The organism is Kitasatospora sp. NPDC056651 (assembly GCF_042792155.1).
In the GTDB taxonomy this organism is placed as follows: domain Bacteria; phylum Actinomycetota; class Actinomycetes; order Streptomycetales; family Streptomycetaceae; genus Kitasatospora.
In genome coordinates this window covers 1-51,396 of record NZ_JBHTWX010000034.1, presented here as the reverse complement: position 1 = coordinate 51,396, position 51,396 = coordinate 1, and the positions used below count along the sequence as shown (strand labels likewise).

Here is a 51,396-nt window from a genome sequence, read left to right as displayed (position 1 = left end):
ACCGTTCTGGGCCCCCCCGGGGGCGGCGGGCTATTTGTGGGGGGGGGGTTTACCCGGGGGGCCCCCCCCCGCGGGGGGGGCGCGGCGGGGGGGGGGGGGGGGCCGGGGCGCGGGGGGGCGCCGGCCCCCCCGCGACAGCAGTGGCGGGAGCGCGGGTCGTACCGGTACCGGTACCGGGTCGTACCGGTACCGGCTCCTACTGCCCCGTGATCGCCTGGGCGCGCTGCCTCAGATCCTGGGGAACGTCGTCCCGCTGGGCGACATCGCGGACCAGGTCCCGCACCTCCGCCTCCTTGTCCGCGGAACCCTCGTCGTCGCTGTTCTCGTCTTCGCCCGCGCTGTTGATGGCGAGGAAGGTCATGGTGTGCTCCTTGCTCCGATGGGGCTCCGCTGGTCGGTACAGGATCCTGACGGTCGGGCAGGCACCGTGGGTGGATCCGCCGCCCAGGCCCTTCGAAAGAGTGAAAGCCGGGGCCCGGACGGCCTCGTCGAACGGCACACCGGCCGCCGTCGCACACCCGTCGGAGACAAATGTTTAGTTTTCAACTATAGTTGGCGGTGCCGACCAGGCAATCCGAACGCACGAGGAGGAACACCATGGAGCCGACCGTCACCGACAACGCCGAGAAGTCCCGCTTCGAGATCCACGACGACGGCGAACTCGCCGGCTTCGCCGAGTACCACCGGTCCGGCAACGAGATCGCCTTCATCCACACCGAGATCGACCCCCGCTTCGAGGGCCGCGGCCTCGCCGGACGGCTGGCCCGCGCCGCCCTGGACACGGCACGCGACCAGCAGCTCGCCGTCCTCCCCTACTGCCCCTTCATCCGCGGCTGGATCACCAAGCACCCCGAGTACACCGACCTCGTCCCCACCACCCACCGCGCCCGGTTCGGCCTCTGAAACCCCGACACCGAAGACGGCGGCCGGCCGGCGGGAACCACCGCCGGCCGCAGGGCCGCGCGTCGGCCGGGCCGGCGGCGGCGCCGCCGCACCACGCTCCGCGCGGGCCCTCGGCCGACGGTCGCGAGCAGGGGCGAGACGGCGGCGCCCTGTTCGACGGCCTTGAACAGTTCGGGCGGGACACTGCCGCCACCGCGGAGGAGCGGGACCAGACCGCCCACCGCGAGCGGGCCGTACGGCCCGGCAGCCTACGGCGCCGCGCCCGCCCGCACGGCGCACCGCGTTCCCGCACCCCACCAAACCGGAGAGATTCTCTCCGCCTATGCTATCGTTCTAGAAGCGGAGGAAAATTCTCCCATTAAGGGTTCCATCTCGCCGGAAGGAGCACGCCATGAACGGCGCGCTGAACGTTCGGACCGTGATCGACGGCACCGAGTACACGCAGGACGACATCCGCCGGTGGGAACTGGACCGTGCCCGCAACGCGCTCGCCCTGCTCAAGAACCGGATCGGCGACGAGCTGATGCGGGAACTGCTCACCGAGGACCTCCGGGTGGCGGACGAGGCCATGGCTCCGCTGCCGGACGCCTCGGGCGGCGCCTGGCGGTCCGCCGTGACCGAGATGGAGATCGGCGGGACCACCGCCGAGGAGTTCCTGACCTGGTGGCAGGGCCGGCTCGCGAGCGGCGACCGGACGGCGCTGCTCGCGGCCAACCCGGAGCACTACCTCGCCGCCTCCGCCGACGGGGTGGTCGAGATCATCGAGACCATCGGCTCCGGACCGCTGCGCTTCTTCCTCACCTTCCACGACGGCGTCGCGATCGCCGACGAGGGCCACGAGACCTACCCCGTCCGGATCGGCGGCACCGGACGGCTCACGGACGGCACCGAGATCTGCCGCGTCATGCACGAGTTCGGCGACGGCCCGCGCGGCCTGCGCGTCCGCCTGACGATCCGGTTCCCCGCGAGCGCCCCCGAGCACGTCTTCACCGGCCACCAGTGGCACTTCGCCTGCGAGTTCCTCAACTGGCTGGAGGCCGCACACGCGGCCCGGTGACGACGGCCGGACGACGGCGGGGAACCCTCGCGCCGCCGGGTTCCCCGCCCCGCGGTACTGCCGACACGCAGCACACACCATCGAGGGCTATCGAGGGTGCTGGAGACCGCCGCGCAGGGCGCCCGCGATCGGGGCGATGGCCTGCGGGAAGTCGAGGCAGTGGTGGGGGACGGGAAGGACGTGGTGAACGAGGGGGTGGCGGGTCATCGGCTGCCAGAGCGGTGCCGAGGCGGCGGGGACGATGGTGTCGTCGCGGGCCGTCCATACGGTGACGGGGTACTCCAGGGCCCTCGGGCTCGGCCCGTAGCCGTAGGCGTCGATCAGGGTGAGGTCGGAGCGGACGGCTCGTAGCGCCACGCGTCGCTCCGGCGCACGTTCGTCGCCGGGGAGCGGGATGGCCAGGGCGTCGGCCAGTTCGGCCAGGGAACCATCGGTCAGCGAACGGCAGTTCAGGTCGAAGGCGGCGTACTCGGGCGGGGAGAAGGCGGCGCACACGTGCAGGGCGAGGGCCGGGCGCCCGCGTCGTTCCAGGTGCCAGGCGACCTCGTACCCGATGACGGCCCCCATGCTGTGCCCGAGGATCACCAAGGGCTCCGTCACGTGGAAGGCCACGGCCTCGGCCAGGTGGGCGGCGAAGTCGGCGAGATCGGCGGCCGGCTCCCGCGCGTCGGTGCCGCCCCGGCCGGGGTACCGCGCGGTCAAAGCCCGGACCGCGGAGGTGAGATGACGTGGCCACAGCGCGAAGTCGGCGACGCCCCCGCCCACTCCGGGGAGCAGCAGTACGGCGACTTCGGCTTCGGACCATCCCGTCCCGGCCGACAGGTCCCACAACGGGCCGTCGCCGAGCGCTCCGCCTCTCACGGCATCACTCTATCGGAGGATCACCGGGCATCTCCGGATACCCGGGCGTCCGCGCGGGGAAGGATCGGGCCGCATCGGATCGGGGCGTTGAGGGGGAGCGGCGATGGAACGTGCGGCGGACATCCGTGGTAGTGGCGGCGTCCACGTGCACGATGTGGCGGTCGTCGGGCTCTCCTGCCGTCTCCCCGGCAACCTGAACGACCTCGATTCCCTGTGGTCGGCCCTGATCGAGGGCAGGGACCTGGTCACCCGGATGCCCGCCGAGCGCTTCGACGCGCAGGAGTTCACGGACGCGAACCCGCTTCGCCCGGGGCGGAGTTACACGGCGGCGGCCGGAGTGCTCGACGACATCGCGGGCTTCGACGCGGAGTACTTCTCCCTGTCCCCGCGCGAGGCGGCCCGCATGGATCCGCAGCAGCGGCTGCTGCTGGAACTGGCGGCGGAGAGCCTGGACGACGCCGGCCTGGCCCCCGAGAAGCTCGCCGGTTCCGACACCGGGGTCTTCGTCGGGGTGTCCAACCACGCCTACGGCAACCTCCAGCTGAGCCGGCTGGAGACGGTCGACCGGCACACGATGACCGGCCTGGCGAGCGGCAACACCGCGGGCCGGCTCTCGCACGCCTTCGACCTGCGCGGCCCGAGCCTGGCCGTGGACACCGCCTGCTCCTCCAGCCTGACGGCCCTTCACCAGGCCTGCGGATTCCTCGCCTCCGGCGGAGGACTGGCCCTCGCCGCCGGGGTCAACATCCTGATCGGTCCGCACGAGTTCGTCGGCTTCGCCAAAGCCTCGATGCTCTCGCCCACCGGCCGCTGCCGGGCCTTCTCCGCCGCCGCCGACGGGTTCGTACGGGCCGAGGGCGGGGTGGTGCTCGTCCTCAAACCCCTCGACCGGGCCCTCGCCGACGGCGACCGCGTCCACGGCGTGATCGTGGCCACCGGCATCAACAGCGACGGCCGCACCCCGGGCCTGGCCCAGCCCAGCGCGCGGGCCCAGGCCGCCCTCCTGCGCCGGGTGTACGGCACGCCCGGCCCGGACGCCCGCGAGCTGCTGTACCTGGAGGCGCACGGCACGGGCACCCCGGTCGGCGACCCGCTGGAGTGCGAAGCCGTGGCGACGGCCCTGACGAGCCGGTGCTCGCCCCGGCGGCCGCTGCCGATCGGGTCGGTCAAGACCAACCTCGGGCACCTGGAATCCGCCTCGGGCCTGGCGGGGCTGCTCAAGGCGCTCCTCGTCCTACGGCACCGCGTCCTCCCGCCGTCCCTGCACGGGCTGCCGGTCAACCCGGCCATCGACTTCTCCGGCCTGGGCCTGGCGCCCGTGACCGCGCCCGTACCGCTCTCCGCCGGTCCGGGCGGGCTGGTCGGCGTGAACTCCTTCGGGTTCGGCGGCTCCAACGCCCACGCCGTCCTCGCCCCGGCACCCACCCCGCCCCCGCGGAACAGTCCCCCGGCCGGCCCCCGCCCCGTCCTGGTCAGTGCCCGCTCCGCCGCCGCGCTCCCCCGGGCCGCCGCCGAACTCGCCGACCACCTCGACACGGTGGACGACCGCGCGTTCTACGACCTCGCCCACACCACGACGGTGCGGCGCGGTCGGCATCCCTTCCGCACGGCCGTCGTCGCCTCGGACGCCCGGACCGCCGCCGCCCGTCTGCGCGACGTGGCCGACGCCCCGCCCGTACCGGTGCCGGCGAGCGGCGCGGTCGCCTTCGTCTACTGCGGCAACGGCGCCCAGTGGGCCGGCATGGGGCGTCAGCTGCTGACCGCTCCAACGGCCGGCGGGGCGGCCGGCGGGGCGGCCGCCTTCCGGCACGCCGTCGGCGAGGTGGACGCGGCCCTGGCCCCGCTGCTCGGCTGGTCGGTCCTCGACGAACTGGCGCACGGCACCGATGCCGCCCGGCAGGCACGGACGGAAGTGGCCCAACCACTGCTCTTCGCCGTGCAGGTGGGGCTCACGGCGGCGCTGGCCGCGTACGGGGTGCGCCCGGCGGGCGTGGCCGGGCACAGCGTGGGCGAGGTCGCCGCCGCCCACGCCTGCGGCGCCCTGGACCTGGCCGCCGCCGCCCGGGTCGTCGCCCACCGCAGCCGGGCCCAGGCCCGTACGGCCGGGTCCGGGCGCATGGCGGCCGTGGGCCTGACCCCCGACCGGGCACGGGAGGAGCTGTCGGCCTTCGGCGACGCCCTGGAGGTGGCCGCCGTCAACAGCCCGCAGGACGTCACGGTCGCCGGTGACGAGGCCGCCCTCCGCCGACTGGCCCGCCGACTGGCCCGGCAGGGCGTCCACTTCCGTCTGCTGGAGCTCGACCACGCCTTCCACACCGCCCGCATGGACCCCATCGAGAAGGACCTGCTCACGGCCCTGGACGGACTGCGGCCGGGCCCCGCGCGGACCGCGTTCGCCTCCACCGTGACCGGTGCCCCGCAGCCGGGCCAGGGCCTGACGGCGCGGTACTGGTGGGACAACGTCCGCCGCCCGGTGCTGCTGCCGAACGCGGTGCGGGCACTGGCCGACCAGGGCTGCGACGCCTTCGTGGAGATCGGCCCGCACCCCGTCCTCGGCCACTACCTGCGCCGCGTCCTCGCCGACGACCGCACAGCCCCCACCGTGGTCCTGCCCACCCTCGCGCGGGGCCGCGCCGACGTCGAGGCCCTGGAACGGACCGTCGCCGCGCTGCTCGCCGCCGGCGCCCGGACCGACACCCGCGCCTTCTTCCCCGTACCGGGCCGGGTGCTGAGCCTGCCCGCCTACCCCTGGCAGCGGGAACGCCACTGGCACGGCTCCCCCGACTGGTTCGGGCACGGCTGCGGCGACGGCCGGCGCCACCACCCCCTGCTCGGCGAACGCACCTCCCACCCCGAGCCGCTGTGGCAACTGCGGATCGACCCGAGCCGGGACCGCTGGCTCGCCGACCACGTCGTCACCGGCGCCGTCGTCCTGCCCGCCGCCGCCTTCGCCGAAGCGGCCCTGGGCGCGGGCCGCCTCCACCACCAAGGCCCCGTGCAACTGGAGGACCTGGCCGTCGAACGCGCCCTCCCCCTGCCGTTCGACGACCCCGCCATGGACATCCGCCTCCAGACCTCGCTCGACGCGGCCGACGGCACCGTCCGCATCGCGAGCCGCGACGGCACCGGCCCCTGGCGCCACCACGCACGCGGGGTGATCCGCCGCCTCCTGCGGGAACGCCCTCCGGCCGAGGACCTCACCGCGCTGCGGGCCCGCCTCACCGGCGCGGTCCGCGCGAGCGAGGCCCGGGCCCGCGCCGCCGCCGCGGGCATCGCCTACGGCCCCGCCTTCGAAGTCCTCACCGCCCTGCGCGTCGGCGACGGCGAGATCCTCGCCCGCTACGCCCTGCCGGACCCGGACGGCCGAGCGGCGTACGTCCTGCACCCCGTGCTGCTCGACGGCGCGCTCCAGGCGGGCGCGCCCCTGCTCGCCCAGGGCGCCGACGGGCCCGACACCCTCTTCCTCCCCTCGGCCGTCGCCGCCCTGCGCGTGTGGGAGGAAGCACCCGCCGAGGGCTGGGTGCACGTACGCCACCGCGACGCGAGCTCACGCGAGGTGTGCTGGGACATCCGCCTGCTCGACGACCGGGGCCGGGTCACCGCCGAAGCCGACGGCTGCCGACTGCGCCGCTTCGAGGCCACCGGCACCGGCACCGGCACCGCACCCGCCCACCTCACGACGGTCCTGCGCGCGTCGCCCGGCCACCACCCCGGGCCCCTCGCGCCCCCACCCGGAATCCCCGCACCCCGCGACCTGGTCCGCGCGGCCCGGCACGCACTCGACGGACCGGCCTGGGACACCGAACGGTACGCCGACGCCACGATGCTGGCCGATCGGCTCGCAGCGCACTTCACCCTCCGCGCCGTCCGTACCGTGGCCCCCGACGCCGCCTCCTACACCCCCGAGAGCCTGATCGCCGCCGGTGTGCTCCCGGTCCACCGCCGCCTGGTGCACGCCTCGCTCCGCCAGGCCGAACGCGCGGGCGTCCTGGGACGCGGCGACGACGGCACCTGGACGGCGGCCGTGCGCCCCGATCCCGGCGCCGCCCTCGCGCGGCTGGTGCGAGCACACCCGGAGTGCGCCACCGAAGCCGTCCTGCACTCCCACTGCGGCGCCGTGCTGCCCGAGGTGCTGCTCGGCCGCAGGGACGCCGTGGCCCTGCTCTTCGACGAGAACACCCGCCACTGGATCGAGGACTACTACGCCGCCACCACCGTCACGCGGCGCTGCAACGCCCTGGCCGCCGGCGTCGTCCGCGAGCTCACCCGGCACTGGCCCGCCGGCCGCCCGCTGCGCGTCCTGGAAGTCGGCGCCGGCACCGGAGGCCTGACCACGGCGCTCCTCGACGTCCTGCCGCCGGGGCGCACCCAGTACACCTTCACCGACCTGTCCGACACGTTCTTCCCGCGCGCCCGTGCCCGCTTCGCCGGTCACGACACCATCGCCCACCGGACGTTCGACCTGGACCGCGACCCCGAATCCCAGGGATACCGGCCGGGTTCGTACGACCTCGTCGTGGCCGGCAACGTCCTGCACGCCACCGCACGGCTGCGCGAGAGCACGGGACGGGTCGCACGCCTGCTCGCCGAGGGCGGGCACCTGGTGACCGTCGAGACCCACGCCCTCGACCGTCTGCTGCCCTGCTTCGGTCCCCTGAAGAGCTTCTGGCACACCGACGACCCGGACCTGCGCCCCGACTCCCCGCTCCTGACCGCCACGCAGTGGCAGGACCTGCTCACCGGCCAGGGCTTCGACGCCGCGGCCGGACTCGGCGAGGACGGGTCGGACGCCGACCGCGGCGAGACCGACTACTCCGTCCTCGTCGCCCGACGCGCCGCCGCCCAGCCCTCCGACCACACACGTGCGGTCACCGGCACCCCCGCACAACCGGCACCCCCCGCCCCCACGACCTCGTGGATCATCGCGGCCGAGCGCCCCGGCACCCCGCTCGCCCAGTCGCTCCTCGCCGCGCTGCGCGCCACGGGCCCCGCCCCGGTGAGCGTCGTCCGGGCCACGACCGACCCCGAGGAATGGGCCGGGCACCTGCGCGCCGACCCGGCGCGCCCCGCCCTGGTCCTCCTGTACACGGACTCCAGCGGCTCCGGGGTGACGGCACCCGACAACAACCGGGAGACGCTGACGGCACCCGACGACGGCCGGGAGACGCTGGACGAGGCCGTGACCCGCACCGCCGTGCTGCGCGCCGTGGCCCAGGCCTGCGCCCAGCTCCCGCCCACCGTCGACCCCCTGCTGTGGCTGGTCACCCGCCCGTCCGGCGCGCTGCCCACGGCGGGCGCCCAACCCTTCCCCCCGGACTGCGTGCCCTGGGCGGTGTCGCGCAGCCTCGCCAACGAGAAGCCCCGGCCGGGCGTCCGACGGCTGGCGTTCGAACCGGGGCCGTCCGCGCCGCTCGACGCACGGCGGCTGGCCGTCGAGCTGACGACGCCGACGACGGAGGACGAGATCGTCCTCACCCCGGCCGGGCGGTTCGTCCCCCGGCTGCGCGAACTGCCCGCGCCGACCGCCCCCGCGGGCCGGCGCCCGTACCGCCTGCGCCTGCGACGGCCGGGCCTCGGACACTCCCTCAACTGGATCCCGGCATCCGACCCGCCGGCACCCGGTCCCGGCGAGCTCGTGGTCGAGGTGCGGGCGGCCGGGCTCAACTACCGTGACGTGCTGCTGGCCACCGGCTCGCTGCCGCCGGGCGCGGAGCCCTCCCCGCCCGGCGAGCACAGCCTCGGGCTGGAGGCCGCCGGCATCGTCACCGCCGTCGGGGAGGGAACCTCCCTCCGGGTGGGGGAACGCGTCTTCGCCTGCGTGCCCGGAGCACTGTCCTCACACCTCGTCGTGCCCGCGGCAGCCACCGGACGCATGCCGGACGGCATGACGTTCACCGAGGCCGCGACCCTGCCCGTCGCCTTCTTCACCGTCCAGCACTCCCTGGAGCACCTGGCCCGCCTCACCGCCGGGGAGACGCTCCTCCTGCACGGCGCCGCCGGCGGCGTGGGACTCGCCGCCCTCCAGTACGCCCACCACGTCGGAGCCCGGGTCATCGCGACGGCCGGCAGCCCCGCCAAGCGCAACCTGCTCGAACTGCTGGGCGCCGAACACGTCCTGGACTCCCGCACCCTCGCCTTCGCCGACCAGGTACGGGAACTCACCGGCGGCGAGGGCGTCGACGTCGTCCTCAACTCGCTCGCCGGTGAGGCCATCAGCCGAAACCTCGACGTGCTCCGCCCCGGTGGCCGCCTCGTCGAACTGGGCAAGCGCGACATCCACACCGGCGGTCGGCTGGCCCTGCGCGCCTTCCGCAACAACCTGTCGTTCCACGCCGTCGACGCCCTCCAACTGCTCGCCCGGCAACCGGAGCTGTCCGCCCGCCACTTCGAGACCCTCACCCGGCGCGTCCGGCAGGGCGTCTACCGCCCGCTGCCGTACCACCTCCACCCCGCCCACGACGTGACGGACGCGTTCGCCCGGCTGCGCCGCTCGCACCACGTCGGCAAGGTGGTCGTCGCCCTCGACTCCGCACCGCGTCTTTCCGAACCGCCTCGCCGCCTCGTCTGCGACCCCGCCGCCACCTACCTCGTCACCGGTGGTCTCACCGGCCTCGGCGCCGAGGTCGCCGGCTTCCTCGCCCAGCGCGGAGCCCGCCACCTGGCTCTGCTCTCCCGCCGCGGCTCCGCCACGCCGGGCGCCGACGGTCTCGTGGCCGCGCTGGCCCGCACGGGCGCCACCGCCACGGCGTACGCGGCGGACGTCGCCGACCCCGACGCACTCGACGACGTCCTCGCCCGCATCGCCGCCACCGGGCACCCCCTGCGCGGCATCGTCCACTCCGCCATGACCGTGGGCGATGCCCTGCTGACCGAGCTGGACGACGCGACCGTCGAATCGGTCCTCGCCCCGAAACTCCGCGGCACCCTGCTCCTGGACCGTCTCAGCCGCCGCCTCCCGCTGGAATTCTTCGTCGTCCACTCCTCCGTCTCCGCCACCGTCGGCCACCGTGCCCAGGCCGCCTACGCCGCCGGCAACCTCGCCATGGAGGGTGTCGTCCGCGCCCGCCGGGCCGCCGGTCTGCCAGGCCTGTCCATCGGCTGGGGACTCATCGGCGAGATCGGCAGCGCGGCGTACGAGGAGGTCAGCCAGGTACTGGAACGGATGGGCCTCGCCCCCATGCGCACCGACCGGATCCTCGCCGCCCTCGAAGACCTCATGACCCGCCCGGACCGCGAGCCCGGCGACACCGACACCCGGTCCCCGGTCGACGACCACGAGCGATCCGCCCTCCTGGTCGGTCACTTCGACTTCGCCCGCCTCGCCACGGTCCTGCCCACCGTCCGCGCACCACGCTTCACCGCCGTCCTGCCCGCCCAGGATCCCGGCAACGTCCACACCCTCGCCCGACGCCCCCACGGACCCGAGGACGCCCCCGCCCTCAACCGGGCAGAAGTCGCCGACCTGCTCGCGGCCCTCGTCGCCCACATCACCCACCGCCCGCCCGACCGCGTCGACCGGTCCCGGGGGCTCGACGCGCTCGGCCTGGACTCCCTCATGGCCACCGAACTGGTCGTCGCCCTCCAACGCGAACTGGGCATCGACCTCCCCACCATCGAGGTCGTCAACGCCGGCAGCATCAACGACCTCGCCCACCGCCTCCAGAGCCTCCTGGGCCCAGCCGCCGCCCACTCGGCCCCCGCGGCCGATGACACCTTCCGGTGACGGCAACCCGTTGTCCGCGTCCGGCTCGGGAAGCGCAGATCCGGCGGCCCCTCCCCCTCCTCGGCCGCGCCCGAGATCCACGGCTTCCCCGGCGGCGAGGTCTTCGCCGTCCTGTCCTGGGGTGACAGCACCTCGCCCTTCACCCGGCACACGATCGTGATGAAGCGCGTCATGTGACACCCATACGGGACCGGGTTCACCGCACCGCCCCTCCCGGTGCGGTGGACCGGGAACCGGACGGCACGGGTGGTCGGCGTCACGATGGGTCTCCGTTCCGGCAGCGGGTCGCGCGGGTCATCGACCGTCGAACGTCGGGCCTGGTACGAGCCATGGCCGCTCACCCGATCGGACCACTCCCGCCGCCAGTGCGGAACGGTGACGGTTCGGGCCCGGAAGAATCGAGCCCTCCCCACCAGGGGAACGCCGTGTGGCCCCGGGCGGCCGGGGCGCGCCGAAACCGGAGGGGTGGCATGACCGTTCAGGACCCCGCGGCTGACGGGACCGCCCGGCGCGGTGAGTTCGCCGAGCTGTACCGGCGGGTGGCCCTGGCCGGTCTGCTGCGTCGGCGCCCGCTGTACTACGCGTGCCGCGGTGCGGTGCTGGCCGCGGCGCTGGCGGGGCTGCTGGTCTGCTTCGTGATGCTCGGCGCGAGCTGGTGGCAGCTCGGCCTGGCGCCGCTGTTCGCCCTGGTGTTCGGCCAGTTGGCGCTGCTCGGCCACGACGTCGCGCACCGCGCGGTGTTCGCCGACCGCCGGACGACCGACCTGGTGGGCGTCGTGCTGGGCAACCTGGTGGTCGGCATGAGCTACGGCTGGTGGGTCGAGGACCACAACCGGCACCACGCCCACCCGAACCGGGTGGGCCGCGACCCGGCCGCCGACTCCCTGCTCTTCGTCCGCAGCCCCGAACAGGCCCGGCGGACCAGGGGGTTGCGGCGGCTCGTGGCGCGGTACCAGGCAGAGCTGTTCTTCCCGCTGCTGTCCCTCCAGGCGCTCGGCCTGCTGGTCGCCACCGGTGTGACCCTCGTCCGCGGCACCGTCCGCCGCCCGGCCCTGGAGCGCACCCTCGCCCTTCTGCACCACGTCCTCGCCGCGGCCGTCACGGTCGTCGTCCTCGCTCCGCTCCAGGCGCTCGCCTTCACCGTCCTGTTCGGGGCGCTGCTCGGCGTCTACCTGGGCTGCGTCTTCGCCCCCAACCACAAGGGCATGCCGCTGACCGGCCCGGACGCCGGGCGCACCGACTTCCTGCGGCGGCAGGTGCTGCCCTCCCGCAACCTGCGGGCGGGCCGGTTCGTCCACTTCCTCTTCGGCGGGCTCGGCTACCAGATCGAGCACCACCTGTTCCCCGCCATGCCGGTGGCGGCGCTGCGTCCGGCCTCACGCCTGGTGCGCGCCTACTGCGCGGAGGTCGGCGTGCCGTACGCGGAGGCGGGACTGACCGGCTGCTTCCGGGAGGTGCTGCGGGACCTGCGCGAGGTCGGCCGCTCCGTCCCGGCCCGCCCGGGGGCCGCGGCCGCGCCGGAGGCCGCGCGGTGAGCGGGCTGTCCAGGGCAGCGGCGCCCGCCGGGGCGGGTCCGGCCCCGGACGGCGGGCGGCTGCGGGTGGTGATCGTCACCGAGTCCTTCGCCCCGCAGCTCAACGGCGTGGCCCACAGCGTGCTCCGCACCACCGAACACCTCCTGTCCCGTGGGCACATCCCGCTCGTGGTGACCCCGGCGACGCCGCGAGGCGCGGGCGAACACCGCTCCGTTGGGTACGGGCACCGCTCCGCCGGGTGCGGCTGCGAGGTGGTCCGGGTCCCCTCCCTCCCGCTGCCCGGCTACCCGGAGGTGCGGATCGCCCTGCCCGGACGCCAGGTGGCCGACGCCATCGCGCGGCACCGCCCGCACGTGGTCCACCTGGCCGGCCCGTTCGTGCTCGGGGCCGCCGGAGCCGCGGCGGCCGGGCGCGCGGGCGTCCCCGCCGTCGCCGTCTACCAGACCGATCTCGCCGCCTACGCCCGCGTCTACCTGCCCTTCGCCGGCGCGGCCGGGGCCCGGCTGGCCTGGTGGCGGCTGCGGCGGATCCACGCGGCGGCCGTACGGACCCTCGTGCCGTCCCGGTCCTCGTTCGACGCCCTGACGGCCCACGGCATCCCCCGGGTCCACCTGTGGCCGCGCGGCGTCGACTGCGTACGGTTCCACCCCGGCCACCGGGACGAGGCCCTGCGCCGACGGCTCGGCCGGCCCGGCGAGGTCCTGGTCGGCTACGTCGGACGGCTGGCGCAGGAGAAGCAGATCGACCGGCTGGCCGAGGCGTCCCGGCTCCCGGGGGTACGGCTGGTGATCGTCGGCGACGGCCCCTGCCGCGCCCGGCTGGCCGCCGCGCTGCCCGACGCGCTCTTCCTGGGCCGCCGCACCGGGCACGAACTCGCCCGGCTGTACGCCTCGTTCGACGTGTTCGCCCACCCCGGGCCGTTCGAGACCTTCGGCCAGACCCTCCAGGAGGCCATGGCCAGCGGACTGCCCGTGGTCGCCCCGGCGGTCGGCGGACCGCTGGACCTCGTCCGCCCCGGACGCACCGGCTTCCTCGTCCCGCCCGGCGCGGGCTCCGGCTTCCGGGAGGCGGTGGAGCGGCTCGCCCGGGACGCGGAACTGCGCCGCACGCTCGGCCGGGCGGGCCGGAGCGCCGTGGTCGAGCGGAGCTGGGCGGCGGTCGGCGACCGGCTGGTCGACCACTACCGGCTCGCGGTCGCGGAGTCCGCCGAAGCCGGGCTCACCTGACACCACGGAACGGAACGGACCCGTCATGCACCAGCCGCTCGCCGCCGAGTACGCACCCAGCACCCGCCCGGACGCCGACACCGCGGTCCTCCTGCACGGGCTGGGCGGCTGGACCCACAACTGGGCCGCGCTGGTCGACCGCCTCCGGCCGTCGGTGCACTGCCTGGCGCTGGACCTCCCCGGCTTCGGCCGCTCCGCTCCCCCGCCCGACGGCCTGGTCAGCGTCCGGTGTCAGGCCGCGGCCGTCGCCCGCCACCTCGACCGCACCGGGCACCGCCGCGTCCACCTGGTCGGCAACTCCCTCGGCGGCCTGGCCGCCCTCCACCTCGCCGCCCACCGTCCGGAGCTGGTCTCCACACTGACCCTGGTCTCACCGGTCCTGCCCGCGCTCCCGCCGCCCCAGGCCCTGCGGGTCTCCCTGCTCGCCCTGCCGGGCGCACCCCGCCTGTACGCCCGGCTGCAGTCCGCCCGGAGCCCCGCGCGCCAGCTCGACGACCTCTACGACCTGATCTACGCCGACCCGTCCCGCGTCGGCGCCGCCCAACGCGCGACGGAACAGCGCGAACGCCTGCGCCGCGCCGAACTCCCCTACTCCACCGACATGGTGGCCGAAGGCGTGCGCGCCCTCGTCCGCGCCCACCTCCCGCGCCCGGCGGAGGCGCCGGCCTGGCGGCAGGCCCGGCTGGTCACCGCCCCGACCCTGCTCGTCTACGGCCGCGACGACCGCCTCGTCCCCTTCCGCACGGCCGCCCGGGCCTACGCCGCCTTCCGCGACGTCCGGCTCCTCACCCTGCCCGACGCCGGCCACGTCGCCATGCAGGAACGCCCCGACGCCGTGGCCACGGCCTTCCGCGCCATGCTCGCGGAGCCCGGCCGCTCCCGGACGGCACGCGGTGCCCGCGGCGGCACACCGCACCCGGCCGGTCCGAGCGGGTGACCCGCCGCGGCTCCGGCGCCGCCCGGGAGCAAGGAAGGGCCGCCACGCGTCGACGGCGCCCCGTTCGTCCGGTTGCGGGGCGCCCGGAGCCGGTGCTCTCCTGCTGGTGTCAGGCAGTGCGAGGATCGGAGCCGATGTGCCCTCCCCCGATGCCGTCGCGTCCCAGGAGGCCGCGGACCGGCTGGCCATCCGCCGGCTGGTCGACGCCTACGCGCACTGCGCGGACCGCCGGGACGCCGAGGGCCAGACAGCCCTGTTCACCGAGGACAGCCGCTTCCTGGTCCACATGGACGCCGCGGCCGACGAACCGGCCCAGGAGCTGCGCGGACGCGCCGCCCTCGCGCCGGTCTTCGCCGATCTCAACCGCTACCGGGCCACCACCCACTTCAACGGCCAGAGCACCGTGACCCTCGACGGCGACCGGGCCGAGGGCGAGACCTACTGCCTGGCACACCACGTCTCGTTCGGTACGGACGACGAGCGCACGATCATGATCGCGTCCATCCGCTACCTCGACCGGTTCGTCAGACAGGACGGCGACTGGCTCTTCGCCGAACGCCGACTGCTGGTCGATTGGACCGAGACCCGTCCCCACAAGCCCTGACGCCCCGAATCCCCGGGGCGACACGGGGGCCCGGACCGTCGGACACCGAGAACCCGAGCAGTCGCTTGGCGGATTTCCTTCATGGAAGGGGAAGTGCGATGACCACCGACGCGGAGGCCGTGGTCCGGGCCGCCTACCACGCGGCCGAGGGCGACGTCCTCGACGTGCGGGGCTTCATCGACTTGTTCGCCGAGGACGGGGTGTTCAACAACGTCGTCGCGGGCGAGAGCTACCGCGGCGAGCACCTCGGCGACCAGGTCGCCTTCATGGGCGCGCTCGCGCCCGACATCCACCGCGAACTGCACCGGGTCCACGTCATCGGCGACGTGGTCGCCGTCGAGCTGACGATCGAGGGCACCGTCACCGGCCCCTTCGAGACGCCCGCCGGCACCGTCCGGGCCGTCGGCGCCCGGCTCGGCATCCCCACCGCCGACTTCTGGTACGTCCGGAACGGGAAGATCAAGGAGTTCAACTGCTACGTCGGGCTCAGCGTCATGCTCGAACAGCTCGGCGTGCACCCCGACTTCGCCTCCGCCGTCACGGCGTCGCCCGGCACGGCGCCCTGACCGCCCCCGGAGTCCGGTCAGTGCGTGCTGGACAGGTCCAGCCCGGCCAGGTGCGCGACCTGGGCCAGGGTCAGGGAGCGGCCGTAGGTCCGCCAGGAACCGGACAGGCACAGCATCGACGCGTCCTTGGTGACCTCGCAGCCGAACCAGACGACGCTCTCCTCGCAGGACAGGCCCAGGCTCGCGCTCAGGGAGACGGCCTTGCCGTCGCGGACCAGGTCCACCAGGAGCGTCGCGTCCCGGCCCGCGACCTCCACGGTCACCGCCAGGGTGAAGGTCCATGCCGCGCCCTCGGGGTTGGTGAAGACGTCCAGGCTGAGCTTCTGGAGTTCCAGCGTTCTCAGCGCCGACGGGACGAGGTCGGCGGCGTTCCTGTCCCAGTGGTCGGACACCCAGGTCACGAGCTGCTCCATCGTGACGCCGACGACGCTCCCGGACTTGTGGGTGGTACCGCCTTCGTCGAAGGACGTCTCCAGCTTCAGGGTCGACGTGCCGATGGTGAGCGAGTCCGGGACGTCCGAGCCGACGGGGACCGTCGGTGCGGGCTTCACGAAGTCCCTGACGGTCTTGTCCGGCTTCGGCTTCGACTTCTTTTTCGGTTCGTCGGTCGGGTGGCTGTAGGAGCGCAGGGACCACCGGGAGGTGGTGGCCTTGTTCACCGCCATGTACTCGTTGAGGTTCTTGCTGTTGTTCATCGCCCAGTAGACGTACCCGGACCCTACCTCGACCCAGTTCTTCCGGATGAAGGGCCAGCAGTACCAGTTCGTCTCCCGGTACGGGATGGTGAAGGCCTCCGCGTACTTCGCGAAGGCGTCGCTGACGGCCGGGGCGGCCCCGGTCCCCTGGCCGGCGGCCGTCATGGAGTCGTGGAGCTCCCTGTACCGGAGTTGGAGCTCGCTGCCCACGACCGCTCCGATCTGCGCCTCGTACCTCGCTCCCGGGTCGAAGAAGCGGTCCGACGATGTGGGCCCGAGATGGATGTTGGCGGGCGCCCACAGGTAGAGGAGCTGGAGGAGTTGCACCTCGGGCAGGACGACGGTGGCCGAGGGATCGTGCTCGAACTCCCCCTTCTGCAGGCCGCTCAGCAGGCCGACGAGTTTCTTCCACGCCTCGCCCCAGAGCTTCTTGGCCGCTTCGGTCTTCAGCGGCTCCAACGAGGGGAGCGAGTCCTGGACGCTGCGGAGGAACCGCTTCACGCCGTCCGAGACCTGGACGGCACCCTTCTTGAACTGCGCCGCGACCATGGTGTTCCAGGCCGCCTTGAGGGCCTCGAACGGGACGATGTGGTGCCGCCCCTTCCCGCCCGGGACGGCCTCGGAGTGCGGGTTGTCCTCGAAGGGGTAGGTGGTCTTCTTCCTGTCGAACGTGATCTCCAGGTTGATCGCCGTGGGCGCCAAGATCGTGCTCCCTTCTCGTCTGCGCGGGTTCGGCTGCGCCTCGTGGCGCGGGGGGACGACGCGGTCGGGTCACGGGGGCAGGAGCGCGCCGGTGCCGAAGGGGCTCCAGTGAAGGACCACCTTGTAGGCGACATCGGCGGTGGGTTCGGCGTGCAGGCCGACGCTCTGGCCCGCGCGGACGGGCAGCAGCACGTCGTCGGTGCGGTCGCCGGTGATGCTCACCTCGATGCGCTGGCCCGTGGGCCGGAGGGTGACGGTGATGGGCAGGACCGTGTCCGCGGGAGCGTCGCGGGTGAGGGTGCCGGTGACGAGCAGGAGGCCGTCGGTGACGGCCTGGAGGGTCGTGTCCACGATGCCCTGCTGTCCGTCCGCGGACCAGGACGAGTAGCCGGGGACGTATCCGGCGTGGTTGCGGCGGTGTTGGAGGAGTTCGACCTCGCGGTCGGCGGTGAGGAGGCCGCTGGTGGCGAGATCGGGCTGGGAGACGTGGACGAAGGTGCCCATGTCGACGGTGGTCCGGGGGCCCTTCCTCGGGGTGACGGCGGCGGTCAGCCGGAAGAGGGTGTCGCGGGTCAGCCGGAGGGTGTCGTCGGGCGGCCAGACCGTGTCGGTACCGGCGGGGTGGACGGTCGCCGTGCCGGCGGGGGTGGTGTAGGTGAGGGTGTAGTCGAAGGCGGCGGTGTCCGTACTGGCGTTCCACAGCAGGTGGACGGGGTCCGTTCCGGCCCGGACGGTGGCGGCCTCGGCGCGCAGGCCGCCGATGGCCACGCCGGTGGGGACGAGGGGAAGGACCAGGCTGCCGTCGGCGGCCGGGACGCCGGCGGTCCGTTCGCTCACCGCGATGGTCACCTGGGGGCCCGCGTCCGCGTTGACATGGATTCTGAACCCCAGGTCGACGTAGCCGTCCGGGGCGAGCGGGCAGCCGGTCTCGCTGCCGTACGCGAGCCGGAGGACCTTCCGGTCGGCGAGGACCCTGGGGTCGGCGGGCGTCAGGTCGCCGCGGACGTCGCACTGGACCTCTGCCGCCCGGTCGTCGGTGAGTTGTCCGGGACCCGTGCCGTGGGGCACCAGGAGGACGATCTCGGTGACGGTGACGGGCTCGTCCCGGGTGTTGGTGGCGCGGATCCACACCGTGGTCGTGGCGTCCGCGGTGACCGTGGTGGGCGCGACGTAGCTCAGGCGGGTGCTCACGGGTGGTCCGAGGCGGGTTGCGGGGCGGGTTGCGGGACGGGTTGCGGGGCGCCCTTCAGGGCGCCCTTGCCGAAGGGGATCCAGGACATCCTCAGATCGGCCTTCGGGGTGGTGCCGACCAGGGTGACGGTGGCTCCGGCCGGAACGGGGAGCTGGGTGTGGGCCTGATAGGTCCGGTCGGCGGTGGTGGGGCAGGTCAGGGTGCGGTCGTACGGGTTGCCCTGCGACGGACGGATGCGGACGTTGGTGCTGACGCTCGTGGCGGTGGCGTTGCCGGCGTCGAGGCTGACCAGCAGGATGCCGTCGGTGGTGGCCTGGGCACTGCGGGCGTCGCCGTCGCTGGTGAAGTCGTCGCAGGTGTAGTCCCGGGGCGCGCCGAGGAGGGCGACGATGCCGTCGGCGGAGAGCTTTCCGGCCTTGATGTCGCCATCCTTGACCAGGACCATGGCGGCGGCGGAGTCGGCGCTGGGGTTCTCCCCCTCCCAGCGCAGGCCGAAGGCGGTGTCCTCGGTGAGGCCGGTGACGGTGTGGGTGTAGACGCCGTCGGCGGTCGGTCTGTCCGTCACGGGCGTGGGGGCGGACCCGTTGGCGGAGAGGTGGTAGCTGCCGCCGCCGGTGCGCCCCGTCCAGGTCAGGGTGGTGGTGCCGGTGCCGGTGGCCGGGTCGCGGGAGACCTGGAGGTCGGTCGCCTTGAAGTCCTTGATGGCGGGGTTCCGGTCGATGAACAGGATGTGCCGGCTGGTGTGGGCGGGGCGGCCGTCCGCGTCCAGGGCGGTGACGGTCAGGGGGAGGCGGCCGGTCTCGGCGGCCGCGTCCAGGCCGGTGACGTCGATCTCGGTGACGTCGATCCCGGCGACGTCGTCGCTGCCCTCGGATCCCGGGGCCGCGCGGCGCAGTTCGACCCCGCCGGTGTCCAGGGGGGCCAGGGTCCAGCCGGGGGTGGGGGTGTGCGTGTCGGGCCCGGGCAGGAGGCGCGGGGCGGGGGCGGCGGGCCACTCCAGGCGCAGCGCGGGGCAGCTTCCCAGGCCGGCCAGCCGCAGCCGCAGGGGCTGGTCCCCGGGGCCGGTGAGGCGGGTGGCGGGATGGACGGTGACGGTGCCGGTCATGTGCGGGGGGCCTCGCGGGTGTGGGTGAGGTGGCCGCTGTGGGCGGTGGGGAAGGTGGGGTGGAGGACGGGGCGGGGGTCCCCGGTGGTCAGCTCGGTGTGCTGCCAGGGCTTCGCGCGGTCGGTGGTGCGCAGGGTGAGGTCCCAGGTCCCGACGGGGGCGGGGGCGGGGAGGGTCAGGCGCGGGGCGCCGTCGGTGGCGAGGGCGTGGGCGAGGGCGGGGCCGAGGGGGACGGCCAGGCGCAGGGCGTCGGTGTACCGCTGGACGTCGGCGCGGGGGATGCGCAGGGTCTGGAGCGGGAGGATGTCGGTGTGCGCGTGGACGTCCTGGTAGGGATCCATGAGGAGCAGGACGTGGGCGGCGCCGGGGGGTTCGCCGCCGTCCTGGCGCGGGTGGGCGGTGACGGTGACGGCGCCGGGCTCGCCGACGTCTCCGGTGCCGATGGGGCGGGTGTAGGACGTGCTCCGCGGTGTGGCCGGGGCGTGGTCGGTGTGCAGGGTGGCGCAGTCGGCGGCCCGGTAGTAGCCGATCAGGCCGCATCGCAGGTCGGCGGCGGTGCCCAGGCGCACGGGCCAGGCGCGGTTGTCCGCTTGGGGGTCGGCCGGCTCCTCCAGGGCCTTGGTCCAGCCGGTGGGGTCCGTGGTCGGCGGTCCGTCGGTCTCCAGGTGGAGGCGCAGGTGGACCAGGGCGATCAGGCGGCCGGCGGTGAGCGCGACGCCGGTGTCGTGGGGCGGCCGGGGGTGGGTGAGCGAGAGCGCGGCGTCCAGGACGGCGGCGAGGTCGGCCAGTCGCCGGGGCTTGTCGCTTCCCCCGGTTCCCTTGGCGGCGATGGTGTCGGGGGCGCTGTCCAGGAGGGAGCGGACGAACGGCGCGAGCGGGCCGTGGACGTCGAACTTCTGGCCGTGGACGTCCTCGGGGGTGAGGTGGGGCGAGTCGGGCAGGGCGCGCCAGGTGACGGCGTGGCGGTCCGGCCGGTCCGTCGGCCCGGCGCGGCGCAGGGTGCCCAGCGGGGTGCCGTCGGGGGCGTAGACGTCGAGGGTGAGGCGGGCGGCGTCGCCGGTGCCGCGGACCACGAGCCAGCCCACGACGGGCGTGGCGCCGGCCGCGGCCGGGGCGGATCGGCCGGCGGCGGGCGGGAAGGGGACGGCGGCGTCCAGCGCGGTCAGGCGCAGCCGGGCCGGGCGCGGCAGGCGCGGCGGGAGCTGGACGAAGCGCCGGGCGTTGGAGTCGGTGACAGTGAAGGGGGGCACCACGCTGCGGGCGCGGCCGATGGGGTAGTTGCTGTCGCCGCTCACCTTGCCGCCGTGCTCCACGACGGTGACGGACCGTCCGAAGGTGTCGACGAGGACCAGGTCCTGGAGGCGCAGGTGGACGGCGTGGACGTGCTGGTAGGAACCGAATTCCGGGTCGGGGTCGGGCCAGGTGGCGGCCGGGTCGGCGGGGCTGCCGGGTCGGCCGGCGGGCGGGACGGCGGGCGGGACGGCGGGTGGGACGGCGCTCTTGCGCCGGTTGAGGGCGGCGTGCACGCCGCCGAGGGTGAGCGAGGCCAGGTCCCAGCCGGAGACCTGGTCCTGGAACGCGGTGAAGGCGTCCGCGCTGGCGTCGGTCCGGGGGAAGGCGGCGAGGTGGGCGTCGATGCGGCGCCGGAGCGTGAACAGCGGCACCGGGCCCAGCGGGGAGCGGCCGCGCAGGGCGAAGTAGGCCGGTTCGTCGTCGCCGAGCTCGGTGACGTACTCCTTCGCGGCGGGGGCGAGGGTGCGGCGGTCGCCGTCGAAGGCCCAGTACGCCGTGGCTCCCCGGGAGAAGTCCAGGGGGTGCCCCCGGACGACCCAGTGGGCGGCCAGCGGTGTCCAGGGCTGGTCCCAGACGGCGGCGTGGACGGGCCCGGACGTGCGGTCGAGGGTCAGGGACCGGTCGGCGAGGAGGGCGTCGAGGGTCCTGCCCGGGGCGGGACGCAGGGAGCGGACGGCGCCGTGCAGCACGTACAGCTCGCCGATCAGCGCGCGGACGGCGTCGGTGTCGGGGGCGGTGGCGACGGCCCAGTCCAGGTGCGGCGGGGCGGGCGGCTCGGCCGGGGCGGTGAAGGTGTCCTGGCCGGCTGAGGCCTTGGTGACGATGTCGCCGGTGTGGCGCCAGGTACGCGCGGCGGTGTCGTCGCCGTCGCGCAGGGGCCGGTCGGCGGGGTAGCGGGCGCCGCGGATGACGACGCCGGGGTCGACGGCCTTCCAGAACGGTTCGGTGGGGGCGCTGGTCAGGCGGGCGTCGGTGCCGAGTCGGGCGGTGAGTGCCTGCTGCGCGCTCTGGCGGGCCGCGGTGGCGTCGTCGGCGTCGCGCTGGGCGGCCGCGAGGGCGGTGCGGGCCCGGCCGGCCGCTTCCTCGGCCTTGGCCGCGAAGTCGGCGGGAGGGTAGGCCTCTTTGTCGGCCTTGGCGCGGGCGGCGAGCCACCAGAGGTCGAGGAAGCGGCGGCGGGCGGCGTCGAGACGGCCCTGGGCCAGGTCCTCGGACCGCTGGGCGGCGTTGAGGGCGTCCAGCAGCGGTGTGCGGCTCGGGTCGGAGGCGGCGCCGTCGGTGCTGATCAGCCACCGCTGTCCGGAGGGCATCGCACGAAACCGGTCGCGGTGGTGCGCGGTGTCCAGTACGGCCCGCCGGGCCCCGGCGAGGTCCAGGCCGGCGGTGGGGACAGCATGGTCGGCGAGGTCCAGCCGGCCGGTGTGGAAGGCCCGCAGGGCGTCGGCGTGGGCCCGGCGCTCGGGAACGTCGGGCAGGCTGTTCTCCACCAGGGTGTCGAGGGCGTCGGCCATGTCGTGGCCGACGGCGACGCGCACCTGCTGCTCGGTGTTCACCGGGCGGGCACCGTCGTACGGCTTGTCGTCCCAGGTCAGGCCGAGGACCAGGCCGTGGCACAGGACGCGGGCGGTGCCGGTGGCGAGGCCGTCCCCGCGGTAGCCGTGGTGGGCCAGCACCCGGGTGAGCCGTTCGTGGGGGGCGTCGGGGACGGGGTACCCGTGGAAGTCCAGGACTGCGCGCACCTCGTCGGGCGCGGTGAGGTCGTGGGCGGCGTCGCCGTGCCAGCCGACGACCAGGTAGCCGAGCAGCCCCGGCGCGAGCGTGCCGGCGGCGTCCCCCGCCACGGGGCCGGTGAGGGGGTCGTGCAGGGAGAACACGTCACGACAGTAGGGCTGGAACGTCGCGAAGGTGGCCAGGCCCGGCCCCAGCACCGTCAACGGGGTGAAGGGGTCGGTGACGGGGTCGGGATCCCGCCAGTCGCGCGCGGACAGGTCGATCCTGCGGCCGAGCCACTTCCCGGGGCCGATCGGGGAGGTGGCCTTCCCCGGGTCCTCCGACTGGTAGTCGCTCTGCACCAGCCAGCCGGCCACGTCGGGCGCCTGCGTCGCGGCCCGGTCGGCGGGGTGGTGGTAGCGCACGACGAGCCACCGGTCGGGGGCGTGCGGGACGGCGGCGTCGGAAGGATCGCCGGGGCGGGCGTCGAGCCGGATCCCGCCGAAGGCGCGGGGCACGTGCCAGTGGAGGCGGACCCCGACCTCGGGGGGCTCCGAGTCGTGGAGCAGCGGCCGGGGTTCGGGGTCCTCGAAGTCGCCGAAGGACGGCGGCCGGCCGTAGAGGCGCTGGCCGCTGCCCTTGAGCCAGGTGTTCACGAGCAGGGCGTCCACGCGCATGGAGGCCAGGATGGTGGTGGGATCGGTCACGGGTTCGCCTCGGTGGTGGGGATGGGCGTCGGTCCGGGGGCGCGGGGAGGCCGCGGGCGCGGCTCACGGCGGCCACACGCCCCCGCACGCCCTCGCGTCACTCCGTCTGGAACGTCAGATGGCCGGCGCTGTTGAGCAGTTGCAGCGCGAGGTCCGCCGGCGTCGGCTCCCCGAGCTCGTGCGCCCGGTACATCGCCCTGAGCTGTCCGACCAGGCTCTTCTCCGTGCCGGTGGACACCACGTGCAGCACCTCGGGCGCCGCGGCGCGGGCGGGGATGTCCTGGATCTCCCAGCCCGTGGACTCGCCGGCCTTGACGGGTGCGTCCGCCCCGGCCATGTCCCGGGGCGCACGGAAGATCAGCCGGTAGCAGCCGTTCTCGTCCCGGGCGTCCAGGGCCATGGTCAGGCCGTGGGGCGGCTCCCGCAGCACCAGGGTGGCCGGCAGGCCCGAGACGAACAGCAGCATCAGGACCTCCGGCAGGGGTCGTGAGACGTCGACGGCCACCGGGGAGCCCTTCGCGTCGAAGGCCTCGACGATCAGGTCCGGCCAGGCGGCGATCAGCGGGGAGCGGATCAGACAGCCGGCCTCCGGATCCCGGGTCAGGGAACGCGCCCGGCCGGTACACAGCCGGCCCAGGTGACCGTCCAGAGCGGTGACGGTGCCGGCGTGGTGGGCTCCGGTGCGGACGGTGGCGAGCCACTGGGCGTCGACCTGGAAGAAGCGGGCGCTGTGCTGCGGCAGGAGCGCCTCGTGCGGTACGAGGTGGTGGAACGGGATCCGCTTCAGCAGGCCGGGGCCCTCCAGCAGCTCGCGCAGGGCGGGGGCGTGGCTGTCGACGACGGCGGCGACGGCGGCGGCCGCGGTACGGACCACCTCCTCGAACTCCTTCGCGTGGGACTGGGAGCGGGCGCCGTCGACGAGGGCGGCGATCACCTCGCGCGGGCCGAACCCGGGACTGCCCGGGCCGGACGGGGCGTCCCGGTCGGACCACGGCCTGCCGAGGTTCTCACCGATCGCGGTGATGGTCGTCCTCTCGGCGACGGTCGCCTCCAGATCGCCGCGCAGGCTGCCCGGCCGTGCCCCGTACCGCGCCGGCCCGTCACCGGAGGGCCGAGGGGTCCGGATCCGGCGCAGGCTGTCGTGGACCGCGGTCAGCGCGTCCCGGCGCACGGTGTGCTGGGCCGCCTTCAGGTGGGGGTCGGCCAGCGCCAGCAGCTGCCCGAGGGTGAACGCCGCCGCGTAGCCGATGTCATGGACGCCCGGGTCCTTCCAGAAGGCGGTGGCGGCGTCCGCGTCGGCGGCCGTGGCCAACGCGGCCACGGCGGGCACGGCCAGCGGGGTGAAGGGCCCGCGGTACCAGGCCGGGGTGGGCTCGCCGGTGGGCAGCCGCCAGGTCACCGGCACCGCGCCGGCCGCGAGGCGGTCCACCGTGTGCCGCTGCGCCGCGTTGGCGGGCCTGTGGGGCGGGGCCGGCAGCCGCAGGCGTCCCTCGTCGCGCCGGCTGTCCTCGGCCAGCCGGTCGGCCAGGGTGAAGAACGAGGTGTGGGGGTCGCTGGTGGGGCTCTGTGCCTGGAAGGTCCACGACCACAGGGCCGCCATCCGCACCGCGGTGGCGCCGTCCGGGACGGCGTCGGGGCCGCCCATCAGGTCGTAGCCCTGGAGGCCTTCGAGCGAGACCAGGACGGCGGTGTAGGCGCCGGCGGTGCGGGGGAGGCGGTTGGCGGTGACCACGCTGTGGCAGCCCTTCGCCCAGTCCGGGTCGTCACCGCCGGGGCCGCCGTCGTTCGCGGCGACGGTGCGGGAGTGGGTCAGCCAGGGCAGCTCGGCGATGGTGGGCAGCAGAGCGCGGGCGGCCCGCACCGTGACGTCGACGCTGTGGCAGAGCTGCTTCCCCTCCTCCGTGGTGACGTCCGGCAGCAGCGGCGTGACCACGCCGGTCTCGGGTGTCAGCAGGGAGCCGACGGTACGGGGGGTCAGCGCCACCGTGCCGGGGTCGGCGGGGTGGGGGGTGTCGGCGGCGGTGAGGACCAGCAACGCGATCCAGGGGACGGCGCGGCCCTCGACGGGCGGGCTCGCGGTGCGGGCCCAGGGCAGGACGGCCGAGGTCAGGGTCGCGTGCGGCAGGGTCAGGGAGAAGTCCCCGGACGCGCCGGGCGCCGGGTGCACCGCGAGGACGTCGGCGGCCGTGCAGGTGAACCGGGGCGCCCCCACCAGCAGTGCCCGGCTCGCCTTCAGCAGCGAACTGCCGTCAGGGGTGGTGTGGGTGACCTCGACGCGGTACTCGCCGGGCTCCAGGGCGTGCCGGTGGCTGCTGCCGAGCGTGATCCGGGCGGTGGCGGCGGCGGTGGGGGTGGACATGACGGGGAGGGTTTCCGTTCATTGGACGAGGAGGGGCTCGGCGTCGGTGACGGACCACAGGCGGTCCAGGTAGCCGTCCAGGCCGGCGACCGCGGCGGTGGGCAGGGTGCCGTCGTCGACGGGCGGGAACCAGGCGGCCCAGGCGGCGACGAGGTCGGCTCGGTTCTTCGTCCCCGCACGGGCGGCTTCGGCCAGCGCGTCGCGGGTCGACGGGGCGGCGGCGTGCTCCGGGGAGTCGGCCCGGCCGGGGATCCGCCCACTCTTCCCGGCCTCGCTGTCGAGCACGCCGCGCCGCAACGGACCCAGCGCGTCGACCGGCGGCGCGTCGGGGGTGGCCAGCGTCAGCCCCGTGACGGCGTCCACCTGCTCGTCGTCGCCGCCGTAGGGCGAGGGGTTCTCGCCCTTCTTGAGGACCGGACCGAAGGCACTGGCCGGGAGGCGGGAGCGGGTGGCCGCGGCGGACCAGCCCTTGAGGTCGACTCGGCTGTCGCCGGTGCGGCCGCGCACCACCGCGACCTCGCACGTCAGATCAGCCTGGGAGACGCGCATGGGCCGCACGTCGACCTTCGCTCCGCGGCCGCCCGGGACGACGTCGGGAGCCCCGTCGTAGTCCAGTCGCAGGGTGGTGCACGGCAGGGGCGTGGTCACGGCCAGGGCGAACGCGTCCGTGGCCACCCGCAGCGGCGAGTCGTCCGTGGCCGGCCCGGCGGTGGGCGCGGGCAGCAGGCCCCGGGTGGCCTGGACCTGGGGGGCACGCTTGGCCAGGACCCGGTCGTGGAAGGCGGGCCAGTCGAGCTCTTCCGGTGTGGAGGCGGACCGGGAGCCGAAGCGCACGGTGATGTCGGGGACCAGCGGAAGGTGCACCGTCGCCGTCCCCGCCGTCGGCGGTCCCCACACGTGGAGGTCGGCGCCGATCTCCAGGCTGTGGTGGCCCAGGAAGTCGAAGTCGACGCCGACGCGGACGCCGAGGTTCACGTCGTACGCGAAGGGCTCCCACTGGACCGCGGCGTCCACGTGCGCCTCCAGCCAGGCCCGTACGCTCGCGACCGTCGCCGACACCTCCAGGCGGCCGCCGACCATCGCCATCGACGGGGTGACCGCCGCGTAGCACTCGCCGGTCAGCGTCGCCGGGCCCGTCTGCCAGTGCAGGCCCAGCCGCTGCACCTCCGGGTAGTGGGAGGGCTTCGTGTAGGCGGGGTGGTAGCCGCCGAGCGTCACGACGAAGTCCCCGGCGTGCGCGGGGCCGGTCCACACGCACAGCGCGAAGCCGCCCTGCAACCGGCAGGAGGGGTCCAGGAGGTAGGAGCGGTCCGGGTCCAGCGCGGCCTCGACCCGGATCTCGCCGGTGGACGTCCGGTACGTCGCCTCCAGGCCCAGCGTCGCCACGGCGCAGGGCGTCTTGGGAGCGGCGGGGAACCGCGCGGTGGCCGAGGCCAGCAGGGCCACCGTGACATCGCCGGGGGTGGCCTGCACCGCCAGGACCGCGACCGCGTCCACGAGCTTGAACACCTGGAAGGTGGCACCCGCCGCGATCCACATCGCCCCGGACTCCGGGCGCACCGTGTCCCCCAGCGCCTTCAGCACCGGCAGCGGCCCCTGGTCGATCGGGAGCTTCCCGGGGGACAGCAGCAGGTGCTCCGGGACCTTCAGCGGGTCGGTGGGCATGGCCAGGCGGGCGTTGTAGCCGAACCCGCCCGTCAGGCCGGTCAGCACCACCGGCCCCAGCGGCACCTGGAGGCCGGTGAGGGAGGCGATGACGAACACCGACGGGCCGCCGTGCTTCAGTTCGGCGTACATCCCGGCGGCGCTGAACGACAGGGCCGTGGTGGTGACGGCCAGCTGCCCGGCCACCAGCAGGGTCGCGTCCGTGTGCGGATCCGGAGCCGGATCGCGGACCAGCGCGCCCGAGGCCCGAAGGGTGCCGGCGGTGTAGGACAGGGCCAGGCCGTCCAGGGTGCCGGACACCGCGGGGGGCTTGCCCCGCTCCCACTCCACGGTCGCGCCCAGGCCGGTGGTCTCGAAGACGATCCCCCCGGCCGCGAGCGAGGCGTCGAGCAGGATCGCCAGCCCGCGCGGAGGACCGGCCAGGTACCGCACGCCGGCGCGCCGCACCCGCAGCGGGCCGAGCGTCCGGTCCACGGTCACCCAGGCGGTGACCGCGGTGCCGCCGCCTCCGCCGCCGCCGTCCCCGATCCCGGGGCCGTCCGCGCCCACGACCGCCCGCTCGGGGCCGGGGCCGGGCCTGGGGCCGGGCTCGGGACTCCCGCCCAGCGGGATCCAGAGCGGGAGCGGGTCGCTGCTGCCCAGCGGCTCGATCTCCAGACCCAGCGCCGCCGGCGTCGGCACCAGCACGTTCTGCGGCAACGGGGGCGGCACCGCATGCCCGACGGCCTTCAGAAGCTCGTCCAGTCGGCCCCGGCTCGCCCGCACCTCCTCCTGCGTCGCCGTCGAACGGGCGGCCAGTACCAGCCCGCTCAGCCTGCCCGCGCCCGCGGGCACCAGGCGCCCCACCAGCGGCAGGTTCACCAGGCCCAGCTCCGGTGTCACCCCCGCCAGCAGCATCGTCACCCGCCGCTTCTCCGGCGCCGCCGACGCCACCCGTACCGACCAGGCGCGCCCGGCCTCGGTGCCCGCGAACGCCAGCCCGAGGCCCACGCCCGCACCCGCGTCCGCGCCGTCGGAACCCGAGCCGGTGGGGATCTCCAGCCGCAGCGCGGCTGACGTCAACGCCGGCACCCACTCGACCGGCAGCTCGTCCTCGGCCATCACCCTTCTCCTCACGCGCCTCGACTCACGCGCCTCGACCTGCTCGCCCCGACCTGCTCGCCCCGGCCGACCGTTACGGGCCGCTACGGCTGCTTCACGTGCTCCGTCAACTGCTTCAGGAACGGCGCCGCGGACGGGACTTCGTGGAACGCGAAGCCCGTGGCGGACTCGGTGACCACGAACGCCTGCTCCTCGGCACCGGAGTAGAGGCGCGTGATCCTCCGGGAGACCTTCGACGCGCCGTGGTCGACCTCGGCCGTGTCGTAGCCGAGGAAGGCGGCCGTCACCGGGCCCTTCACCCCCGCCGGCAGCGGCGACGGCCCCGAGACCTCCTTCAGGTGCGGGTCCCAGCGCCAGTGGACCGGCCCCGAGTCGACCTGGCCGAAGAGCAGGACGGCCGGGGACAGGTCCACCGCGCAGGCTGCCGACAGCATCGAAGCCGACACTCCTGACCTGGTCAACTCATGTGGTTCCCATGGCTGTTCGGGGTTCATCAGGCCCTCGGCCTCCGGGTCGAAAGAGGCCACCCGGACGGGGTCGTCGGGCCATTCACCCCGGAGGATCGCATGGAGCAGGGTACGGTCGGCCGTGGTGTAGAGGGCCTGCGGCCCACCCGGGCCCAGGGCGCCGGCGAGGCTCCTCCACAACGTTCCGTAGGAGGTGGCGTCGGCGGGGAAGGGGTAGGACTGGCCGTCCTGGTTGGTCCAGCTCCAGATCGGCGCCCCCGGTGTCGGGCAGCGCCCGCCGGGTTCGCACTGGGCGACGATCCGTACCACGTCGCCGAAGAACCAGTAGGTGGCGGGTGCGCCCACCTCGCCGCTGCGGCGGCGCAGTGCGGCGCAGGCGGTGGGAACCAGGTCGGCCATGTCGTCCCTATGTCGTGATGGACCGTCTCCGGGCGGAGAACCGGGTCGGGCGCTGCTGTCGGTCACTGGTCGTCGAGGCCGTCGAGGAGCTCCCCGTCGGACGGGAACGGGAAGGAGAGCGGGCCGAGGTCCACGCACGTTCTTTCGGTGAGGTCCCACTCGTACTGGCAGATGCCGTTCTCGGTCCCTTGCAGGGTCCACACCAGGTCGCCTCCGGTACCACCGATGAGCGCCCTGCCCCAGGCCCCCTCGTTCGGAGCGGCGATGGTGAAGGACTTACGGGGGTCGGTCACGTCGACGCCGCGCAGGGTGGCGTCGTCCAGGAAGACCGCCCAGACCGCGTCGCGGGCCCGGGCGAACACCGCCGGAGTGGAGCACCGGTGCTTCAACGGCTCCACCGTGGACGTGCCGTCCAGGTAGACCCGGCACAGTTCCGACCTCTCTCCGCTCAGCCACGCGTAGCTCTGGTGGGGGTCCATGCCCACGACCCGGGCGTGCGTGGGGCACTCCAGCACCACGGGTGCAGGGCCCTCCAGGCGGAGGGACTTGATGAGGAGATGGGTCGTGTGCGGCTCCTGAGCGCTGGGGCCGGAGAGGACGAAAGCGGTCAGCGTGGGCTCGCCGCTGCTGCCCTTGAGCGCGTAGAGCGCGAGGTCCGCGATCTGGTCCCGCTGCCAGACCTCCCAGCCTTCGAGGACGTGGAAGGCGGTCCACTTGTCGTTCCGGCTCAGGTCCGCCCCCTTGCCCGCAGGCGCTCCGAACTCGTACAGCAGGGAGGTTTCGGGATCGGCTCCGTACAAAAGGGGAGGGCCTCCGGTCGCAGGGCCGAACGCAACCGCGCCGAAGGTCTTGCCGTCGGCCTGGAGGTAGCGGCCGGGTCGGGGGTCCGCAGGGCTCGGGGACACCTCGTAGACCTTGCGGATGCCGTTGGAGGGGTCCAGGGTCTGGAAGTACGTGAGGTCGTTCGTGTGGTCGTACCGGACGGACCGCCCGTACGGCATGGGCCACTTGAATCCGAAGGGGGTTTCGCCCCCTCCGTCGTGGTTGATGCGGAGTCGGCGGATCTCTTCGTGCCTGACGACCGCCCAGCCGTACAGGGGATGGGAAGGCATGGGGGCTCCTGGGCTCAGGATCGTTGCGTTTCCCGCAGCGTGGACTCTTTTGCGGCAGCGGCGGGTTCCCGGCGACGGTCTCACGTCGGACCTCACCACACACATCTCCCCGGGGCCGGTTAACCCGGCGGGGTGATGGCCGCTGGGCACCCGGCGTACTTCGCATACGAATGCGCGAGGTGCGGCCGCCTCCGTGCCCGCGCGCCCCGGCGGAATCAGGTCATCCGGCGCGCCGCGCCCAGGCCGACCGGCCGCCACCGACTCGACCGCCGCGACCGGCGCCGCTCCCGCCCGCCACCGGCCTTCGAGAGAGTGTTCGACCTGGTCGCCCCGCTGCGCCCCGTGGCCGGCCCGGTCCCCGGCTGCGGCGGGACGGGCGCCCGCGCCTCCGCGCGGCGGCTGTCCGAAAAGGTCTCCGCGCCCGGAGGCGTGGTTGCGCGGGCCGCCACGCGGCCGTGAGCCTGTGACGACACGGCAGGGCTGACAGAGGCGGACGCGTCCGGCCGGGGATGGAGGTGCTCAGGCTGTGGTCGGTTACAACCTGGAGATGGAGAAGGCCAGACCGGGCTCTCCGTACAGGGCCGCCCTCCGCGGAACGGGGATCTGCGAGAGCGCCGACATGGCCCGCCATCACGTCGTGCCCTACAACCAGCTCCGGGGCCTGTGGAACGGCGATCACGGCGAAAAAGCGGGCAAGCTGCTCAAAGCACTCATGAACTACCTTGTCTTCTATCGCGTGTACGGCGGCCTGTCGCTCGTGCAGGATGACATCCAGCACGTCCGCCAACTCTGCGCGGACATCATGGATGGTTCGGTCACCCACGATTCCGGCAGCCAGAGCCGCCCCGAAGGCTGGGACAGCTTCTGCGAGGTCTACACCTGGCTTCCCGGGAACCTCTTCATCGGTCCCAAGGAGCGCACCGACGATCCCGGCGAGAATTTCGAGACAGGGGCCAGACCGATCTTCTCGTCCGCCAAGGACCTGAACGGAACCCTCTTCGAGAAACTTTCCCTCATCAACGAGAAGATCAGCGGAAAAATGACCGAAGAAGCCTACGGCACATTGGCAGTGGTGGCCTCCCGCCCCCGCTACATGGAATTCGACGAAGTCCACTGGGTGCAGGATTCGGCAGCTCCGGGAAAACAGAAGAAGCAGCCGAAGAACCCGAAGCCGAAATTCAGAATAAAGTCGTGATTCCAGGAGGGGGGATTCCAGTGGACCTTGACGCCCTGAAGGCGCACCTGGCGGGCCTGGGGGATCCGCCGGCGCTGCGCGCCGACGACGCCGCGCTTCCCGAGCGGCTGCGCACCGTCCTGGCGGCGTTCCCGGACGGCACGTGCCGTGGTGCGGCCGGCAGCGGACGGCCCGAAGTGGACGCGGGGCGCACGAAGCTGACGCTCCCTCTCGACTGGGAGTCCGCCGCCTGGCCCGCCGGGTCGCTCGTGGCCATGGCGGTGAAGACGGTGACGGTGACCGTCACCGCCCAGGGCGCGGCCACCGTGGCGCTGGGCGGCACGTTCGACGGCGTCGAGGTGGAGTCGACGCTGGCCGTGGACGACGTCGGGTGGCTGACCGCCGCCGTGCGGCCGCGGCGGCGGGGCGGGTTCGCCCGCGCGCTGGACGAGCTGGGCAACCGTTTCGGCGGCGACCTGTGGCCGACCGCGCGGGAGGGGCTGCGCGCCTTCGGATTCGATCCCGGGGACGTCGCGGGCTTCGACTACCGCCTGGTCAGGACGGGACGGGGCGAGCCGGCCCACTACCAGGTGACCTCCGTCGCCGTCGTCGCCGACCTCGACGTCAAGGGGCTCCCCCTGGAGGTCGCCCTGCGGCCCGCCGATCTGGGCGTCACCGGCAGGCTGCGGGACGGAAAGCCGGTCGAAGTCCGCTCGCTGCTGGAGTCGTTCGGCATCCCCGCCGGAGAGGTGCCCGAGTCCGCCGCCGTCGGCGAGCTGTCCTTCGGAGCCCGGCTCGGGGACTGGTACCTCCTGCACGCGAAGGCCACCGGCGACTGGTCGCCCGGCCCCTTCACCGTCACCTCCCTGAGCCTGTCCGTGTACCAGGACGCCCTCCAGGGGCTCACCGCCCGCATCGCGGGCACGGCGACGATCGGCTCCTCCCTCGACATCGAGGTCTCGGCCGCGAAGGCCGCCGACGACAAGGGCGGCTGGACCTTCGGCGGCGGCCTGGAGCCGGGTGAGGCGCTGCGCATGGCGGACGTCCTCGACGCCCTGCACCTGCCCGACGCGCCGGAGCCGCTCAAGGCGATGGAGCTCACCGCGCTGTGGCTGTCGCACACCACCGGCACCGGCACCCTCGACTTCGTCTGCCGGGGAGAGGTCACGATCGCGCAAGGCGTGACGGCCACGCTGGAGGCGAGGATCACCCGGGACGACTCCGGGGCGCGGTACAGCGGCGTCCTGGACATCGACGGCTTCACCTTCGACGTCGCCTTCGACACCAGGAAGTCAGGCGCCCGGAAGTCCGGCACCGACGTCCTGGCCGCCACCTACCGCAGCCCGGGTGAGGGCACCGAGATCGCGCTGCGGGACTGGGTGGCGCACTTCTCCCCCGCCCTGGCCGACGACGTGCCCGACAGCCTGCGGATCGACCTCAAGGACGCCAAGTTCGTCCGGGTCGCGCCGCCGGGCGGCCCGGCGCGGTTCTGCGTCGGCGTGGACCTCTCGGCGGACTTCGACCTCACCCACCTCCCCCTGGTCGGCGGGTTCCTCGCGGGCGCGGGCGGCGACCTGGCGGTGCGCAACCTCCAGGTCCTGTACAGCTCCGACGTCTTCGACAAGGAGACGACCGCCGCGGTGAACGCGCTGCTCGGGCAGGCGCAGGTCATGCCGCTGCCGGAGGCGGGGCTGAAGGCCGGGGTGGGGGCCCTGGCGGAGCTGCGGATCGGGAAGGACACCGTCCCGGTCGCCCTCGGGGTGCCCTCGGCGGGGACCGGCGGGGCTGGATCGGCCGGGCAGCCGACGACACCGAACACGCCCGCCACACCTGCCACGCCCGCCACGCCCGCTCCGTCCGGCGGCCCGGCCTCCACCGCCGTGTGGGTGCGGGTGCAGAAGCAGCTGGGCGTGGTGCAGATCAACCGGGTGGGGGTGGTCTACCAGAACAACGCGCTGCTGTTCGCCCTGGACGCGGGGGTCACCCTGGGTCCGCTGTCCCTCTCGCTGGACGGCCTGGCCGTCGGCTCGGCCCTGGACCACTTCGCCCCCGTCTTCCAGCTCGACGGCGTCGGCGTGGGGTACACCGCTCCCCCGGTGCAGGTCGCGGGCGCGCTGCTGCGCATCCCGCCCGGCCGGCTGGGCAAGGACGTGCTCTTCCAGTTCGACGGGACGGCGACCATCGCCGTGCCCGAGTTCTCGCTGGCCGCCATCGGCTCGTACGCCCAACTGGCGGACGGCTGGCCGTCGCTGTTCCTGTTCGGCCAGCTGGAGGCACCGCTCGGGGGGCCGCCGCCGCTGCTGGTCACGGGGCTGATGGCCGGGTTCGGCTTCAACCGGGAACTGACCCTGCCGACCGCGCGGGAGGTGACCGGGTTCCCGCTGCTGACCCTGAACAAGCAGGGCCCCGACGCCGCCAAACGGCCCTCCGACGTCCTGGACGTCCTGGAGGGGCGCGAACCCGCCGTACCGGGCGGGCCGTCGCACACGTGGATCGCCCCGAAGGAGGGGTCGTACTGGCTGGCCCTCGGGATCGAGTTCACGGTCGCCGAGGTGGTCAACGCCAAGGTGCTGCTGGCCGCCGAGTTCGGCCGGGAACTGGCGCTGGCCGTCCTCGGCATCGCCACCCTCCAGCTGCCGATGCCGGCCGAGTCCGCGACCCGGACGTACGTGTACGCCGAACTGGGCCTGGAGGCGGAGGTCCGGCCGCTCGCCGGAAGCTTCGAGCTCGCCGCGCAGCTCGCGCCCGTGTCGTACGTACTGACCCCGGACTGCCACCTCACCGGCGGGTTCGCCGCCGCCCTGTGGTTCGGACCGCACCCGAACGCCGGGCAGTTCGTGGTCACCCTCGGCGGCTACCACCCCGCCTTCGAGAAGCCCGCCGGCTACCCCGACGTGCCACGACTCGGCATCGACTGGGCCGTCAGCGGCAATCTGACGATCACCGCGCAGGCCTACCTCGCGGTGACCCCGTCCTGCGCGATGGCCGGGGGCCGGCTGAGCGTCACCTTCCACGCCGGGGACTTCCAGGCCTGGTTCACCGCCCAGGCCGATCTGCTGCTGTCCTGGCGGCCGTTCTCCTTCACCGCCCGGATCTCGGTGAGCATCGGCGCGTCCTACACGATCAACATCGGGATCATCCACAAGACGATCAGCGCGTCCGTGGGCGCCGACCTGGAACTGTGGGGGCCGCCGACGGGCGGCTCGGTCACCGCGCACTTCATCGGCTTCTCCAAGACGATCGGTTTCGGCCCCGGCCGGTCCGGCACCGACACCGAGGCGCTGGGCTGGAGCGAGTTCGCCGGCCTGCTGCCGGAACCCGCCGCCGTCGTCACCGTCGGGCCGGTCGGCGGCATCGACGGGGCCGTCGAGGACACCACCGGCCACGACCGGGGCAACAGCGGCAAGACCTGGTACGCCCGCGCCCGTGACCTGCGGTTCTTCACCCAGTCCGCGGTGCCCGCCAGCCACCTGCGCATCGGCGCGGACCCGCTGTCCGCTCCCCGCGCCGAGGACGGCCCCGGCATCGACGTACGGCCCATGGACCTGACCGGGCTGGTCGGCGAACACCGGCTGACGCTGTACTACGAGGACGCGCCCGCCCCGATGGACGGCTGGACGACGACCCCGCGCACCCACCACCTGCCCGCCGCCCTGTGGGGCGCCCCGCCGACGCCCTTCAGCCACACCCCGACCACCCCCAGCGCCGAGGTCCTCGCGGACCGCCCGGTCGGCTGGGACGTCCGCGCGCCCCGGCCCCGACTCGCCGACTCCCGCGGGGTGTTCCCGCTCAGCGAGTACTCCGCCGACGAGATCCCGCCCGGCCTCGCCCCGCTGCCCTCCTCCCCCGCCGCCGCCGACCTCGACGACGTCTTCGTCCCCGACGACACCTGCGTGCGGCGGATCGGACAGACCGACCGGGGCGGCGCACGCACCGGGCGCGACCAGGTGTGCGCGGCACTCGTCGACGCCGGCCTGCTCGACGGCCCGTCCGACCCGCTGACCGCCCTGGCCGCCGGCGCCGGCCACTACTTCGGCCAGGCACCGATGGTGCAGAACCCGACGGTGCAGAACCCCGACCGGACGTGAGGGAGCAGACCACGTGAGCGCGAGCCCGCCGCACCCAGCCCGCGACACCATCCCCGTCGGGGACATCGAACTGCACGACCACTACCTGCCCGCCCTGCCCGCCGGCGACTACCGGATCGAGGCCACCCACACCCTGCGCACCGGCACGGACCCCGGCGCGCGGACCGTCGGCGGACCGTTCCGGGCCGTGCAGCGGTTCACCGTACGCGCCCCCCAGGTCGCGATCGACGCCACCACCGCCGTGGTCGCCGAACAGCCGCCCGACACCTCCGCCGGACGGTTCGCCGACGTGCTGCCCCACCTGGTGCTCGGAGACCCGCTGCTGCCGTGGGAGCGGCCGCTGCGCGGAGCCGGGCGCGCCACCCCGTGGCTGGCGCTGCTGGTCCTGACCGACGACCAGCTCCTCGGCGGCGACACCTCCCCCAACCGGACCGAGCCGACCACCGTCGGCGCCTTCCTCGCCGACGATCCCGCCGTGCTCAAGCCCGCCCTCCACCCGGAGTCCGACATCACGCCGGACGACCCGTGCCAGGTCATCCGGATCCCCGCGTCCGTGTTCCCGGCGGTCGTGCCCACACTGGCGGAACTGCCCCACCTCGCACACTGCCGAGGCGCCAACACCGGGGACCGGCCCGTCCTCGGCCTCCAGGAGGACGGGCTGTTCTCCGTCGTCGTCGCCAACCGCTTCCCGGCCGCCGCCCCGCCCGGCTCACCGCCCGGCACCCGCACCAAGAACATCGTCCACCTGGTGTCCCTGGAAGGCCACGAGCCCCTCCTCGGACCCGACCCGGACTTCCGGGGCCGCAGCTCCGTCGCCCTGCTGTCACTGTGCAGCTGGTCGTTCTGGGCCGAGCCGGACGGCAAGGCGCACTTCCGCGACCTCGCCGAAGGACTCACCCGGACACCGGACGGCACCCGGACGGCCACCCGCGAGGAGATGTGGCTGCGGCTGCCCTCCCCGTACCAGGACACCGACGCCACCCCGCCCGCCCGGCGCCAGGTCGCCCGGCGGATCGGCGCCGGCCACGTGCCGCTGCCCTACCTGACCCGCTCCGGCGAACACGCCTTCGGCTGGTACCGGGGACCGCTCACACCCGTAGCGCCCCGGCCCGTCGACCGGGTGGCGACGGCCACCGGCGCGGACGCCCTGCTCGGCTACGACCCCGCCTGGGGCAGCTTCGACGTGTCACTGGCCACCGCCTTCGAGACCGGACGGGCACTCGCCCTCGCCGACCCCGCGTACGTACAACAGCTGACCGCGTTCAAACGCGCCACCCACGCACTCGTGGACACCCTGTACCACCGGCAGACCAGCACCCACCTCCCGGCGGACGCGGACGGCGGACCGCGCACCGCCCGGGCCGCCTTCGGCGCCCTGCTGGACGGACCGCTGCTCACCGCCCTCGGCACGCCCCCCACGCACTCCGACGACCCCTGGTCACCGCCCGCACCCGCACCCGCGCCAAGCGACCCGAGCGCCGACCTGGACGCCTTCCTGCGCTCCGACGCCGCCCGCGCGGCCGTCACCGCCGCCCTGGACGCCGACGACGGCCTCACCGCACAACTCGCGCCCGTCACGGACTGGCTGGGGCAACTGCTGCTGCTCACCCCGGTGCCGTTCACCCACCTCGTCCCGGACGCCCGAATGCTGCCACCCGAGTCCCTGCGCTTCTTCCACACCGACCCCAACTGGCTGGACGCACTGGTCGGCGGAGCGCTCGGGATCGGCGCCCAGTCGAGCCGGGACACCCTCCAGGACGCCGTGGTCGCCGCCGCCGTCCGGGCCAAGGCCGCGCGGGCCGCGGCCCGCCACCGCGACCGGCAGCGCGACACCGAACCCGCCGACCCGGACGCCACCCTCGGCCCGGTCTGCGGACTGCTGCTGCGCTCCGCCCTCGTCTCCGGCTGGCCCCACCTCGCCGTCCGGGCCGTCGACGCGGCCGGCGCCCCACTGCCGGTGCTGCGGATGGACCACCTCTCCCCGACCGTGCTGCTGTGCCTGTTCAACGGAGTGCCCGCCACCGTCGAACTCGCCGAACCCCAGGAAGGCTTCCGCTTCGGCGTCGAGGACGACGGACTGATCCCGCTGCGCAGCCTGCTGCCGGACACCGGACCACGGCTGCCGCTGGGCGAACAGCTCGGCCCCGACGTCACCTTCGACGTCCTGCGCCACCTGCGCCCGAACGCCGACCCCGCCGTACGGGTCCTCGACCTCACCTCACTGGTGCCCGCGCTGGCCACCGCCCTGGACACCGCCCACGGCACGGGCGTCGGCGGACTCGGCCCCGCCGACCTCGCCCTGCAACTGGTCAAGGTGCCCGAGGCGATCCGCTTCGACGGCCCCGCCGGGGACCGCTTCCCCGCGACCGGAGGAAACCGACGATGAGCACCCGCCCCGCCCTCCTCGTACCGGTCGCGCTCGACGCGCTCGTGGTCAACCCGGCCCTGCTGCGCCGCGACGGCTTCCGGACCTGGCGGCAGAACTACCAGGCCCTGGACGACTTCATCAGCCCCGAACCCGACGAGGGCGACCGGCAGAGCGACGACCCCCAGTTCCGGCAGACCGGCGTCCACCTCCACTGGACGCTCCCCCGGGGCCTGCGCCACGGCGTGCAGGACCCGGCGACCGGCGAGGTCCACTACCCGCCGGTGCCCAACCGCTGGCTCGTCACCCGCTTCAGCGGCGCCACCACCCGGCGGGTCAGGGCCTGGGTGATCGAGAGCGACTGCCCGCACACCGCCTACGCCCTGCGGCAGGGCCACCCCCTCGAACACTCCAGCCCCCACCTGGTCACCGACACCACGCTGAACGCCTGGCGGACCAGCCGGGACCCCTACCGCAGCGCCCGCACCGACCCCGCCCCCCAGGTCCTGCTCGGCCTCGCCTTCCCCCTCACCGACGACGAGCCCTGGACCGAACGGGCCGCGGGCGACCCGCTGTTCCTCACCGCCATGGGCGCGGGCGACCAGCACTTCACCACCTACGTCCCGCACAACACCAACGTCTTCTCCTTCACCGACGACCTCGCCGACGTCACCGCCGCGGACACCCTCGGCTACCAGGTCATCGGCTGGTACTCCGACCCGGCCGCCGACGTCCTCGCCACCCGCCCGCCCGGCACCTCCTACGCCGACCTGCTCGGCCGGCTGGACTGGCGGGACCCGAGACTCACCGGCGACCCGGCCCAGGACGCGGCCGTCGCGCCCGCCGTGCGCAGCCTCTACCAGGGGCTGGCCCTGACCGTGCCCTGGGACCCGGCCGACGACGCCGCCATCCCCTCCCCGGACCCGTTGCAGACCGTCCGGAACAACCGGACCCTCAACGTCTCCCTCGGCACCACCACCGAGGACGCCTTCACCGCGCTCGCCGGACACGCACTCCAGGCGACCGGCGCCCGGCCGGCCGCCGCGGACCTGCAACTGCTCCGGGCGTTCCTGCACGACCTGCTCGCCGTCGCCGACGAGAAGGGCGGCGACGAACGGGTGCGGCGCGCCGTCCACGCCGCCTCGTTCGGGCCCTCCTCCGGCGGATACCGGTGGACGGTGACCCCACCGCCCGCCGACCCGGCGTCCGAACCGACGTCCGACCCGACGACCGACGGCACCACCGCGGCGTCCTTCACCCCGCCCGCCTGGCTCACCACCCTCAACGACGACCAGACCCGACTGGACACCCTGCTCGGCGAGGTGCACGCCCTCCAGTGGCGGCTCAACTCCCTGTGGTTCAAGAACGGCGTCCTGGAGCACATCCCCCCGCCGCCGCCCGCAGACGCCCCCGACCAGGACGACATCCAGGCGGAACTGGACCCCGCCCGGCCCGGCTCCCTCGCCCACACCCTGCGCGAGCAGACCGCCCAGGCACGCGCGCTCGCCGCCCTCGTACCCCAGCCGGACCCGTCCGCGCGGCACGCCAACGCCCAGGAGGCGCTCCAGGCCGGCATCGCCGCCTTCGCCCTGGCCAAAGGGCTCACCGGCGGCGCCACCCTCAAAGCCGTGCCCCGGCCCGCCTACTGGCGCAGCGCCAACCCGGTGGTGAGCGTCTCGGGCATCCGGCCCCCCGCCGACGCCGTCGTCACCGACGAACCGGTACCCGTGCGCCCGCTCGCCGACCACACCCCGACCCCGCCGGTCAGCGCCGTCTCCGTCGGCGGCCGAGCCGTCACCGCCATCCCGGGACAGGGCGGACTGCCCACCCTGCCGGGGCTCGGCGCACTGCCGGGCGAGGTCACCGCGCTGCTCACCGAGTACTACCTGCTGGACCCGGCCAACGCCCCCGCCCTCGCCGCCGCCACCACCGCCACCGGCCTGACGGCGGCCGGCCTCACCGCCGCACTCACCGCCCACCGCCCCACCGACTACACCGGCACCCTGCCCGCACTGGGCCTGGCCTCCTGGAGCCAGCCCTGGGAACCGCTGTTCATGGAGTGGAACGTCTCCTACCGGCACATCCCGCACTCCGTCGACGGCCACGACTGCTGGGCCTTCGACGGCACCGACTACCGCTACACCCCAGGCGCCCGCCTCGACGGGGAACCAGTCGACGTCACCGGCATCTCCGCCCTCGGCCCCCACCCCCGCGCCCTGTTCGCCTCCCGGCTGAAGGAGTTCGTCTCCCGACACGGCTCCACCACCCAGCGCGGACAGCTCACCGCCTGGCTCTCCGCCATCGGCGACTGGGGCATCCTCGCCCAGGAACTGACCGGCTTCAACGACCGCCTCGCCGCCCGCGACACCCGCGCCTTCCGCCGCCCCACCACCCAGGACGACGACTTCCCCCAGACCGCGGGCCTGGCCGGCTACCCCGACGCCGACACCCAGGACGCCCTGCCCGCCCGCTACCGGGGCCGGGTCACCAGCGTCCCCTACCTCCCCGGCGGCGAGAGCGCCGAATTCCACGAGACCCGCCAGGGCCAGATCCACGTCCAGGAACTCTTCCTCTACGACAAGTTCGGCCGCGTCCTCGACGTCGTCAGCCCCAACCTCCAGCAGGGCGGCCTGCACGAGTACCGCAGCTTCCCACTCATCGTCGACACCGCCCTGACCACCGAGTCCTCGCTCACCCCGACCGTCGCCGCCGTCGCCCAACTCCCCCCGCGCCCCCTCCAGCCCGCCCGGCTCGACTTCGACCTGTTGGACGCCGCCACCGGCACCCGGGTCGTGGAGACCGCCGCCGACCCCAGCCCCGTCACCGGCTGGCTGCTGCCCAACCACCTCGACCGCAGCCTGCTGCTGTACGACCCGGCGGGCCGCTTCCTGGGCACCTACCGGCTGCTCACCGACGGCACCGGCACCCGCACCGGCCAGTGGGAACCCCCGCCCGACGGCACCGTCACCACCCTCGCCCAGGTCGAGGCGCTCGCCCCGGACCTCGTCGGCCTGCTGCGCTCCCGGCACCTGGCCACCGAGGCCAACCTCACCGCGTTCCTCGACGCCATCGACTCCACCCTGTGGACCACCGACCCGCTCGGGCGCCGCACCGACCAGACGCTCTCCGCCCTCGTCGGACGGCCACTGGCCCTCGTCCACGCCCGGCTCCGACTGACCCTGGACGGGCCGCCGCTGACCGACACCGGCTGGACGGCCACCCTCGAACCGCCGGCCCCCGCCTTCACCTCCGACCCGTTCGCCGTCCGCCTCGGCGACCAGGCCGCCCGCGACGACGGCCTCATCGGCTTCTTCCGGACCGCGCCCGACGGGGGCTACGACTACGAACGCTTCGACAGCGTCACCGCCCCCGACGGCGGCCAGGACCTCATCAGCCCGATCGGGCCGCTCGGGCCGCCCGACACCCTCCCGGAGAGGCCGCGCGGCGCCAACTACCTGAACCTGACCTTCGGCGACCCCGCGCCCACCCGGCTGCTCCTGCTCGTCGACCCGCGCGCGAGCGTCCACGCCGTCACCGGCATCACCCCCACGACCGCCGTGACCGTCCAACCGCCGCACGTCGACGAGGCACTGCGCCACCTCCAGGCCCAGTTCCGCTTCGGGCCCGTCCTGGGTGGCGGCGGCGAGGACGGGGCGATCCCGTTCCCCCGGCCCGGCACCCGGCACGGCACCTGGTCCTGGCTGCGCCCGGGGCCGCCGCCGGACGGCCACTGGACGTCCTACGACCTGACCCCGGCGCAGACGAACGCGCAGTTCCCGGACCGTCCCCCGACGCTGGAGGACGGCCTGCTCCGGCTCCTCACCGAGCCCGATTCCCAGTCCGATTCCGAGTCCGATTCCGAGTCCGAGCACCAGTCCCGACCCGGAGCCTGACCAGGTCCGAGCCCTGACCCGGCTCCGGGCAGTCACCCGTCACCCGCACACACCCCCAGGAGGCCCCGCCGTGTCCGACCAGCCCCCGCTGCTCACCTACCGCCCCTCCACCAGCCCGGCCCCGCTCCAGGCGAGCACCCCCGGGACCGAGACCCAGGGCCGGGTCAACCTGGCCATCAGCGCCGACAAGAACACCGTGTACTGCGATCAGATCCTGCTGAGCATCCCGAAGAACGCGGAGAGCGGCGGCGCGTACTTCGACTCGAAGCCCCACTTCTCCACCAGTTCCGACCGATGGACCGTGGCGGCACTGGTGGCCGTGACCGCGGAGGAGATCGGCGGGACGGGCAAAGCCGAGTACTGGCGGGCCACCCTCAAGTCCGCCGGCGAGGAGTACGACCAGGTCGAGGGCACCCTGGACTTCGGCATCACCGGCAAACTCAGCACCAGCGCGGGCACGATGAACTGCTATGTCACCGAGTACTCCGCCACCACGACCGGCCGCAAGAACTACAGCCACGAGACGTTCGTCCTGCCCCTGCCCGTCACGGGCCCCGTCTTCTACCTGCACACCTTCCTCGCCCGCGGCAGCGCCAGTGCCACCGCCCCCAAGACGGTGTTCACCCGGGGCGATTCGGTCTACCTCTCCTGGGAGAGCAACGGCGCCTGGTTCCGGGTGTACGACGGCGAGGGCAACATCGTCCACGAGGGCGCCGAGACCTTCTGCTCGCCAAGCGCGGACCACCTCACCATGGACACCACCTTCACGGTGGAGGCCTCGATGTCGTCGACGCCCGAGGGCGACTCCTTCAAGCCGGTCTACCAGTACGCCACGCTCGCCCTCAGTGTGAAGAACCCGGTGCTGGCCGCGCTGACCGTCCAGGGGGAGATATCCGGCCAGTCCGGGCTGGACGTGGCCGGCACCGCGACGGTGAACTACCTGACGGTGAACGGCTCGGCCGGCATCGGGAGCCTGTCGGTCAGCGGCAGCGCCTCCGTGCAGAGCAGCCTCGTCGCGAACGGCTACCTGAGCGTCGGGGGCATCGTGTACGCCAACAGCGACGTGCGGGTCAGCGGCACCCTGGACGCCAACGGGGACCTGAACGCCAACAGCACCCTGAACGCCAACGCTTCGGTCAACGCGGTCAGCGACGACCACTACGTCCGGATCCGCGAACTGCGCGGCCCGATCTACCACAGCCTCTCGATCAACAGCAACACCGACCTGATCTCGGGATGCGAGCTGAACGTGACGGGGGACATCAAGATCAAGGGCTACGGGGTGCTCTCCGACCAGGACACCGTCGGGCTCGACAACACGTACTACGGCGGCTACCTCTACGCCAGCGACTACAAGCATGACGGCGACCGCCGGATCCCGTTCGTGTGGACGCCGGGCGGCCCGGTGGCGCAGTCGAACTGGCGCATCCACCGCGGCGGCTGACGGCGGCCGAGAGCCGCGCTCACCGGGCCGGAGGCGGCTGGGGCCCCACGGACCGCGCGGACGGCTCGGACGGCTCGGACGGCGCGGACGACGGGGGCAGCGTCCGGGAGAGCCACTCCCGGATCGCCCCCGCCGTCGTGGCCACGTGCTCGTCGAGGATCGAGTGGTGGTCGCCCGGCACCTCGCCGGCCCGCAGGCTCAGGGTGGGGACGGTCGTCTCCTCCTCCCGGTCCAGGAAGAGACGGACGTAGGCGCCCATCGCCGCGAGACCGGGCTCGTCGAGGCGGAGCGCGCTGCGGACCGCCAGTTCGGTGAGCCACTCCTCGTCCCGGACGGGGTGGGTGTCCACCAGCACCACCGCCTCGGCGCCGACGCGCTCCGCGACGGCCTGGGCGACCAGGCCGCCGCTGGAGCGGCCCAGCAGCACCACCGGCCGGCCGAGCTGCCGGATCGAGGCGGCATGGGCCCGGACCAGGGCCTCCACGTCCTCCGGGACGGGGCCTCCGTCGTAGCCCGGGTGCGGCAGCACCCACAGGTCCGGCAGGTGCCGGGCGAGCGGGCCGTACTCACCTGGGGGTGAGGCGAAGGCGGGGAAGCAGACGATGGCCGGGGCTTCGCCGCCGGGCTCGTCGCCACAACGGCTCTCGCCGCTGAGCCGCTGCGGGGCGATGGACGGGAGCGTGGCCGCCGACGGCAGCACCCAGGACGCGGAGACGAGCAGGTGCATGGCCTCCCGGTGCCGGCCCAGCTCGCACAGCCGGTGGTGGAGGAACGCGAGCGTCCCGGGGGCGGGCGCCGGGCGCAGCTGCTCGGCGAGCGCCCTGGGGGTGGCGGCGTCGAACACCACCGTGGCGGGCAGCCGCAGGCCCATCCGCGCCTCCAACCGGTTGCGCAGCTCGATCGAGGTCAGCGAGTCGAAACCGAGGTCGAGGATCGGGGTGTCCGGGTGCACGTCCGGGTAGCTCAGCACGGCGGCGACCTCGGCGCACACCAGCTCCAGCGTGGCGGCCGGCGTGGTCGGTTCGGGCACCGCCGCTTCAGGCGTGCGCCGCGGTTGCGCCGCCGTCGCTTCCGGCGTGCGCTGCGGTTCCGATGGCCGTTGCGGTTCCGGCCGGGGCGGGTCGAACGCGATCGGCACCAGGACCGGCTCGTCGGTGCCCAGCGCCGCCTCCAGCAGGGCCACGCCCTCGGCGGGCGTGAGGGGTGCCAGGCCGTCGGTGACCGTCCGGCCGGCCATCATCCCGACCGTCCACGGGCCCCAGGCCAGGGAGAGCGCGGGAAGTCCCGATCGCCGCCGGTGGCGGGCGAGTTCGTCCAGGTAGGAGTTGGCCGCCGCGTAGTTGGCCTGTCCGGCGTGGCCGAGCACGCCGGCCGCCGAGGAGAACAGCACGAAGGCGTCCAGCTCCCGGTGCGCCGTCAACTCGTGCAGCTGCCAGGCCGCTTCGGCCTTGGGGCGCCACACCGCCTCCAGGCGCGCCGGGGTCATCGACGTGAGTACGCCGTCGTCGAGCACCCCGGCGGTGTGCACGACGGCCCGCAGGTCCTCGATCGAGTCGACCAGCGCGGCCAGCGCCTCCCGGTCGGTGACGTCCAGCCGCGTCTCACCGCTGCGGCTGGCGACCACGACGCGCACGCCCTTGGCCCGCAGGTGGTCGGCGACCGCCCGGCCCAGCGCGCCGCCGCCGGTGATCAGGACCGTCCCGCGCCAGCCGAAGGCACCACCCGGCCCGCCGGGCACCGGAACCGGCACCGGGACCAGGTCCGCGCGCTCGGACACGATCTCCGTCCGCCCGTCGCCGCGTTCGGCCAGGGTGAACCGGCCGGGGTGCTCCCGCTGCGCGACCCGTACCAGGCCGGAGACCGCCGCTCCGGCCAGGTCCCCCGGCCGTACCAGGACGGTGAGGTGCTCGTGGTCGGCCTGCAACTCCCGCAGCGCGAGCGCGAGTGCGGCGGGCGCGTCGCCCGGCAGCACCTCGTGGACGCGGCCGCGCGGCCGTCCCGGAGTCCGGCGCCACTCCGGGCGGAACAGCGCGCCCCGGCCGCCGCCCATCGGGCGCACCGTCAGCGACTCGACGGACGCCACCGGCCGGCCCGCCTGGTCGGCGACGGCGACCCGCCCCGCGCCGATGCGCACCCTCAGCCCCGTGGCGCCCCGCGCCAGCACGTGCGCTCCGCGCAGGGCGAACGGCACTCCGCCGCCGAGCAGCCGCGCCGGGTGCAGCGCCGCGTCGAACAGGGCGGGGTGGAGCGCGAACCGCCCCGCGTCCGGGAAGTCCCCGCGCACCTCGCCGAAGAGCTCGTCGCCGCGGCGCCACATCCTGGTGAGCCCGCGGAACGCCGGCCCGTAGTCGGCGTGTTCGACCTCGACCTCCTCGGCGTCCGGCGGGGGCCACGGGCCGGTGTCCACGCGCGGCGCGGGGCGGGAGCCCAGCCGGCCGCCGGCACACAGGACTCCGTCGGCGTGCACCTCGAACGGCCGGACGCCGTCGGTTTCCCGGCGGACCACGACCTCGGCGCGCCGCGTCCGCGGCAGGTGCACGGGCGCGTACAGGACCAATTCGTCGACGGTGTCGCAGCCGGCCCGTTCCCCCGCGTACAGGACCAGCTCCAGGATCGCGGTGGCGGGCACGATCGCCGTTCCGTCGACGATGTGGTCGAGCAGCCACGCGGGGGTGAGGTCGGCGGTGCACACCACTTCCCCGGAGCCGGGTACGACGACGGTCGACTCGATCAGCGGGTGCTCGGCGGGGCGGTCGAGCCAGTAGCGCCGGCGCTGGAAGGCCCGGGTGGCGCGCGGCCGGGGCGCCGCGGCGGCCGACCGCTCGGGCTCGCCGTCCCCCTGGTGCTCCCCGTACTGCCCGTACTCCCCGTGCTGCTCGTACTGCCCGTACTCCTCGACGATCACATGCGCGTTGGTCCCGGAGATCCCGAAGGCCGACACCCCGGCCCGACGCGGCCGGTCGCGCTCCGAGGAGGGCGTGGGCCAGGGCGTCGGCTCGGTGACCAGGCGGACCGCGCCGGCGGACCAGTCGACGTGCGGGGTGGGCTCGCCGACGTGCAGTGTGGCGGGCACGGTGCGGTGGCGCATCGCCATCACGGCCTTGATCACGCCCGCGACTCCGGCGGCCGCCTGGGTGTGCCCGAGGTTGGACTTGACGGTGCCGATCAGGACCGGGTCCGGCCGGTCCTGGCCGTACGTGGCGAGCAGGGCCGCCGCCTCGATCGGGTCCCCCAGGGCGGTGCCCGTCCCGTGGGCCTCGACCACGTCCACGTCGGCGCCGGTGAGCCCGGCGTCGGCCAGCGCCCGCTGGATCACGGCCGCCTGGGCGGGGCCGCTGGGCGCCGTCAGGCCGTTGGACGCCCCGTCCTGGTTGACCGCGGAGCCGCGCAGCAGGGCCAGGATCGGGTGGCCGTTGCGCAGCGCGTCGGACACCCGCTCCAGGACCAGCAACCCCACCCCCTCCGACCAGACGGTGCCGTCGGCGGCCGCGGAGAACGGCTTCACCCGTCCGTCCGGGGCCAGGCCGCGCTGTCGGCTGAACACCACGAAGCTGTCCGGCGTCGCCATGACGGTCGCGCCTCCGGCCAGGGCCAGGTCGCACTGGCCGGCCCGCAGGGCGTCCGCCGCGAGGTGCATGGCGACCAGCGAGGAGGAGCAGGCCGTGTCCAGGGTGAGCGCCGGGCCGTGCAGCCCCAGGCTGTGGGCGATCCGCCCCGAGGCCACGCTGCCCGCCGAGCCCAGGGCGATCTGGGCCTGGAGCGGGTGCGCGCTGCCCCGGAAGCGGCCGCCGTAGTCGTCGTACATCAAGCCGACGAACACTCCGGTGTTGCTGCCGCGCAGTGATGCGGGCGCGATGCCCGCCCGTTCGGCCGCCTCCCAGGCCGTCTCCAGCAGCAGCCGCTGCTGCGGGTCGGTGGCCAGGGCTTCGCGCGGCGACATCCGGAAGAACGCCGCGTCGAAGTCGGCCGCGCCGGTGAGGAAGCCGCCGCGCGTCACGTAGGTGGTGCCGGCGTGGTCCGGGTCCGGGTGGTACAGCTCGTCCACGGGCCAGCCCCGGTCCGTGGGGAATCCGGTGATCGTGTCCTGGCCGGTGGCGACCACCCGCCAGAGGTCCTCGGGGCCGTCGATCCCCCCGGGGTAGCGGCAGGCCATGCCGACGATCGCGACCGGCTCGGTGGCCTTGCGGGCGGGCGCCTGCGCGGTGGTGGCCCCGCCCGCGAGGTGGTCGGCCACCGCCTGGGGCGTGGGGTGGTCGTACACCAGGGACGGCGGCAGTGTGATGCCCAGGTCCGCGCCCAGCCGCTCCCCCAGCCGCACGGCGCCGAGCGAGTCCAGGCCGGCTTCGGCGAACGGCTGGTCCGCCTCGGGTGGCAGGCCGGTGATCCCCTCGGCGGCCCGCCGGACCAGGTCGAGCAGGTACTGGACGCGCAGCCGCCGCCGGGCCGGCTTGCCGGAGGAAGTCTGCGGGATCCGGCTGACCGGGCGGATGTCCTCCGGCATCCGGTGCGGCGGCAGCCGGCGGCGGCAGAGGGCCAGCAGCGCCGCCGGATCCGCGTCCCCGACGACGTAGGCGACCGGCACCTCGCCGAGCAGCGCGTCGGGCTCGCCCGCCACCACCACCTCCCGGACGCCCGGGCGGCCGGCCAGCACCTGTTCGATCTCGGCCGGGTGGATGTTCTCCCCGCCCCGGATGATCACGTCACCGGCCCGCCCGGTCACCACCAGCCGACCGTTCTCCTCGTGGCCGAGGTCCCCGGTGGCGTGCCAGCGGTCGGAGCCGGGCATCCTCAGCTGGATCTCCCCGTGCTCGAAGCGGGTGTCGATCCCGGGCAGCACGACGCCGTCGACGGCGATCTTCCCGGACGCCTCCGTGCTGCCGTAGCCGTCGTGCAGCTCATGGCCGACCGTGCGGCGGAACCGCGCCCGCAGCTCCTGCGGCAGCGGGGCCCCGGCGGACAGGCAGAGCGGTGGCAACGGCGCTCCGGCGTCCAGGAGCTGGGTGAAGACCGTCGGCACGCCGCCCAGCGCCGTGAACGGCGTGCGGCGCAGCAGAGCGGCCGCCCGGTCGGCGGTGAAGCCTTCCATCACGTGGGCGCTCGCCCCCAGCGTCAGGACGCCCACCACGCACATCGAGTGCCCGAACGCGTGGAACAGCGGCAGCGGCCAGAGCAGGCGGTCGTCACCGGACATGCCCAGCAGCCCCCGGTAGGCGCGGTCCGCCGACCGCAGCCACGCCTCCTGCGCCGACAGCACGCCCTTCGGGTCGCCGCTGGTCCCCGAGGTGTAGTGGATCCAGGCGGGCGCGTCGGGTTCCAGGTCGTCCCGTGGCCGCGCACGGGACGGCGCGAGCAGCTCGTCCACGGTCACCACGCGGACCCCGGCCACCCGCCGGATCCGGGCCAGGTGCTCACGGTCGGTGACCACCAGACCGGCGCCGCTGTCCTCCAGCCGGAAGCGGAGGTCGTCGTCGGTGCCGCGCGGATCGAGCAGGACCCCGACGGCGGCCGCGCGGCAGACCCCGAGGGTGGCCACGACGGCCGGCACCCCGCTGGACAGGCACAGCGCCACCCGGCCGCCGCGCTCGACCCGGAGGTTGCCCGCCACCAGTGCCGTGCGGCGGGCGAGTTCGCCGTAGCTCACCGCGCCGTCGGCATCGGAGAAGGCGATCTTGCCTTCGGTGTCAGCGGCGTGACGGAGGATCAGCTCGTGCACTTCGCACCTCCTGGAGGTCGTTGGACGAAGTCTTAACACACGCCTCTGACACCCGGCCCGTGAGGGTGCGGGAGCGCGGGCCCCGACGGCGGGGGCCTCGACGGCGGGGGCCTCGGCATCCGCCCCCCTCGCCCCCCTCGCCTCCCACGGCCCCCTCGGCACCATGGGCCCGCGTACTCATGACCCGCCGTGGGCCGCCCTGGGAGGATGCCCGGACGGCGGCCCGAGGGGCCGCAGCAGCTGGTCGAGTCCGAACTCGAAGCGCTCGTCGAACGCCGCGTCCTCCAGGTGCGGCACCACCCGGCCGAGCGCGGGGTAGCTCCCGGCGGCGAGCGCGGGGCCGAGGGTGTGCTCCTCGCCGGAGGCGGTGAGGGCCTGCTCCTCCTGCGTCAGGCCGAGCGCCAGGTACTGGATGCTCCAGAACGTCCAGGCGGCACGGCGTTCGTCGAGTCCGGCGTCGAGCAGGGCTGCCACGACGTGTTCGGCGAAGGCGAGGGTGGCGGGCTCGGCGGCGTAGGTGCCCGCGACGACGGCCGCACCGTCGCGGTGGGCGAGCATGCTGCGGCGGTAGCGGCGGGCCAGTTCGCGCACGCGCTCGTCCGGGGCGGCCGGCAGTCCGGTGAGCGACACCTCGGCGACGATCGCCTCGGCCATCAGTTCCAGCAGCCGGGCCTTGGTCTTGGCGTGCCACAGCACGGTGTTCATCCGCACGCCGAGGCGTTCGGCCGTGCCGCGCAGGGAGACGGCGTCGGCGCCCTTCTCGTCGAGCAGTTCGAGCGCCGCGCGTACGACCGCGGCCGGGTCGAGCCGGGCCCGCGGGGCGGCCGGGGATTGCCTCTTGGTCACTGACCTAGTCTACTGAAGGCATCACTATTGGTCAGTGACCAAGAAGGGGAGCTTCGTCATGCCCGCAGGAACGCGCACCACCACGACCACACCGGACACGGAACACGACGTCCTCATCGCCGGAGGCGGACCGGTCGGACTCTGGCTCGCCCGCGAGCTGCGCCTCCACGGCGTCGACGTGACCGTGCTGGAGACCCGTGCCCAACCCGACCCGCACTCCCGCGCCCTCACCGTCCACCCGCGCACCCTCGAACTGTTCGCCGCCCGAGGGCTGGTGGCCCCCTTCCTCGCCGAAGGACTGCGGGTCCCCAGCGGACACTTCGCCGCGCTCACCACCCGGATGGACTTCTCCCAGCTGGACACGCCCTATCCGTTCACCCTCGTCCTGCCGCAGGTCCGCACCGAGGAACTCATCGCCGCCCACGCCGAGGCCGTCGGCGTCCGCCTGCTGCGCGAACACCGGGTGACCGGCCTGACCCAGCACGACGACGCGGTGACCGTCGAGGTCGACACCCCCGCCGGGCCCCGGCGACTGCGCGCCGCCTACCTGGTCGGCTGCGACGGCAGCCGCAGCACCGTACGCACCGCCGCGGGCATCGGCTTCCCCGGCACGGCCGCCACCCGGTGGGCCTGGATGGCCGACGTCACGCTCGACGCACCGCCCACCACGCACTCCACCTCCAACGAGCACGGCATCGTCATGGTCTTCCCGATGCCCGACGGCCTCCACCGGGTGGTCGGCAACGACCCGGACAGCGTCCAGGAGCCGCCCAGGACCCCCACCATCGAGGAACTCCGCACCCGCGTACGGCGGATCGCCGGCACCGACCTCGGCATGCGCGACCCACGCTGGATCTCCGTCTTCGGCAACGCCTCCCGACAGGCCGAGCACTACCGCCACGGCCGGGTCCTGCTCGCCGGCGACGCCGCCCACACCCACTTCCCCGCCGGCGGCCCCGGCCTCAACGTCGGCCTCCAGGACGCCGGCAACCTCGGCTGGAAGCTCGCCCAGACCCTCGCCGGCACCGCCCCCGACGGCCTGCTCGACAGCTACCACGCCGAACGCCACCCGGTCGGCGCCGAACTGCTGCGCAGCACCAGCGCACAGACCGGCCTGATGACCAGCTACACCCCGGAGGCCCTGGCCCTGCGCGACCTGCTGGGCGAACTCATCGGCGACGTACCGGAGTTCTCCGACGCCCTGGCCCAGCGCGCCGCCGGACTCGCGACCTGCTACCCGCCCACCGCCCTGCCCGCCCACCTGCCCGCCGGAGCCTCCGGCGAACCCTCCGGCGCCCACCCGCTCACCGGAACCCGCGCCCCCGACCTCGCCGTCCACGGCGGCGGCACGCTGCTGCCCCTGCTGCGCCGCGGCCGCTACGTCCTGCTCGACCTGACCGCCGCCCCCGACGCCCCGTCACCGCTCGCCCCGCTGGCCCACGACGTGACGCCCGGCCTCGACGTCCACACCGCCCCCGCGGCCGGCTCCCGCCCCACCTGGTCCGGTGTCACCGCCGCCCTCGTCCGCCCCGACGGCCACCTCGCCTGGCTCTCCACCGACGCCGACCCCCGCGACGCCGCCCGCACCGCGGTCACCGCGACACTCGCCCGCCGGTAGCCGAACGCCCGGCCCCTGCCGCCTTCGCCACCGCCAGGGCCGCCTACTGACAGGCCCCGGACCTGGCCAGGCCCCGGAACGGACGGTCAGCGCGGACAGGTGCGGGGAGGGTGCGAATCCGGTGTCCGTCCGGAGCTGCGGCTGCGGCTGCGGCTGCGTCGAGGCTCGCTCGCCGGAACCGCTGTGATCCCGTAGGGCAATGCGATCGGTGTCGTGATCACCGGGGCGGAGCCCGGCCGTGTCGGGGGGGGGGGGGGGGGGCCCCGCCCCCCGCGGGGGGGGCCGCGACCAGGGATGTGTTGGGCCCGGCGGGGCCCCCCCCGCGCACCCCGGGCGCGG

The 51,396-nt window shown here is 74.5% G+C and carries 26 protein-coding genes; 14 read left to right on the top strand and 12 right to left on the bottom strand.

Going from position 1 to position 51,396, the window contains the following annotated elements; translation table 11 throughout:
- Window positions 1–196: 196 nt before the first annotated feature.
- Entirely contained in the window at window positions 197–361 is a 165-nt protein-coding gene (locus tag ACFRAR_RS15965; RefSeq protein ID WP_380698660.1) for a hypothetical protein, read from the bottom strand.
- 236 nt (window positions 362–597) lie between these two features.
- Here ACFRAR_RS15965 and ACFRAR_RS15960 point away from each other — a divergent pair, with 236 nt between their 5' ends.
- Entirely contained in the window at window positions 598–903 is a 306-nt protein-coding gene (locus tag ACFRAR_RS15960; protein ID WP_380698659.1) for a GNAT family N-acetyltransferase, read from the top strand.
- 391 nt (window positions 904–1,294) lie between these two features.
- The gene (locus tag ACFRAR_RS15955; protein ID WP_380698658.1) at window positions 1,295–1,960 is read left to right on the top strand and encodes a hypothetical protein; all 666 of its coding nucleotides are present in this window, start codon (window positions 1,295–1,297) and stop codon (window positions 1,958–1,960) included.
- An 87-nt stretch (window positions 1,961–2,047) separates the two neighbouring features.
- Here ACFRAR_RS15955 and ACFRAR_RS15950 read toward each other — a convergent pair whose 3' ends face one another.
- Complete coding sequence (locus ACFRAR_RS15950; RefSeq protein WP_380698657.1) at window positions 2,048–2,821, bottom strand: thioesterase II family protein; 774 nt, start codon at window positions 2,819–2,821, stop codon at window positions 2,048–2,050.
- Between the two features lie 103 nt (window positions 2,822–2,924).
- Between ACFRAR_RS15950 and ACFRAR_RS15945 the strand changes: the two genes are divergently transcribed.
- The 6 genes from ACFRAR_RS15945 (at window position 2,925) to ACFRAR_RS15920 (ending at window position 15,412) form a co-directional block, all read left to right on the top strand.
- Window positions 2,925–10,544, top strand: coding sequence for an SDR family NAD(P)-dependent oxidoreductase (locus tag ACFRAR_RS15945; protein ID WP_380698656.1), 7,620 nt, complete (start codon window positions 2,925–2,927; stop codon window positions 10,542–10,544).
- Between the two features lie 470 nt (window positions 10,545–11,014).
- Complete coding sequence (locus ACFRAR_RS15940) at window positions 11,015–12,079, top strand: acyl-CoA desaturase (RefSeq protein ID WP_380698655.1); 1,065 nt, start codon at window positions 11,015–11,017, stop codon at window positions 12,077–12,079.
- Window positions 12,080–12,138: 59 nt separating this feature from the next.
- Entirely contained in the window at window positions 12,139–13,305 is a 1,167-nt protein-coding gene (locus tag ACFRAR_RS15935; protein ID WP_380698678.1) for a glycosyltransferase family 4 protein, read from the top strand.
- Between the two features lie 25 nt (window positions 13,306–13,330).
- The gene (locus ACFRAR_RS15930; RefSeq protein WP_380698654.1) at window positions 13,331–14,242 is read left to right on the top strand and encodes an alpha/beta fold hydrolase; all 912 of its coding nucleotides are present in this window, start codon (window positions 13,331–13,333) and stop codon (window positions 14,240–14,242) included.
- A gap of 136 nt (window positions 14,243–14,378) precedes the next feature.
- Entirely contained in the window at window positions 14,379–14,846 is a 468-nt protein-coding gene (locus tag ACFRAR_RS15925) for a nuclear transport factor 2 family protein (protein WP_380698653.1), read from the top strand.
- Between the two features lie 98 nt (window positions 14,847–14,944).
- Window positions 14,945–15,412, top strand: coding sequence for an ester cyclase (locus tag ACFRAR_RS15920; protein WP_380698652.1), 468 nt, complete (start codon window positions 14,945–14,947; stop codon window positions 15,410–15,412).
- A gap of 17 nt (window positions 15,413–15,429) precedes the next feature.
- Here ACFRAR_RS15920 and ACFRAR_RS15915 read toward each other — a convergent pair whose 3' ends face one another.
- The 8 genes from ACFRAR_RS15915 to ACFRAR_RS15880 all read right to left on the bottom strand — a co-directional run bounded on the left by ACFRAR_RS15915 (window position 15,430) and on the right by ACFRAR_RS15880 (window position 29,916).
- On the bottom strand, window positions 15,430–16,809 hold the full coding sequence (locus tag ACFRAR_RS15915) for a hypothetical protein (protein WP_380698651.1): 1,380 nt from the start codon (window positions 16,807–16,809) through the stop codon (window positions 15,430–15,432).
- 69 nt (window positions 16,810–16,878) lie between these two features.
- A complete protein-coding gene (locus ACFRAR_RS15910; RefSeq protein ID WP_380698650.1) occupies window positions 16,879–18,000 on the bottom strand; it encodes a hypothetical protein in 1,122 nt (373 codons plus the stop codon).
- Window positions 17,997–19,106, bottom strand: coding sequence for a hypothetical protein (locus ACFRAR_RS15905; RefSeq protein ID WP_380698649.1), 1,110 nt, complete (start codon window positions 19,104–19,106; stop codon window positions 17,997–17,999). The genes ACFRAR_RS15910 and ACFRAR_RS15905 overlap by 4 nt, the downstream gene beginning before the upstream one ends.
- Entirely contained in the window at window positions 19,103–22,813 is a 3,711-nt protein-coding gene (locus ACFRAR_RS15900; protein WP_380698648.1) for a hypothetical protein, read from the bottom strand. Before ACFRAR_RS15900 ends, ACFRAR_RS15905 begins: the two co-directional genes overlap by 4 nt.
- Before the next feature lie 97 nt (window positions 22,814–22,910).
- A complete protein-coding gene (locus ACFRAR_RS15895) occupies window positions 22,911–25,172 on the bottom strand; it encodes a hypothetical protein (protein ID WP_380698647.1) in 2,262 nt (753 codons plus the stop codon).
- A gap of 18 nt (window positions 25,173–25,190) precedes the next feature.
- Window positions 25,191–27,938: a DUF6603 domain-containing protein gene (locus ACFRAR_RS15890; RefSeq protein WP_380698646.1), complete on the bottom strand. Its 2,748-nt coding sequence runs from the start codon at window positions 27,936–27,938 to the stop codon at window positions 25,191–25,193.
- Between the two features lie 83 nt (window positions 27,939–28,021).
- Window positions 28,022–28,804 carry a hypothetical protein gene (locus tag ACFRAR_RS15885; RefSeq protein WP_380698645.1) on the bottom strand — a complete coding sequence of 261 codons (783 nt, stop codon included), beginning with the start codon at window positions 28,802–28,804 and terminating at the stop codon, window positions 28,022–28,024.
- 62 nt (window positions 28,805–28,866) lie between these two features.
- A complete protein-coding gene (locus tag ACFRAR_RS15880) occupies window positions 28,867–29,916 on the bottom strand; it encodes a hypothetical protein (RefSeq protein ID WP_380698644.1) in 1,050 nt (349 codons plus the stop codon).
- A gap of 526 nt (window positions 29,917–30,442) precedes the next feature.
- Between ACFRAR_RS15880 and ACFRAR_RS15875 the strand changes: the two genes are divergently transcribed.
- From ACFRAR_RS15875 to ACFRAR_RS15855, 5 genes are all read left to right on the top strand, one after another.
- Window positions 30,443–31,111 carry a hypothetical protein gene (locus ACFRAR_RS15875; RefSeq protein WP_380698643.1) on the top strand — a complete coding sequence of 223 codons (669 nt, stop codon included), beginning with the start codon at window positions 30,443–30,445 and terminating at the stop codon, window positions 31,109–31,111.
- Window positions 31,112–31,131: 20 nt separating this feature from the next.
- Window positions 31,132–35,178 (top strand): DUF6603 domain-containing protein, encoded by a 4,047-nt coding sequence (locus ACFRAR_RS15870; protein WP_380698642.1) that lies wholly within the window; start codon window positions 31,132–31,134, stop codon window positions 35,176–35,178.
- A gap of 13 nt (window positions 35,179–35,191) precedes the next feature.
- Window positions 35,192–37,564 carry a hypothetical protein gene (locus ACFRAR_RS15865; protein ID WP_380698641.1) on the top strand — a complete coding sequence of 791 codons (2,373 nt, stop codon included), beginning with the start codon at window positions 35,192–35,194 and terminating at the stop codon, window positions 37,562–37,564.
- The gene (locus ACFRAR_RS15860) at window positions 37,561–41,436 is read left to right on the top strand and encodes a hypothetical protein (RefSeq protein ID WP_380698640.1); all 3,876 of its coding nucleotides are present in this window, start codon (window positions 37,561–37,563) and stop codon (window positions 41,434–41,436) included. The genes ACFRAR_RS15865 and ACFRAR_RS15860 overlap by 4 nt, the downstream gene beginning before the upstream one ends.
- Before the next feature lie 70 nt (window positions 41,437–41,506).
- Window positions 41,507–42,880: a hypothetical protein gene (locus ACFRAR_RS15855; RefSeq protein WP_380698639.1), complete on the top strand. Its 1,374-nt coding sequence runs from the start codon at window positions 41,507–41,509 to the stop codon at window positions 42,878–42,880.
- Window positions 42,881–42,899: 19 nt separating this feature from the next.
- Here the strand turns inward: ACFRAR_RS15855 and ACFRAR_RS15850 are convergent, their stop codons facing one another.
- Entirely contained in the window at window positions 42,900–48,593 is a 5,694-nt protein-coding gene (locus tag ACFRAR_RS15850; protein ID WP_380698638.1) for a beta-ketoacyl synthase N-terminal-like domain-containing protein, read from the bottom strand.
- A gap of 177 nt (window positions 48,594–48,770) precedes the next feature.
- Window positions 48,771–49,439, bottom strand: coding sequence for a TetR/AcrR family transcriptional regulator C-terminal domain-containing protein (locus tag ACFRAR_RS15845; protein WP_380698637.1), 669 nt, complete (start codon window positions 49,437–49,439; stop codon window positions 48,771–48,773).
- Window positions 49,440–49,497: 58 nt separating this feature from the next.
- Here ACFRAR_RS15845 and ACFRAR_RS15840 point away from each other — a divergent pair, with 58 nt between their 5' ends.
- On the top strand, window positions 49,498–51,057 hold the full coding sequence (locus ACFRAR_RS15840; RefSeq protein WP_380698636.1) for an FAD-dependent monooxygenase: 1,560 nt from the start codon (window positions 49,498–49,500) through the stop codon (window positions 51,055–51,057).
- Window positions 51,058–51,396 lie beyond the last annotated feature (339 nt).

Excerpts from the sequence above, each read along its gene's own strand:
- ACFRAR_RS15960 (WP_380698659.1), top strand. The coding sequence starts at position 598 with ATGGAGCCGACCGTCACCGACAACGCCGAGAAGTCCCGCTTCGAGATC.
- ACFRAR_RS15860 (WP_380698640.1), top strand. The coding sequence starts at position 37,561 with ATGAGCACCCGCCCCGCCCTCCTCGTACCGGTCGCGCTCGACGCGCTC.
- ACFRAR_RS15940 (WP_380698655.1), top strand. The coding sequence starts at position 11,015 with ATGACCGTTCAGGACCCCGCGGCTGACGGGACCGCCCGGCGCGGTGAG.
- ACFRAR_RS15955 (WP_380698658.1), top strand. The coding sequence starts at position 1,295 with ATGAACGGCGCGCTGAACGTTCGGACCGTGATCGACGGCACCGAGTAC.
- ACFRAR_RS15885 (WP_380698645.1), bottom strand. The coding sequence starts at position 28,804 with ATGGCCGACCTGGTTCCCACCGCCTGCGCCGCACTGCGCCGCCGCAGC.
- ACFRAR_RS15930 (WP_380698654.1), top strand. The coding sequence starts at position 13,331 with ATGCACCAGCCGCTCGCCGCCGAGTACGCACCCAGCACCCGCCCGGAC.
- ACFRAR_RS15840 (WP_380698636.1), top strand. The coding sequence starts at position 49,498 with ATGCCCGCAGGAACGCGCACCACCACGACCACACCGGACACGGAACAC.
- ACFRAR_RS15965 (WP_380698660.1), bottom strand. The coding sequence starts at position 361 with ATGACCTTCCTCGCCATCAACAGCGCGGGCGAAGACGAGAACAGCGAC.
- ACFRAR_RS15880 (WP_380698644.1), bottom strand. The coding sequence starts at position 29,916 with ATGCCTTCCCATCCCCTGTACGGCTGGGCGGTCGTCAGGCACGAAGAG.
- ACFRAR_RS15890 (WP_380698646.1), bottom strand. The coding sequence starts at position 27,938 with ATGGCCGAGGACGAGCTGCCGGTCGAGTGGGTGCCGGCGTTGACGTCA.
- ACFRAR_RS15895 (WP_380698647.1), bottom strand. The coding sequence starts at position 25,172 with ATGTCCACCCCCACCGCCGCCGCCACCGCCCGGATCACGCTCGGCAGC.
- ACFRAR_RS15945 (WP_380698656.1), top strand. The coding sequence starts at position 2,925 with ATGGAACGTGCGGCGGACATCCGTGGTAGTGGCGGCGTCCACGTGCAC.
- ACFRAR_RS15905 (WP_380698649.1), bottom strand. The coding sequence starts at position 19,106 with ATGACCGGCACCGTCACCGTCCATCCCGCCACCCGCCTCACCGGCCCC.
- ACFRAR_RS15920 (WP_380698652.1), top strand. The coding sequence starts at position 14,945 with ATGACCACCGACGCGGAGGCCGTGGTCCGGGCCGCCTACCACGCGGCC.